General features: G+C 59.3%; 48 protein-coding genes and 2 pseudogenes (2 of these 50 running past the window's edge). 39 read left to right on the forward strand and 11 right to left on the reverse strand.

What is annotated here, in order from left to right; all coding sequences use genetic code 11:
• From IB277_RS21770 to IB277_RS21815, 10 genes are all read left to right on the forward strand, one after another.
• Positions 1 to 474, forward strand: partial view of an MFS transporter gene (locus tag IB277_RS21770; RefSeq protein ID WP_192371690.1) — the 3' end only. It extends 1,101 nt beyond the left edge of the window; the window shows 474 of its 1,575 coding nt (coding positions 1,102-1,575); its start codon lies off the left edge, out of view; the stop codon is at positions 472 to 474.
• A gap of 168 nt (positions 475 to 642) precedes the next feature.
• Positions 643 to 1,182: a cupin domain-containing protein gene (locus IB277_RS21775; protein WP_192371691.1), complete on the forward strand. Its 540-nt coding sequence runs from the start codon at positions 643 to 645 to the stop codon at positions 1,180 to 1,182.
• A 114-nt stretch (positions 1,183 to 1,296) separates the two neighbouring features.
• Complete coding sequence (locus IB277_RS21780; RefSeq protein ID WP_192371692.1) at positions 1,297 to 2,235, forward strand: alpha/beta fold hydrolase; 939 nt, start codon at positions 1,297 to 1,299, stop codon at positions 2,233 to 2,235.
• A 584-nt stretch (positions 2,236 to 2,819) separates the two neighbouring features.
• Positions 2,820 to 4,178, forward strand: coding sequence for an NAD(P)H-dependent oxidoreductase (locus IB277_RS21785; RefSeq protein ID WP_192371693.1), 1,359 nt, complete (start codon positions 2,820 to 2,822; stop codon positions 4,176 to 4,178).
• A 14-nt stretch (positions 4,179 to 4,192) separates the two neighbouring features.
• Positions 4,193 to 4,498 carry a putative quinol monooxygenase gene (locus IB277_RS21790; protein WP_192371841.1) on the forward strand — a complete coding sequence of 102 codons (306 nt, stop codon included), beginning with the start codon at positions 4,193 to 4,195 and terminating at the stop codon, positions 4,496 to 4,498.
• Between the two features lie 16 nt (positions 4,499 to 4,514).
• Positions 4,515 to 5,399 carry an NAD(P)-dependent oxidoreductase gene (locus IB277_RS21795; RefSeq protein ID WP_192371694.1) on the forward strand — a complete coding sequence of 295 codons (885 nt, stop codon included), beginning with the start codon at positions 4,515 to 4,517 and terminating at the stop codon, positions 5,397 to 5,399.
• A gap of 46 nt (positions 5,400 to 5,445) precedes the next feature.
• Entirely contained in the window at positions 5,446 to 6,441 is a 996-nt protein-coding gene (locus IB277_RS21800; RefSeq protein WP_192371695.1) for a DctP family TRAP transporter solute-binding subunit, read from the forward strand.
• 90 nt (positions 6,442 to 6,531) lie between these two features.
• Positions 6,532 to 7,071 (forward strand): TRAP transporter small permease, encoded by a 540-nt coding sequence (locus IB277_RS21805; RefSeq protein WP_371813646.1) that lies wholly within the window; start codon positions 6,532 to 6,534, stop codon positions 7,069 to 7,071.
• A 3-nt stretch (positions 7,072 to 7,074) separates the two neighbouring features.
• Entirely contained in the window at positions 7,075 to 8,355 is a 1,281-nt protein-coding gene (locus tag IB277_RS21810; protein WP_192371697.1) for a TRAP transporter large permease, read from the forward strand.
• A gap of 2 nt (positions 8,356 to 8,357) precedes the next feature.
• Positions 8,358 to 8,906 carry a gluconokinase gene (locus IB277_RS21815; protein ID WP_192371698.1) on the forward strand — a complete coding sequence of 183 codons (549 nt, stop codon included), beginning with the start codon at positions 8,358 to 8,360 and terminating at the stop codon, positions 8,904 to 8,906.
• On the opposite strand, the gene IB277_RS21820 is transcribed toward IB277_RS21815, so the two are convergent.
• The 3 genes from IB277_RS21820 to IB277_RS21830 all read right to left on the reverse strand — a co-directional run bounded on the left by IB277_RS21820 (position 8,898) and on the right by IB277_RS21830 (position 11,366).
• Complete coding sequence (locus tag IB277_RS21820; RefSeq protein ID WP_192371699.1) at positions 8,898 to 9,809, reverse strand: LysR substrate-binding domain-containing protein; 912 nt, start codon at positions 9,807 to 9,809, stop codon at positions 8,898 to 8,900. The genes IB277_RS21815 and IB277_RS21820 overlap by 9 nt on opposite strands.
• 547 nt (positions 9,810 to 10,356) lie before the next feature.
• Positions 10,357 to 10,833, reverse strand: coding sequence for a hypothetical protein (locus IB277_RS21825; RefSeq protein ID WP_192371700.1), 477 nt, complete (start codon positions 10,831 to 10,833; stop codon positions 10,357 to 10,359).
• A complete protein-coding gene (locus tag IB277_RS21830) occupies positions 10,833 to 11,366 on the reverse strand; it encodes a transposase family protein (RefSeq protein WP_371813647.1) in 534 nt (177 codons plus the stop codon). The genes IB277_RS21825 and IB277_RS21830 overlap by 1 nt, the downstream gene beginning before the upstream one ends.
• A gap of 153 nt (positions 11,367 to 11,519) precedes the next feature.
• On the opposite strand from IB277_RS21830, the gene IB277_RS21835 reads away from it, so the two are divergent.
• From IB277_RS21835 to IB277_RS38185, 5 genes and pseudogenes are all read left to right on the forward strand, one after another.
• Positions 11,520 to 12,569, forward strand: a complete 1,050-nt coding sequence (locus tag IB277_RS21835; RefSeq protein WP_192371701.1) for an extracellular solute-binding protein — start codon at positions 11,520 to 11,522, stop codon at positions 12,567 to 12,569.
• A gap of 64 nt (positions 12,570 to 12,633) precedes the next feature.
• The gene (locus IB277_RS21840) at positions 12,634 to 13,497 is read left to right on the forward strand and encodes a carbohydrate ABC transporter permease (RefSeq protein WP_192371702.1); all 864 of its coding nucleotides are present in this window, start codon (positions 12,634 to 12,636) and stop codon (positions 13,495 to 13,497) included.
• The gene (locus IB277_RS21845) at positions 13,494 to 14,321 is read left to right on the forward strand and encodes a carbohydrate ABC transporter permease (RefSeq protein ID WP_192371703.1); all 828 of its coding nucleotides are present in this window, start codon (positions 13,494 to 13,496) and stop codon (positions 14,319 to 14,321) included. The genes IB277_RS21840 and IB277_RS21845 overlap by 4 nt, the downstream gene beginning before the upstream one ends.
• Before the next feature lie 30 nt (positions 14,322 to 14,351).
• Positions 14,352 to 14,761 (forward strand): annotated as a pseudogene (locus tag IB277_RS38180) (ABC transporter ATP-binding protein); the annotation flags it as partial.
• 309 nt (positions 14,762 to 15,070) lie between these two features.
• Complete coding sequence (locus IB277_RS38185) at positions 15,071 to 15,409, forward strand: TOBE domain-containing protein (protein ID WP_246812797.1); 339 nt, start codon at positions 15,071 to 15,073, stop codon at positions 15,407 to 15,409.
• A gap of 42 nt (positions 15,410 to 15,451) precedes the next feature.
• Here IB277_RS38185 and IB277_RS21855 read toward each other — a convergent pair whose 3' ends face one another.
• The 3 genes from IB277_RS21855 to IB277_RS21865 form a co-directional block, all read right to left on the reverse strand.
• Positions 15,452 to 15,712 (reverse strand): caspase family protein, encoded by a 261-nt coding sequence (locus IB277_RS21855; RefSeq protein ID WP_246812784.1) that lies wholly within the window; start codon positions 15,710 to 15,712, stop codon positions 15,452 to 15,454.
• Between the two features lie 657 nt (positions 15,713 to 16,369).
• Positions 16,370 to 16,951 carry a DUF2306 domain-containing protein gene (locus IB277_RS21860; RefSeq protein ID WP_192371705.1) on the reverse strand — a complete coding sequence of 194 codons (582 nt, stop codon included), beginning with the start codon at positions 16,949 to 16,951 and terminating at the stop codon, positions 16,370 to 16,372.
• Between the two features lie 946 nt (positions 16,952 to 17,897).
• Positions 17,898 to 18,332: a hypothetical protein gene (locus IB277_RS21865; protein ID WP_192371706.1), complete on the reverse strand. Its 435-nt coding sequence runs from the start codon at positions 18,330 to 18,332 to the stop codon at positions 17,898 to 17,900.
• Positions 18,333 to 18,426: 94 nt separating this feature from the next.
• Here IB277_RS21865 and IB277_RS21870 point away from each other — a divergent pair, with 94 nt between their 5' ends.
• On the forward strand, positions 18,427 to 19,065 hold the full coding sequence (locus IB277_RS21870) for an intradiol ring-cleavage dioxygenase (RefSeq protein WP_371813649.1): 639 nt from the start codon (positions 18,427 to 18,429) through the stop codon (positions 19,063 to 19,065).
• A gap of 67 nt (positions 19,066 to 19,132) precedes the next feature.
• On the opposite strand, the gene IB277_RS21875 is transcribed toward IB277_RS21870, so the two are convergent.
• Positions 19,133 to 20,014: a LysR family transcriptional regulator gene (locus IB277_RS21875; protein ID WP_192371707.1), complete on the reverse strand. Its 882-nt coding sequence runs from the start codon at positions 20,012 to 20,014 to the stop codon at positions 19,133 to 19,135.
• A 178-nt stretch (positions 20,015 to 20,192) separates the two neighbouring features.
• Here IB277_RS21875 and IB277_RS21880 point away from each other — a divergent pair, with 178 nt between their 5' ends.
• The 10 genes from IB277_RS21880 to IB277_RS21925 all read left to right on the forward strand — a co-directional run bounded on the left by IB277_RS21880 (position 20,193) and on the right by IB277_RS21925 (position 32,654).
• Positions 20,193 to 21,182: a hydroxyacid dehydrogenase gene (locus tag IB277_RS21880; RefSeq protein WP_192371708.1), complete on the forward strand. Its 990-nt coding sequence runs from the start codon at positions 20,193 to 20,195 to the stop codon at positions 21,180 to 21,182.
• Positions 21,183 to 21,229: 47 nt separating this feature from the next.
• Positions 21,230 to 21,913, forward strand: a complete 684-nt coding sequence (locus IB277_RS21885; RefSeq protein ID WP_192371709.1) for an RraA family protein — start codon at positions 21,230 to 21,232, stop codon at positions 21,911 to 21,913.
• Between the two features lie 157 nt (positions 21,914 to 22,070).
• Positions 22,071 to 23,027, forward strand: coding sequence for a tripartite tricarboxylate transporter substrate binding protein (locus IB277_RS21890; RefSeq protein WP_060581552.1), 957 nt, complete (start codon positions 22,071 to 22,073; stop codon positions 23,025 to 23,027).
• Positions 23,027 to 23,491 (forward strand): tripartite tricarboxylate transporter TctB family protein, encoded by a 465-nt coding sequence (locus IB277_RS21895; protein WP_192371710.1) that lies wholly within the window; start codon positions 23,027 to 23,029, stop codon positions 23,489 to 23,491. The genes IB277_RS21890 and IB277_RS21895 overlap by 1 nt, the downstream gene beginning before the upstream one ends.
• 10 nt (positions 23,492 to 23,501) lie before the next feature.
• Positions 23,502 to 25,010, forward strand: a complete 1,509-nt coding sequence (locus IB277_RS21900) for a tripartite tricarboxylate transporter permease (protein ID WP_060581547.1) — start codon at positions 23,502 to 23,504, stop codon at positions 25,008 to 25,010.
• 130 nt (positions 25,011 to 25,140) lie between these two features.
• The gene (locus IB277_RS21905) at positions 25,141 to 26,310 is read left to right on the forward strand and encodes an alpha-hydroxy acid oxidase (RefSeq protein WP_192371711.1); all 1,170 of its coding nucleotides are present in this window, start codon (positions 25,141 to 25,143) and stop codon (positions 26,308 to 26,310) included.
• A 361-nt stretch (positions 26,311 to 26,671) separates the two neighbouring features.
• Entirely contained in the window at positions 26,672 to 28,108 is a 1,437-nt protein-coding gene (locus IB277_RS21910; protein ID WP_192371712.1) for a DUF1254 domain-containing protein, read from the forward strand.
• A 14-nt stretch (positions 28,109 to 28,122) separates the two neighbouring features.
• Entirely contained in the window at positions 28,123 to 29,646 is a 1,524-nt protein-coding gene (locus IB277_RS21915; RefSeq protein ID WP_192371713.1) for a DUF1254 domain-containing protein, read from the forward strand.
• Between the two features lie 123 nt (positions 29,647 to 29,769).
• The gene (locus tag IB277_RS21920; protein ID WP_192371714.1) at positions 29,770 to 32,175 is read left to right on the forward strand and encodes a sulfatase-like hydrolase/transferase; all 2,406 of its coding nucleotides are present in this window, start codon (positions 29,770 to 29,772) and stop codon (positions 32,173 to 32,175) included.
• A 185-nt stretch (positions 32,176 to 32,360) separates the two neighbouring features.
• The gene (locus IB277_RS21925; RefSeq protein WP_192371715.1) at positions 32,361 to 32,654 is read left to right on the forward strand and encodes a type II toxin-antitoxin system RelB/DinJ family antitoxin; all 294 of its coding nucleotides are present in this window, start codon (positions 32,361 to 32,363) and stop codon (positions 32,652 to 32,654) included.
• Between the two features lie 24 nt (positions 32,655 to 32,678).
• Here the strand turns inward: IB277_RS21925 and IB277_RS21930 are convergent, their stop codons facing one another.
• Complete coding sequence (locus IB277_RS21930; RefSeq protein ID WP_192371716.1) at positions 32,679 to 33,962, reverse strand: diguanylate cyclase; 1,284 nt, start codon at positions 33,960 to 33,962, stop codon at positions 32,679 to 32,681.
• Positions 33,963 to 34,592: 630 nt separating this feature from the next.
• Here IB277_RS21930 and IB277_RS21935 point away from each other — a divergent pair.
• Positions 34,593 to 35,093 (forward strand): DUF3016 domain-containing protein, encoded by a 501-nt coding sequence (locus tag IB277_RS21935; protein ID WP_192371717.1) that lies wholly within the window; start codon positions 34,593 to 34,595, stop codon positions 35,091 to 35,093.
• Between the two features lie 463 nt (positions 35,094 to 35,556).
• Positions 35,557 to 36,456 (forward strand): AraC family transcriptional regulator, encoded by a 900-nt coding sequence (locus IB277_RS21940; RefSeq protein ID WP_192371718.1) that lies wholly within the window; start codon positions 35,557 to 35,559, stop codon positions 36,454 to 36,456.
• 39 nt (positions 36,457 to 36,495) lie between these two features.
• Here the strand turns inward: IB277_RS21940 and IB277_RS21945 are convergent, their stop codons facing one another.
• A complete protein-coding gene (locus IB277_RS21945) occupies positions 36,496 to 38,637 on the reverse strand; it encodes a TonB-dependent siderophore receptor (protein ID WP_192371719.1) in 2,142 nt (713 codons plus the stop codon).
• 304 nt (positions 38,638 to 38,941) lie between these two features.
• Between IB277_RS21945 and IB277_RS21950 the strand changes: the two genes are divergently transcribed.
• The 7 genes from IB277_RS21950 to IB277_RS21980 all read left to right on the forward strand — a co-directional run bounded on the left by IB277_RS21950 (position 38,942) and on the right by IB277_RS21980 (position 48,541).
• Positions 38,942 to 39,937, forward strand: coding sequence for an iron-siderophore ABC transporter substrate-binding protein (locus IB277_RS21950; protein WP_192371720.1), 996 nt, complete (start codon positions 38,942 to 38,944; stop codon positions 39,935 to 39,937).
• Positions 39,934 to 40,980 (forward strand): iron ABC transporter permease, encoded by a 1,047-nt coding sequence (locus tag IB277_RS21955; protein ID WP_192371721.1) that lies wholly within the window; start codon positions 39,934 to 39,936, stop codon positions 40,978 to 40,980. The genes IB277_RS21950 and IB277_RS21955 overlap by 4 nt, the downstream gene beginning before the upstream one ends.
• Positions 40,977 to 42,017: an iron ABC transporter permease gene (locus IB277_RS21960; protein WP_192371722.1), complete on the forward strand. Its 1,041-nt coding sequence runs from the start codon at positions 40,977 to 40,979 to the stop codon at positions 42,015 to 42,017. Before IB277_RS21955 ends, IB277_RS21960 begins: the two co-directional genes overlap by 4 nt.
• Complete coding sequence (locus tag IB277_RS21965) at positions 42,014 to 42,853, forward strand: ABC transporter ATP-binding protein (RefSeq protein WP_192371723.1); 840 nt, start codon at positions 42,014 to 42,016, stop codon at positions 42,851 to 42,853. Before IB277_RS21960 ends, IB277_RS21965 begins: the two co-directional genes overlap by 4 nt.
• Positions 42,850 to 43,917, forward strand: coding sequence for a DUF2218 domain-containing protein (locus IB277_RS21970; RefSeq protein ID WP_192371724.1), 1,068 nt, complete (start codon positions 42,850 to 42,852; stop codon positions 43,915 to 43,917). The genes IB277_RS21965 and IB277_RS21970 overlap by 4 nt, the downstream gene beginning before the upstream one ends.
• A gap of 132 nt (positions 43,918 to 44,049) precedes the next feature.
• The gene (locus IB277_RS21975; RefSeq protein ID WP_192371725.1) at positions 44,050 to 44,964 is read left to right on the forward strand and encodes a hypothetical protein; all 915 of its coding nucleotides are present in this window, start codon (positions 44,050 to 44,052) and stop codon (positions 44,962 to 44,964) included.
• Positions 44,965 to 45,283: 319 nt separating this feature from the next.
• Entirely contained in the window at positions 45,284 to 48,541 is a 3,258-nt protein-coding gene (locus IB277_RS21980) for a GH36-type glycosyl hydrolase domain-containing protein (protein WP_192371726.1), read from the forward strand.
• 79 nt (positions 48,542 to 48,620) lie between these two features.
• Here IB277_RS21980 and IB277_RS21985 read toward each other — a convergent pair whose 3' ends face one another.
• Entirely contained in the window at positions 48,621 to 48,875 is a 255-nt protein-coding gene (locus IB277_RS21985) for a hypothetical protein (RefSeq protein ID WP_192371727.1), read from the reverse strand.
• A 2,744-nt stretch (positions 48,876 to 51,619) separates the two neighbouring features.
• Between IB277_RS21985 and IB277_RS21990 the strand changes: the two are divergent.
• The 4 genes and pseudogenes from IB277_RS21990 (at position 51,620) to IB277_RS22005 (ending at position 57,050) form a co-directional block, all read left to right on the forward strand.
• Positions 51,620 to 52,686 (forward strand): annotated as a pseudogene (locus IB277_RS21990) (GSU2403 family nucleotidyltransferase fold protein).
• A 777-nt stretch (positions 52,687 to 53,463) separates the two neighbouring features.
• A complete protein-coding gene (locus tag IB277_RS21995; RefSeq protein WP_060581525.1) occupies positions 53,464 to 53,952 on the forward strand; it encodes a PTS sugar transporter subunit IIA in 489 nt (162 codons plus the stop codon).
• A 339-nt stretch (positions 53,953 to 54,291) separates the two neighbouring features.
• Complete coding sequence (locus IB277_RS22000; RefSeq protein ID WP_060581524.1) at positions 54,292 to 56,070, forward strand: cation:proton antiporter; 1,779 nt, start codon at positions 54,292 to 54,294, stop codon at positions 56,068 to 56,070.
• Between the two features lie 674 nt (positions 56,071 to 56,744).
• The gene (locus tag IB277_RS22005; RefSeq protein WP_060581522.1) at positions 56,745 to 57,050 is read left to right on the forward strand and encodes a DUF1236 domain-containing protein; all 306 of its coding nucleotides are present in this window, start codon (positions 56,745 to 56,747) and stop codon (positions 57,048 to 57,050) included.
• Positions 57,051 to 57,161: 111 nt separating this feature from the next.
• On the opposite strand, the gene IB277_RS22010 is transcribed toward IB277_RS22005, so the two are convergent.
• Positions 57,162 to 57,671, reverse strand: partial view of a DUF899 domain-containing protein gene (locus tag IB277_RS22010; RefSeq protein ID WP_192371728.1) — the 3' portion only. 219 nt of this gene lie beyond the right edge of the window; only the last 510 of its 729 coding nucleotides appear in the window; its start codon lies beyond the right edge, outside the window; it ends in the stop codon at positions 57,162 to 57,164.

Genomic DNA, 57,671 nt, shown 5'->3' on the forward strand with positions numbered 1-57,671 from the left:
GATTGGAATGGCGAGAGCTTTCGGACGATGGCTGTTCTCCAGGGGGCGGGCCACATACTGACCTTTCTTCCGATCATTGTCCTGACCGTTGCCAATGGAGACCCCAAGAAGGCAATCGCCGTAGCCGCCTACATCCAGGTCATCCGGCTTCTCGGCACCCAGACGGCCCAGGCGCTGATGACGACCTATCTGCGGAAGGGCGAACAGCTCCATTCGTATCTGACAGGCCTCAATCTGGAACGAGGTTCGGAGGCTTCGGTCGCGGTAATATCGGCGCTCGCCAACACGATGGCGGGCGCAGGCTCTGCTGCCGCACAGAGCAGGGCGACGGCGGTGCTGGCGCAGCAGGTTCAGAAACAGGCCAATGTCCTCTCCTACATCGACGCATTCTGGCTGACCTTCTTCTGCGCGGTCGGGGCACTCATCATTCTTGCATTCGTAACGAAGGCACCGAAAGGGCCGCTGGCAGGATAAAGCCGACGGCCAGAGGGAGAGGGTTCTTCTCGGCTGCCGAGGTATTGCGCAAGAAGGGCATGAGCAAGCGTGTTGTTTCATTTTCGTAACGCAAAGGCCGCATTTTTCGAATCTTACGGTTTGTCAGGTCCAGCATAGATTCATGAGTGAAACAACGGGATGAAATCCATGACCGATCACTCGATAAAGACGATCCCTGCAGGTCAGCCGCTTCCAGCCGATGACCTGACCCGCAATCTCACCGTCGCTCTGCCGGACGATCAGGCGCTGGCGCACATCTCCCAGGCCGGAAACGTCTACACGATCCTTATTTCCGGGGATCAGACCGAAGGGCGCTACTGCCTGATCGACATGCTGGTTCCCGATGGTGGCGGACCGCCGGCACACCGACACGAATTCGAGGAAATGTTCACATTGCTTGAGGGCGAGCTGGAGTTCACGTTCCGTGGCCAGACGGAGACCATCCGCGCCCCTGCATCCGTGAACATCCCGGCGAACGCACCGCATCGGTTCGCCAACCGCTCTGGCAAGATGGTGCACATGCTCTGCATGTGCACGCCAGCCGGACAAGAGGAATTCTTCCTTTCGATTGCGGATCGCATCCCCGACCGCAGTTCCCCGGCGCCGAAGCCGGACGCTGCAAAGCAGGTTGAGAAGAAGAGCCTGATGACATCGCTTGCGCCGAAGTACCGGACCGAGTTCCTTTAGCAAACACGAAGGCGCACGACCGCGCCTCCCAATCGACCACAACAGCATCGGAAGCCTGGCACGACTGAAAGGTCGTGGGGTTTCGCTTGCGATAAAAACAGAAAGAGAACTGACATGACCGTAAAGACACCCATTGACGGATTTGGCTCGGTCACGGGCGTGCCGAAGCTGCCGTCGGGATTTCGTGACGTCTTCCACAGTTATCGGGTCGATGCGAACGGAATAGGATTGCATGCCGTGATCGGGGGAACGGGGCCTGCGCTCCTTCTTCTTGGCGGCTGGCCAGAGAACTGGTTCGCCTGGCGGTATCTGATGCTCCCCCTCAGCCGCGACTTCACGGTGATCGCAGCCGATCCACGTGGCGTGGGGTTGTCGGAGAAGCCGTCTGACGGGTATGATGCGGATACCCTCTCCGCAGACATGTTCGCTCTGATGGACGCCCTCGGCCACGAGAAGTTCTCGATGGTGGGCCACGATGTCGGTCTCTGGATCGGATATGTGATGGCGGCCGACCGCCCGGATCGTATCGAGCGCATCGCTCTCGGCGAGGCTATCGTTCCGGGTCTTTCGCAGTCTCCGCCGTTGCTCAGCGACGATCGCTGGGTGAGCGACTTCCTATGGCACTTCAACTTCAACCGTGCGCTGGGAGTCAACGAACGGCTGGTGGAAGGAAGAGAAGACCTCTACTTCGGATACCAATTTGACACCAAGGCGGGTTCGATCGAGAACTTCCCGGCATATGGCAAGGAATTCTATATCGAGACGATGCGTCGGGTGCCGGGGGCGCTGAAGGCGAGCTTCGACTATTACCGGGCGATTGATGAGTCGATTCCCCAATATCGCCGCCGGAAAGAGAACAAGATCACGATGCCTGTTCTCGCGTTCTCTGGCGCATTGGCCTGTGGCCCGATGGTAGAGAACGAACTGTGCACGGTGGCGACGAATGTCGAGTCGGTGATCATCCCCGAGTGCGGGCACTACCCTGCGGAAGAGCAGCCCGAAGCGCTGTTGGCTGCATTGCAGGAGTTCCTGCAATGCCCCAAGGTGACATGACCTCTCCGCTTAGGTTTTAGGTTGAACTGAAACCGGGGGCATCGCTGGGATGCCCCGGGTAAATGATAGGAACTAAGTGCCACCACTGTCGAGAAGTCGTCTCCGGCAATCGCACTCAACAGCCTTTGAATTTTTTCAATATTGCCGGTCAACCGCTGGAAATCGATGGCGACGATAAAGAGGATCACGGGCAAATCTGGTCATGCCGCGAAATCCCACATTTTGATCGATGCCGGTTAACGTTACGATGCCGTTACCGGTCTCTTTCTGTTAGTGCTGCAACGCTCCAGGAAAAATTCAAGATCGTCGTCTGACTAGGACGCGCAACGGAATGTTTAGAAAATCTAACAATTTTCTCCATTTTTCTAAATTGAGCTAATTTCTCCTTTGGCTTAGGTTTTGATCAGAGCTGCTCGGGAGGCAGCTGGGAGTGGCGGCTAAACCCGCGCTTCCCCGGAGGAAATTAGAGTGCATCCAAGCCACGGTGAACCAGCTGGGCAAGACGCCCAGCTGTGGTGAACCCTTATGCGCTGACCTTTGCGGGGCACTCCTCATATTCATTCCCTAGTCGAGGACGCAGTCTCATGAATCTCTATTCTCTTCTTTCGTTGCGTGCTGCCAATGGTAAACCCGTGCGGGTCGGGCTGATCGGCGCCGGCAAGTTTGGCTCGATGGTCCTTGCTCAGGCGCAGCGCATTGATGGTCTCCATATGGTTGCCGTTGCCGACCTCGACGTCGGCAAGGCGAAGGAATCCATGCACCGTGTCGGCTGGCCGAAGGAGCGTTATTCCGCAACAAGCAGCGGCGATGCGATCAAGAATGGCACCACCTTCGTAATCGACGACGTCAACGCATTGTTCGAATGCGACGAGATCGAATGCATCATCGAAGCGACCGGCCACCCGATCGCCGGCACGCGTCATGCGCTTGCCGCGATCGAACACAACAAGCATGTGGTCATGGTCAATGTCGAAGCCGACGTCATGGTCGGGCCAATCCTTGCGGAAAAAGCACGTGCCAAAGGCCTGATCTATTCCATGGCTTACGGCGACCAACCGGCACTCATCTGCGAACTGGTCGATTGGGCCAGAGCCACCGGCTTCGAAATCACCTCTGCTGGCAAGGGCATGAATTTCGAGCCGCGCTACCGTTATTCCACGCCGGATACGGTCTGGGGGCTATTCGGCTGGACCGAGGAACAGGTAGCTGCGGACAATCTCAATCCGAAACTCTACAACTCCTTCACCGACGGCACCAAGGCCGCGATCGAAATGGCCGCGGTTGCCAATGGTACGGGCCTTGATTGCCCGGATGACGGCCTCGCGTTCCCGCCGGCGGGTCTGCATGACCTGGCTCGGGTCTTTCGCCCGGTTGCCGATGGCGGCCGCATGGCACGCTCGGGTCTGGTCGATATCGCCGCCAGCCAGGAACCGGATGGCCGCGAAGTGTTCAACAACATTCGTTACGGCGTCTTCGTCACGTTCAAGGCGCATAACGAATATGCGCGTGCCTGCTTCAAGCAGTACGGCCTACTGACCGATCCGTCGGGCTGGTATGCCTCGATGTGGCGTCCCTTCCACATCATCGGCCTCGAAACGTCGATCAGCGTGCTGTCAGCTGTGCTTCGCAACGAGCCGACCGGATCCTCCAAGGAGTTCCGTGGCGATGCCGTCGCGACCGCAAAGAAGGACATGCAGCCCGGCGAGATGCTGGACGGCGAGGGCGGTTATGCTGTCTGGGCCAATGCCATTCCCGCAAACCGCAGCCTCGATCTGAAAGCACTGCCGATCGGCCTTGCGCACAATGTCAAACTCAAGCGCGCGATCAAGAAAGACCAGATCGTGTCCTTCGACGACGTTGAAATCGTCAAGGACCTGGACGTCGTCACACTTCGTCGCGAGATGGAAGATCGCTTCCGCCCCGCCAAGATCGCAGCGGAGTGAGTGTCGTGACAACGCTGAACAGCAAGGCCTTCGTCGTGATTGCGGAGTTTCAGGTCAAGCCCGGCAAGCTCGCTGCATTTCTGGACGCGGCACGCGACGATGCGAAACACTCGGTCGCCGATGAACCGGGTTGCCGACAGTTCGACGTCATCTGCCCGCAAGGCTCCGACGATACGGTCGTCTTCTTCGAAGTCTACGACAACCGCGCGGCGTTCGACGCCCATCTGGAAACGCCTCACCTGGGGCGTTTTCGGGAGGCTTTTCCGCCACTGATTGTGGAAGAGCGGCCGGTTCGCTTCTCCGAGCGGCAATATCCTTGATGCGGAACATACAGTCATGACCAGCAAGATCGATCGCATTACCGTCATCGGTACCGGCATCATGGGTGCGCCCATGGCTAGCCGCCTGGCTGATGCAGGCTTTCAAGTTCAGGTCTGGAACCGGACACCGGAAAAGGCCGCCGTTCTTCAGTCGAAAGATATTTCGATCGTGGAGCGGGCCGATGCCGCAGCGAAAGATGCGGATGTAACCATCTGCATGCTGAGCTCCGGTCCGGTTTGCGAAGCGGTGTTGCTTGGCGACGGCGGCGTTGTCCGGGCAATGCTGCCGGGGTCCGTGCTGGTTGTGATGAGCTCCATCCCCGTGGAAACGGCCATTGCAATTGGCGAAGCGGCAGCAGCACGAGGCGTCGCGTGTCTCGATGCGCCGGTTTCCGGAGGGGAAAAGGGGGCCAAGGAGGGCACGTTGGCGATCATGGCCGGCGGTGACCAGACGGCGGTGCACCGTCTCGATCCGGTCTTTGCCTGCCTTGGACGTGTCACGCATGTTGGCCCATCTGGCAGCGGCGCGCTGACGAAACTTGCAAACCAGCTGATCGTCGCATCGACGATCTGCGCTGTCGCCGAAGCGTTGACACTGGCCGCACGTGGCGGTGCGAACCCCTCCCGGGTCCGTGAGGCCTTGCTCGGCGGGTTCGCCGACTCGACGGTCTTCCGGCAGCACGGGCTGCGCATGGTCGAAGGCAATTTCGTACCCGGCGGCCCGGCGAAGTATCAGGTCAAAGACACATCCACGGCGCTGGCTTTTGCGCGAAGCCGTGGTTTGACACTACCGGTTGGCGAGGAGGTTGACCGGCTATTCCAAGCTATGGTCGATAATGGCGATGGCGATCTGGACCACAGCGGGATCATCCGTGAACTGCAACGCATGAATCAACAATGAGCATGCCAAACGCATGCTAGTTTGACCATCAACGGGAGGAATGACCATGAAACACTATACCCTTCGCAGTCTGATCGCCGCAGCGGCTCTGATGACCGCTTCGATCGCCCATGCGGAAACCCTGACGCTGTCCACGCCGGACGCGGACACATCGGAAATCACGCTCGCTGCAAAGAAATTTGCCGAAATCGTATCGAGCAAGACCAATGGCGAACTCACCATCAAGGTCTTCCCGAACGGCACGCTCTATGGCGGCGACCCGTCGGCAGGGGTGAAGCAGCTGGCCGGCGGCTCGCTGGATATGCTGCTCAACTCGACATCGCTCTACGCGACCTTCAATCCCAAGTTCACGGCGATCGCAATACCCTATCAGTTTCGCGATATCGAGCAGCTGCGTGCCTATCTCGACAGCGATCTCGGTCAGGAACTGCAGTCGGACCTCGGTAATATCGGCATCAAGGGCGTCGATCTCTGGTCGCGCCCGCTTCGTCAGATCACCAATTCCAAGCTCGCCATCACGTCACCCGCCGATATGAAGGGCATGAAGCTGCGCGTACCCAACAACCCGCTGTGGGTCGAATTTTTTGGGGCCATGGGTGCCGCTCCGACACCGATGGCTTTCGCGGAGGTTTATAACGCCTTGCAGTTGAAGGTCGTCGATGGCCAGGAAAATCCGATCAACGTGCCGGTCAGCGCCAAGCTCTACGAAGTCCAGAAATACGCGACGATCAGCAATCATATCGCCGATGCCTGGGTTCTGGGCATGAACCCGGCACGCTTTGATGGCTTGAGCGACTCTTTCAAGACGGCATTGAATGATGCCGCGAAGGAGACGGAAGCCTGGAAAGCCGAGAATGATGCGGCCGATATCGAAAAGTCGATCGCAACGTTGAAGGCGAATGGCATGGAGGTCAACGAGTTGACCGATGATCAGCGCAAGGCCTTCGTTGATGTCGCTGCAGGTCTCGAGGAGAAATTCTCGGCACTCGTGAAGGACCAGTCCTTCTTTGATCGCACGCGCGCCTTCGCCACCACGAACTGATGCCTCGCCGGCACTTTGCCTCAAAATTAGGTGCCGGCTTTCCATCCGTCCATGCACTCCTGTTGGAAGGGCATTCGCATGCGTAGTTCCGTGAGTTCGCTGCTCGGTACCGTGGTCAGGATCACCGCCGACGTTGCGGCGGGTGCGGCCTGTGCCGGGGTCCTGATCGTTGTTCTTCTGCAGGTAATCGGCCGGTTGACGGGGCACCCGTTGCCCTGGACCGAGGAGGCCACCCGCTTTCTTTTTATCTGGATGGTTTTTCTCGGGCTCGCGGCAGGTTTCCGAACCGTGGAAAGCGCCCGCGTCGTTGTCTTCCTCGTCATGGGCCGGCGGCTGTTCCAGCATCTCGCGGTACCGATCTATGTCGGATCATCCGTCTTCTTCTTCGGGCTGATGGGCTGGACCGGGTTCACGCTCATGCGCCAGCAGATCATGATGAACGAAACGGCTGCGACCCTGCCCATTCCCATGTGGCTGATTGGTATGGTGATGCCGGTGTCGGCAGTCATTGCGATCTTGGCGATCATCGATTCACTGCGCAGCCGTCGTGATCTGATCGCCCTTCCAGAACTCGGACTTCCGGCGGGTGAGATTGCCCATGCCGATGTGTCCATCACATCAGGACATTGATCCATGTCGGTCTTTCTTCTCGTCGCCTTTTTCGGGCTCAGCATGCTCGGTATTCCACTTGCTGTCGCCTTGGCCTTGGCCAGCGTTGCCACTTTGTGGCTGTTCACCTCGATGCCGCTCGATCTGTTGTCACAGACCATGTTCTCCTCAATGAACTCGTTTCTGCTCGTGGCTGTGCCGCTGTTCATTCTGGTCGGTACGGTGATGGAACGGGGCCGGGTCGCGGAACGCATCTTCGATTTTGCCGAAGCCATCGTCGGCTGGCTCCCGGGCGGCCTGGGCCACGTCAACGTGATCTCGTCGGTGATCTTCTCCGGCGTGTCGGGCTCCTCCGTCGCCGATATTGCCTCGGTGGGCGCCATTGAGATCAAGGCCATGGAGCGCCACGGTTTTCCAAAGGGCTATGCCGTCGGCATGACGCTCTGTACCGCGACACTGTCGTCGATCATTCCGCCGTCGATTCTCGTCGTCATTGCAGGCTCGATCGCGAATGTTTCCATCGGGACGCTGCTGGTTGCCGGCCTGGTCCCGGGATTGTTCATTGCCTTCGCCTTCATGGTCTTCAACCACTTCTATTCGGTTTATTACGGTTACAATCCTCCTTCACCATTCAACCTGCGCATGGTTGTCGTCACCGGTCTTCGTGCCATCCTGCCGATGCTGACGCCTCTGATCCTGATCATCGGCATCGCCAGCGGCCTGTTCACGCCGACCGAAGCAGCCGCGATCGCCGTCGTCTATGTCGGCATACTCGGAGTCCTAGTCTACCGAACGCTGCCTGTGAAAGAACTGCCGGAAATCCTGATCTCGACCGCTCGTATTTCCGGAACGATCCTGTTCATCGCGGCGACATCACAGATTGCCGCCTGGGTATTTACTTATGACGGCTTGCCGGAAAAGGTGGCCGAACTGCTGCAGGCGATGCATCTCGGTCCGTTGACGGGCATGCTGGTCATCTTCGTCTTCCTGCTGATCATCGGCATCTTCATGGAAGCCATTCCGGCCATGTTCATCCTCATTCCGGTGCTGATGCCGCCGGTGGAGGCGCTCGGCATCGATCCCATCCACTTTCTGATCGTCACCGTCATGACGCTGACGCTCGGGCTTGTGACGCCACCGGTTGGCGTCTGCCTGTTCGCCGCAGCGCAGGTGGCCAATATGAGGGTTGAGGATGTCATTCGTGGTTCGCTTGCACCGATGGCAGTGTTGACGCTGGCTATCTTTGCTCTTGTGCTCTTCCCCGTCCTCACCCTTGGCCCGATCCGCCTGTTGGGGATGTACTGAGCATGGGAGGACAGCCAGCCTCGTTCACCCAGAGCGGCCAATACCCCAGGTTTATCGTGGTAATGGGTGTCGCTGGGACAGGGAAATCAGAGATAGGGCGGCGCCTCGCCGGCCTTCTCGGTTGTAACTTCATCGAGGCGGATGAATTGCATTCCCGAGAAAACGTTGAGAGAATGCGCAACGGCTATCCCCTGACGGATGAACTACGGATGCCCTGGCTAAACAGCGTATGTGATAGGGCGTCAGTGATCGACGCATCACCTGTAGTCGTTGCCTGCTCCGTCCTGAAGCGCAGCTATCGGGAGTTGTTGCGACAACGGTTACCGGGCGTCCGCTTCTTGTTCTTGCATGGCTCCCCTGAATTAATCTCAGCGCGTCTGGGAGCACGGACAGGACATTTCGCCACAGGTTCATTGCTGGAGAGCCAGCTTGCCACATTGGAGGCACCCGACGGCGACGAGGAGGCAATCTGGCTCGAAATCACGCTGTCGCCAAATTTGATCGCGGAGAGGGCGGCTGTCGAGTTGCTTGGATCGGTTCACTCAACTTGACAGGGAGCCTGACGGATAGGTTTTCTGCCAGGTTTCCCTTTCCAGTCGCAGCCAGTCGAGAAATACGCGCACCTTTTTCTGGCGAAGATGATCACGTGGGCAAACGATCCACTGTGTTGTGATCCTGACGACCGGCGGCGACACCACGGGGCAGACGAGACGCCCGCTTTCAATCTCGTCTCCCATCATCAACGTGCTTTCGAGTGCGATTCCCATGCCCCGGACGGCCGCGTCAATGGCCATGTGACTTCGATCGAACAGGATACGGCGCCAACGTTCTTTTGGTGCAACTCCGGCTAACGGAAACCAGCCATTCCATTGTGCTTGCGATTTTGCGGAGTGTATCAGGCGATGATCAAGCAGGTCTTCAGGCATCATGCTGCCAGCCGGTGCGTAATCCGGAGAACAGACCGGGTAGAACTGCTCGTCTGCGACGCTCTCGACGAAAAGGCCGGGCCACCGGCCCTCCCCATGCCGAATTTCGATGTCAACGGCTTCCTGGTTGAAGTCGGTTGGTTCGTTGGTGCCGTCGAGCCGAAGCTCCAGATCAGGATGCTTGTCGAGCAGGGTACTCAGCCGCGGCAGCAGCCACTTGTTGGACAGGGTAGGGGTAGCGCGCACCGTCAATGTCGTAACTGACCTGAAACCCCGGATCGTTCCCGTGGCATCTTCGATACGTTCGATCTGATCAGCGATCATCGAGAAATATCGCTCACCGGCCTCCGTTAACACGATCCCACGGCCCGCTTTCGCCAAAAGCGTCACCCCGAGTTGGCCTTCAAGGAATTGAATCTGCTGGCTGACGGCGGATGGCGTCACCCCAAGTTCCTCCGCGGCGCGGGAAATGCTGCCTGCACGAGCAGCCGCATGAAACACCAGGATCGACTTGATGGGGAGTTGCATGCTTGTCCTGAACTCTCTTGGTCGAGCTAATCTATTGCAAGTGCTTCTTAAACGAAACTTGTCCTTTGTGCGAAGTCAGATCCGTAGCGACACCCGGCAATGCGAAAACGCATTGCTGCGATGCAAGCTCTCGACTGCAGCTCTCCACCTGTTTCATCTATAAGGTTTTTCAGTGTTACATGAGAAGGTGATGCAATGACCCACGGTTCAAACCATACACGTTGGCATGTCGGCCAGAAGCTCTGGGACGCACTTGTCTGTGCACGGACGCGTGAGGCTCAGCGTATGCTGTCGCAGGCTGGCAAGCGTATCGAGCGCTAAGAACCTCAGCAATTTATTAGATTCGACGTGGTCTTCATCTGCAGTCGGCCCAATTAACTGCAATCCAAACTGCAGACATGGCGAAAGCTGCTCGGAAAACCAGCACGCGCTGTCTTGAGATCGCTGCTTCATGCTGTGGGAGCGACTCTGAGGTCGTCCGTCAAATCCGCAATGGAAGAGCAGAAGCTGACGCCTGATGGCGCCTCCCCTCCGGCGCGAAGCTTCCCTAGAACGGGACCGGGGGCGCATGGTAAATCTGATGTAGCTGATGGAACCCGAGTGAGATCAGAGCTGGTTTCGGGTTTCGAGGCGAAGCGTGTTCCTCGCTTCGATAATGTGACATCCCCAAACCCAACCCCTTCTTCAGTCCTCGTGTTAGCTCATATTTTTGGCTCAACTCCGCCCTGTTCGCGCGATCAACGATGTGAGCGACCTCGTTGATGCGCTCGATCTTCGCGGTGTCAGCCAAATGAAGTCTGTCGAGTTCCTTCTTGAACGAACGCGGGTCTGAACACCCAAAGCGCTGTTCAAGCGCGTGCGCGGTCCGCTTAGCCTCTTCGAGTGCGTCTCTACCTTCGGGATTGCGACCGAGCTCTTCCACGAACTGCGCCTTCTGGGCCTGGGGTAGTGTCGTTTGGCGCTTGAACGTAAGAATGCGGCCGTTTCTTTCTTGGTTGGCATTTAATTTGAGGTCGTGTCCCATCAGTTGGTGTAGCTCGGCGACAATGAAGCCGCTCGCGAGCGCTCCTGCGGATTGCTGAAGGTGGTGCCCGGTTGCAAGCGGAATTTTCCCATTTGGGTGCCGATCAACCGTTCGATATGGCCGCCGAAGCGCGGTTCACCCGGCGGTCGCCAGTCGATCGCGATGCCGGTATCCTCACACCCTCTCATGAAAGCACGACTCCTGAAGTCGCTGCCGTTATCGACATGCAATGTCTCTGGAAGTCCGGCGACAGGTTCGGTGATCTCGCGCTCCCGCAACCAAGGTGATTTGTCAAAGACAGAGTGTAGTAAGCATGAGCTGGTCGAAAGCCGGGAAGGGGCTTCCATTGTGAGGTAAAACCCGGTCACCATCCGGCTGCAAACGTCCATGGCAAGAGTCAGCCAAGGCCTCCCGATTGGCAGACGCGTTTCCTCGTCGACGACAAAGATATCTGCTTTGGTGTGATCGACTTGGACGATCTGGAGTGGACGCGAGGCAGCGAGCATTCCTGGAACAGCAGTTGTTCGCTTCACGACTTCGGTTTCGCCCCGTCGTTTGGCGCGTTTCTGCAGGTCGATGTCTTCGAGACGATTTTCAATCGTCCGACGATGTGGCGACTTGAGCCCGGCCGAGACGCAGCCCGTTTGTACATCCCGAACCAGTTGAGAAATGCTGGGGCGATCCAGATGGACTCAGCGCTTTACACCCAGTGGGAGGCCGGCGTCGTCGAGCCGCTGACGCCCTATCTCGACGATCCTGCCAAGACGGACGCCGATTACAATCTCGCCGATTACCCGGAAGGCTTTCGCGCCGGTGCATCCTTCCCTGTCGGAGAACCGAACCCGCAGCTCTACGCGATCCCAATCTCGTTTGAGGCCTACACGCTCTTTTACAACAAGGATCTGGTCGAAAAGTATCTGGGCGGCAAGGTGCCCGCGACGATGGATGAGCTGATTGCCGCTGCAAACGACATCAGCGCCAAGGGCGAGGGCAAGATCTTCGGCGCATCGATGCGCGGCAAACGGTCGGCCGAGCTGGTGGATACGATGACAGGCATCGTGCTCGACGCCTGGGGCAGCGAACCGGCGAACCTTCCCTACAACATCTGGGTCGATGGCGACTGGTCGAAACCGCGATTTAATGATCCGCGTGTTGCCAAGGGGCTCTCCTACTATGCCGGTCTCCTGAAGGCCGGCCCGCCGAGCGCGCTTTCCTATGGCTGGGAGGATGCGAGCCGCTTCTTCTCGCAGGGCAACGCCGCCTTCTTCGTCGATGCCTCGGTCTTCGGCCCGGGCTTCGAGGACCCGAAGACCTCGGCGATCGCGGGCAAGGTCGGCTATGCGCCGCTACCGGCATCCACGGGAGATATCGGCTACAGCGGCCATTGGTCCTGGGGTATTTCGATCGCCAAGAACTCTCCAAAAAAGGACGCTGCCTGGCTCTTCGTGCAATGGGCGACGAACAAGAAGATGACGGCGGCGCTCGGCGTTGCGACCGGCGGTGCGCCGCGCGACACGTCCTGGGAGGATCCCGACTACGTCAAGGCGCTCGACGCCGGTTATGTCGCCGCGGTGAAGACCCAGATGAAGCACACGCGGCCCACCTCGGTCTTCCGCCAGGGCTGGAACGATGTGGTTCTCTTGGTCGTCGACGCCATTCACCAGATCTACCAGGGCACCACGCCTGAGGATGCGGTGGCGGAACTCCAGACCAGCGTCGAAGACACGCTGCAATAGCCCGTACCCTTCCGGGGTCGGCCCGTCCGGCCCCGTTTCTCCCGAAAGCAGGATCGTATCGACCATGCGTCGTGAAAAACATATCCGTTGGCTGATCGCGCCGGCTCTCGTGCTTCTGGCTGCGGGAACGCTCTATCCGGTCATCTATTCCGGCTATCTGTCGCTCCTCCAATGGAACTGGGGCTCGGAAGCAAAGTTCGTAGGACTACGCAATTTCGTGCGGATCCTGTCGGGCAGCGGCTTTCCAAAGGCGCTGTTCAATACTTTCTACTTCGCCGTCTTCGCCGTCGTGATCGAGACCTTCCTGGGCTTGGGTCTGGCGCTCGCCATCAACCGGATCCGCATTGGCGCGGGCTTGATCCGGACGCTGATGATCCTGCCACTGATGGTCTCCGGCATCGCGGTTTCGCTCATCTGGAAGGTCATGCTCGACCCGACGCTCGGGATCGTCAACTACCTGCTGTCGCTCGTAGGCATACCCGGCCCCGCCTGGCTTGGCACGGTGCCGACCGCAATGCCTGCCATCATCATGATCGACACGTGGTGGCAGACGGCCTTCACCTTCATCATTCTTTCCTCGGCATTGAAGAGCCTGCCTGCCGAACCGTTCGAGGCCGCAAGACTGGAAGGCGCAACACCCTTCCAGACCTTCCGTCACGTCACTCTGCCGATGCTGAAGCCGGTGCTGATCACCGTCATCATCTTCCGCACGATCGACACGCTGAAGGTTTTCGACATCATTTTCGGCACGACGGGCGGCGGGCCGCTCAGAGCGACCGAAAGCGTCCAGACGCTCGCCTATCAGACGGCCTTCAAATCCTACAGGTTCGGCGAGTCAGCGGCCATCGCCGTCGTCTTCTCGTTCATCATTCTGGCCCTGTGCATCATCTACCTGATGATCGACACTGACGATGGAGAAAAGGCATGAGCCGCTCCGCTTCCTCCCGCAACACGCTCTGGCCCTATGCGGTTGCGCTCGTTGCCGTGGCCATCTCGCTGTTCCCGATCTACTGGATCCTGACGATCGCGCTGAAGAACCGGGTCGACGCCTTCGCGATGCCGCCCGTCTGGCTCTTCTCCCCGGTCTGGGAGAATTTCGGAAAAGCCTGGTCCTCGACCGGTTTTTCAGGTGCGTTCTTCAACAGCCTTATCGTCTGCGCCATCGGCAATGTGCTGGCACTCGCGGCCGGCATTCCCGCCGCCTATTATCTCAACAAGAAGCGCGTGCCGGGCAGGCGCACGATCCTGATCTGGCTCCTGATCTCCTACATGTTGCCGGAGTTCCTGTTCATCGTGCCGATGTACGTGCTCTTCCAGTCGGTCGGGCTCTACGACACGGTGATCGGTCTGGCGCTGATCTACCAGGTGTTCACGCTGCCCTTCACAATCTGGCTGCTGCGCGCCTTCTTCGCGGATATTCCCGAAGCACTCCCGGAGGCCGCAAGGTTGGAGGGTGCGAGCACGTTGCGGATCGTCTGGACGATCTGTGTGCCGATTGCCGCGCCCGGTATTGCGGCGACCCTCATTCTCAACTCCATCAAGATGTGGAACGAGTTGACAATCGCATTGGCGCTGACCTTCGAGAAGGCGCAGACCGTCACGCTCGCCGTCGCAGGGTTCCGCGGCTACGCCTCCATCGACTGGGGCGCGATGTCGGCCGCCTCCATCATCATCATCCTGCCCATGGCCCTGTTCGCCATCCTGGCGCAACGACGCATCGTCCAGGGCCTCAGCCTCGGCGCGGTCAAGTAAGCCGCACCCGATCTATCAAGGAAAAAAGCAATGTCCGCCGTTTCCCTTCAGGGCATCGATATCTCCTACGGCTCCGTCGATGTCGTCCGCAATCTCGATCTTGATATCCGTTCGGGCGAATTCGTCGTCTTCGTCGGCCCCTCTGGCTGCGGCAAGTCGACGACCCTTCGCTTGATCGCTGGCCTGGAGGACGGACGCTCGGGCCAGATCTCCATCGGTGGCCGCATCGTCCGGCAAAACGCGATGTCGCCATGGTGTTCCAGAACTACGCGCTCTTCCCGCACATGTCCGTCGCAGACAACATTTCCTTCGGCATGCGGCTGCGCGGTGAGGCGAAGGAGAAGATCCAGGCAAGCGTCAAGGATGTGGCACGGATGGTCGGCCTGCAGGATCAACTGCACAAGCGTCCGGGCGCGCTGTCGGGCGGTCAGCGGCAGCGTGTCGCGCTCGCCCGCGCCATCGTGCGCAAGCCGGCCGTGTTCCTCTTCGACGAGCCGCTCTCCAATCTCGACGCCGAGTTCCGCGCTGTCATGCGCTACGAACTGAGCAAGCTTCACCGCGAACTCGGTTCGACCATGATTTATGTCACCCATGACCAGGTCGAGGCAATGACGATGGGCGACCGTATCGCTGTGCTCGCTCCCTTGAAGCAGGCTGGCCGCTCCAACCTCATGCAGTTCGGGACGCCGGAGGAGGTCTATCATCGTCCGGCCAACCTGTTCGTCGCCAAGTTCATCGGCTCGCCGCCGATGAACTTCTTCGACGGCCACGCGAACGGCGCTGAAGTCTCAATCGGTGCGCTCAGATTTCCGGGTGCGAGCCATCTTCCGGCCGACCTCACGCTCGGCATCCGCCCCGAGCACGTTGGTCTCGGCACGGGCGAGGGACCTTCCGTTACTGGCACGGTGGAGGGGGTGGAAAACTTGGGGCACGAGAAGCTCTGGTTTCTGGCAACGGAGCAGGGGCGGGTCGTCGCCCGCACATCGGGTGCCGTCAGCCACACTGTCGGTGACCGCATCAGCGTGCATTTCGCGACGGACAAGATCCATCTCTTCGATCGGGAAACGGGCGAAAGAGTCGAGGTCTAGAGGCGCGTGGGCACCTTACGACCTGAACCACCCGGGTTCGCGTCATGACCAATGAAGCGTTTGACGCCGGTGGCAGCGTTGGTGCCACCGGCTGGCCGACCGCTCGGGAGGTGTAACGTCACGTTGAAGCTGCGCGTCGACCGGGATCACGTAGTTGCCGCCGTTTGCCTGAAGCCCGTGACCGGCATAGAAAAAGAGCGCCACATCGGCGCCCTCGACTTTGCTGACGAACTCGCGGATCGACTGACGCAATCCCGTCAGGTCGAGCTCGCGGCCGGTGACCACCACGAACGCTGGCGTCATTCTGGGGATTGGTAAGCTGCGGCGCATGCTGATAGGCCGATTTTCCAATGACCAGCGCGACGCGCTTTTCGGCCCACGCGTAAGGGCTTAGGAAAATGAGCGAAAGCACAATGGCCGCACGAAGGTAGCGCATGGGAGCGAGCCCACATTACCGCCACTTTGGTGTGCGCTGCGCGTTGTTCAGGAGTTCGCGGGCTGTTGCAAACAGTCCAAACAGCCTTGTGAGGCGGCGTTCCTCCTCCACACAAAGGCGGTGCCTTTTGCAGAAATCATGGACGGACCAGACCTTCGTGGCAGCGTCGGTTTCGAGCCTTTCGGCTTCCAAGCGTTCCATACTTGCCTCCTCCCTGCGCACTCTCATTCTACTAAAGTCTAATGTAGTTGAAAATAAACTAAGGCGTAGCCCGATCCGGTTAGAACCCGTTACTGGCCTCCCACCCTGTCAACCGAGCAGGAGATCTCGTGCGCAAAGACGCCTGCTGTCTAGGACAAAGGTTGAGCAGCCGATCTGGGAAAGGGTTACTTTCCTGGCGCAATATGCATGGTGTCTTGATGTCTCGACGGCCCCGATCGAAGCGTTTCGCTCGCAACTGTGAGGCGAAAAGAGGTCGGCCGAGGTTCAGATACGTCAATTCGGTTAGCTGCACGCAACGCAGACTAAGGTGATGACGCGTCACCAGGCGGTATTTGAACTGAGAACTCTCGCGCCGGCTGAGACGTAAGTTGCCTGTCTCGTCGCCGGCGGTAGGCATCGGAGCGAAGCAGGTCCCGCCAATTCGGGCTTGTGAAAAATGCAGTCTGAATCAGCAATTCGGCAAACAGAAGGTTTGGAACAAACTGCAGCGATCGCAGGGGCTCATAGATAAGGTCGAAGTCTGCCCCAAGCCAAAGGGATAGATGCAGTTCAGCGCGGAAAGTCACATTTGTAAGGGTCAGGGCGTAATTTCGGATCATCCATTCAGCATGACGAGCATATCGCCCTTGAACAGCCCGCAGCCAGGCAAGAGCGGCCGTGACGAACCATAGGACCGACAGAACGGCAAAGCCGAAAACCGTCAAGGGCCCCTCGGTTTCGTTCAGGCTCATCTTCAGCGTTGCGATCGAGGTGACAAGCACTGTCAAGATGTACGCGCGGCCGCCCCAGCGGTGAACAGTGGGGAACCGTTGCGGGAGCCGGTCAAAGAAAAGAAGTGCCCCGCCGACAAGAAGCACCGGCGCCGTAAAAAGGTGCAAATACAACTCGAACTTTTCATTCTCGAGGTGATCAATGGCTCGATGAAATATGGTGTGGCGACGTCACCGCATTGGCCGATGCGATGGATCGTATGCAGGGTCTCCGTCCATCCGAATATGCAGTGCTCGCCGCAGCGGCCAAGCGCCGGGTCGACAGCGTTTATCCGCTTGCGCGTGTCGCTGAACTTTATGACTTGTTTTTCCGGGGAGCGCCCGCGTCCCCGGCTGCATCAGAGGGGCAGTCACGGTCTGTGTAGTTGCCCCGCCAAGCAGGTCTTGCGGGGGGGCTTCCCTGTGAGTAAGCGGCGCATAGACCCCACCTGGCTATAGCAAGCCAGCGGGCCTCTTCGTCTGCGCTCAGGGAATGAGCGTTGGGATGAATAGCTATGTCTGAACCCATGTCCGAACATAGAACGTTCGATATGATCGAAGCCGTTGCGGATCGGTTGTCTCGGCATTTCTAGTACCTCCGGCGCCTGTCGATCCAGGTGGCATACGGTCGAGCCGCGAACAAACTTGCGGTGAGCAAACCGTTCCCGGCGTCCGCCTCCGCCTGCGCTGGTCGCGTTGTCGTCTCCAGGTAAATTCGCAAGCGTTCGGATGATGTTCGCGGCGTCCAAAAGAGCAGTTTTGATCTAGTCGTCTGTATGCCCCTCGTCCGCTCCCGCCAAGGCTGGAAAGTAAATCCCTGAAACCTGTTCGGTCGAACAATCTGGAACGGTGGCTTGCTGCCGCATCTCGCTGATCGCTACCACCGCGCGGTGAAGGATCCGGCGCTTTTCCAGCGTGGTCCGGTGATCAACCTGGTTTGCGGCTCAGACGAGTTCAGAGACCAACGAGGTGGATAGCGACATGTGGTTCGCCCCATCCGGCGCACTCTTGAGCGAGTGGTTGCAGTAGCTGTAGCTGACGGTCGGGGTCTTGCCCAATGCAGCCAATGCCGCGGCCGGAGTTAATTGACGAAACGAGGGCTTATATTTGTAAGCAACATCACGACCTTGTCTTCGATCGCCTGGCATTTGTCGGCGTATTCAGCCTTCAAAGGTTCATCAGACATGGCATGCTCGCTCAACTCATTGCGAGTGACTACAGCTAGGCCGTAGGCTTCGATCAGAGTGCTTAATGCCAGAAATCGCAATTCTGAGAGCTGTTTGCGGTGTCGTGGCAGCCGTATCATGAGGCGTGCTCGGCCGATTTTCTCGAAGTCCAATGGCTGTCGCCTCTCAGATCCAGGAACCGTCATTGTCCTCCACAAAATTGCCGATAGCAACGTCAATCCAAGCACGCGGACCAACCGGCGGGGACCTTGCTGATGAGCGCGGCCAAAATCTTTCTCCGCCTTAGAGCCGATCGTGGCGAGGTGGCCGCCGCAGCGCTTGGCGGCCATATTCGTCGAGTTGAGCGGCTGAATGGGCGGATAACGGAAATTTGTCCCATGCGTGTGCCGGCCAGTGCGATGCCTGGCTGCCAGGAAGATGCTTGTGCCTCATTTCCGCCGGAAGCGCGGCTGCAAAATCAGCGACAACCTGGAGAAGCTGATGCCGTCCCGCCGCCAAATCTTGTCGTTGCTTGCCGCCGGGCCGATGCTGGCACCCATCAGCGCCTATTCGACCGCTCCGGCGCAACGCTTGCTGAGCCCTCCCTGTGCAGATGAAGACGATCTGACGCCGTCCCAGACCGAGGGGCCTTATTTCACGCCCAACAGTCCCGAGAAACAGGATTTCACCAGCGACGCTCCCGGCGGCGAAAGGATCACCCTCGCCGGCTACGTTCTGAGACAAGACTGCCGGCCGGTTACCAAGGCACTGGTCGAATTGTGGCATTGCGACGAAAACGGCAACTACGACAACGACGGCTACAAGCTGCGCGGCCATCAATTCAGCGATGCTGAAGGCCGCTGGTGGTTCAATACCGTCGTGCCGGGGCTTTATCCGGGCCGGACGCGGCATTTCCACGTCAAGGTGCAGCGGCCGGGCGCCAGAATTCTCACCACCCAGCTCTATTTCCCTAGGGAGCCGGGGAACGTAGTCGACTCAATTTTCCATGAGGCGCTGGTACTAGATGTGACCAGCGGCGGCGGCGGCGGCAAGTTCGGTAGGTTTGATTTCGTCGTGCAGTGAGACCGTTCAAATGAAGGCCTTTGCCGCGGGCCCGGCGGTCGGGCCTTGCTGCATTCCGGAGACACCATCAACGAGCGACCCCGAACTCTCCGCTGAAACTGACCAAATGTTGGTGAAGCCGGTCGATGACGGCTGCTCGAGGACTGGCCCGTCGCTCTATGAGGCCGATCTGGCGATAGATTGGCGGATCGCCAAAGGGCACGGCAACCACCTCGCCGCCGGCTTCTTTTAAGGCGCTCCAGGGCGCGATTGAAACTCCCAGCCCATTGACCACGCAGGCGACGACCGCTGTGATCGTGTCGATCTCGGCAATGACATTCGTGACGATCCCGCTTCTCGCGACTTCGGTTTCGATAATGTTGGCAAGGCGAAACCGGCTGATGAATTTCACATAGGGAAGTTCCGTAAGCATCTCTGCTGCAGGCCTGATACGCGTCCCCTTTGGAGCGATCACAAAGAGGGGTTCCTGGATGAATGGGCTCCACCGCAATGTCGATGGGACGCTGGAATACTCGGCCACCATCGCTGAATCGAGGCGTCCGGTAACGACATCGTTGAGCAACTCATCGGTGTTGGCAACGTGGAGCTTGATCTTCAAGCCGGGGAAGTCGTTCTTGAGTGCGATGATCGCCTTCGGCAAAAGAGACAGGGCGCTTGAGCGCACCGAGCCGATGGTAAACGTGCCACCGACCGATTTCCCCGAAATAGCGTCAACGATATCATCGGCAGAACGCACGAGACCTTGTGCTGCCTCTAGCATTTGAAGTCCCTGGCTGTTCAGCGTGATCGGTCGCGTCGAGCGATCGAACAGTTCTGACCGCACTTCCAATTCCAGCGCCTGGATTTGTTGGCTCACAGCAGACGGTGTGAGACCAACCGCGTCGGCCGCCTTCGCGAACGTGCCGTGTTCTGCAATCGCGATGAAGGTCTTCAGCTGACGAATGTCCAACGGGCACCTATCGAATTAAGATTTTCTGTTCATCTTTGACAGAATTATTCGCTTTTATCAAGAAATGCTTATGCTACCGTCCTGTGTAGGAGGTGCCCACGGGAGTTCGGGCACGAGGGAGGATCTGGCGAAAGCACCTTGGTGCTCTGCGTCCTCACCATTGCCAATCGAGGTACGCATGCCAAGCCAAAACATTCTCGTCACCGGCCCGGCGATCAATGAGCGGGCAGTGAAGCTCGCCGAAGAACGCGGCTACAGTCTGGTCTACGTACCGCCCTATACGAGCGAAGAAGCTCTCGTGGGCATCGTGGCGGGCGCCGATCCGGTGGGTGTCATTGTTCGCATGGGCCGCTTCGGTGCCTCGGCGATTGACGCTGCCCCCTCGCTTCGGGTGATTTCCAAGCATGGGGTAGGCGTCGACAACATTGACCTCGATGCTGCCTCTCGCCGCGAAATCCCTGTCGTTGTTGCAACCGGTGCGAACGCTCAATCTGTCGCCGAACACGCGATTGCTCTTCTCCTCACAACCGTGAAGCGCGTCTTGCCGCTCGACGCCGGGCTTCGAGCCGGAAAGTGGGAGAAACCTGGCTTTTCGGGCAAGGAGCTGTCGGGCATGACCCTTGGACTTATCGGCTTCGGCGCAATCGCACGTCATACGGCGGCACTCGCGAAAGCCTTCGGCATCCACGTCAGCGCCTATGACCCGTTCACGGATGATGCCACGTTTGAACAGGCCGGCGTCGCCCGGCTGAACACAGTCGAGGATATCCTCACTGGCTCGGATGTCGTCAGCTTGCACTGCCCGCTGACGCCCGAGACACGAAACCTCCTCGACGACAAGCGCCTGTCTCGGATGAGGCGCGGCTCCTACGTCATCAACACCGCGCGCGGCGGCCTCATCGACGAAGACGCGCTGCTGCGCGCCATAGCCAACGATCACATTGCGGGCGCGGGACTGGACACCTTCCAGACCGAGCCACCTGCACCCGACCACCCGTTCTGGCAGGAGCCGAAGGTTGTCGTAACACCCCACATCGGTGGTGTTACGAAGGAGGCGAATGTCCGCGTCGGCATCGATGCGGTCGAGGGAGTGCTCGCAATTTTGGAGGAGCGTGGTCTCGGTCGCGAGAGGATCGTGAACTTCCGGGCCTTGGCGGCCACAGCCTGACGACGGAGCCCATTCAACATTATCAATCGCACTTTTAGGAGAGTATTTTGACCATCGGATTCAGAGTTCGCAGTCGGCCCCGGGCCGTCGAGCAAGCGTGGGTCGAGAAGTTTCGGGAACTGCCGGTTGCCAATGTCAGCGATAGCATGCACCGCATGCATGCGGCTGGTGCGCAACTTCGGCCCATGCATCGGTCTGGTAAACTTGCCGGCCGCGCCATCACAGTGAAGGCACCGCCTGGTGACAACCTCATGCTGCACAAGGCAATCGACATGGCCGTCGAAGGCGATGTCATCGTCATCGATGCGGGCGGCGACGTCACGAATGCCTTAATGGGCGAGATGATGCTTGCGCATGCCCGCGGTCGTGGCGTGGCGGGTTTCGTGCTCAACGGAGCTATTCGTGACGCTGATGCGTTTCTTGAGATGAACGTTCCGTCGTTTGCCGTCGGTGTGACACATCGAGGCCCCTATAAGAACGGACCTGGTGAAATCAATTGTCCGATTGCCATTGGCGGCATGGTGGTCATGCCGGGCGATCTGGTCCTTGGCGATGCGGATGGGGTGGTCGTAATCCCGATCGATGACGTGGCTGAGGTTTACGATCGGACCGCTGCCAAGCACGCCGCCGAAAACAAGCAGATGGAAAACATCAAGGCCGGAACTCATAAGCCGACCTGGTTCAACGAGGCGCTCACGAAGGGTGGTTGCGAACTGCCGCCTGAGCCTTGATCGCGTGAGCGACTGAATTCTGCCGGCACTTCACGGAGGAGTTGAAGCTCACCGGCCAAAGCAAAGATCCTGGCTCGTCACAGCAATTCCGTGTCGGGCCGAATGAAACCCCGAAGCGCGAGGCGCTCTCGATAACAGACATCACTGGGAGGATACCATGAAGCATTTGATCCGAAACACCGCGCTGGCGACGACCCTCTTCTTGGGCGCGGGTGCTGCACATGCCGAATGGCCGACGGATCGGCCGATCGAGTTTATCGTCGCTTTCGCTCCGGGCGGGGGCACGGACGTTATGAACAGAACCCTGGCGCCATACGTCGAGAAGGAACTCGGCGCGAAAATCACGGTTCTGAACCGGCCGGGTGCTTCGGGTGAAATCGCCTACACGGCGATGACGGAAGCCCGTCCAGACGGCTATACCGCGTCCTCCCTGAACACGCCCGGCTATCTGACCATGCAGATGGACCGAAAGGTCCGTTTCGACGCCAAGAAGATTTGCCCTGTTGCTCGCATCGTTGAGGATCCGGGTTCGTTCATCGTCCAGGCCAACTCCGAGTTCAATTCGCTCAAGGACCTCGTGGCCTATGCCAAGGCCAATCCTGGCGCAGTGACCGTTGGTACCACGGGTCTTGGCACGGACGAACATCTCGCCATGCTGCAACTCGAGAAGTCGGCCGGCATCGACCTGACCGCGGTGACGTTCAACGGTGCGAACGAGGCGCGCACGGCTCTCCTTGGCGGCCATGTCATGACGATTGGCATCAACGTCGGCGAATTCGTTGGCAGCGATCATTCAGCCTTCAAGAATCTGGGCCAGTTCGCAGAAGAACGCGCTGTGATCGCCCCCGACCTGCCGACGGCAAAGGAGCAGGGCTTTGAAGTTTTGGTGAGTTCGGAGCGCGGCATTGCGATGAGCTGCGACGTACCGGAAGATATCCGGGTCAAGTTCTCCGACGCTATCCGAAAGGCGCTCGATAATCCGGAATTCCAGGCGAAAGCCAAACAACAATCGCTTGCCCTTTCCTACCTCTCCTCTGAAGACTGGGGCAAGGAATTGCCGGTTCGGGCAGAGCGGCTGGGCGCCATCTGGAAGCTCGCAAAGGAACAGCAGTAATGTCGGCGCCGCGCAAAGCTGGCGGGGCGGGCGATCGTCCGGACCTCCTGACCGCCGTGCTTTTCGTGGGTTTTGGCGCGCTCGGCCTTTGGGCCGGGCGCGACCTGACCCTTGGGACGGCGTCTGCCATGGGGCCAGGCTATCTTCCCACGCTCGTCTGTTGGCTTCTCATCATCGTTGGCGTGACAGTCGGCGGAATTGGTGCCTTACGTGATCGCCAGGAGATCGCCACACCGAAGCTTTGGCCGGTGGCCATCATTCTTTCTTCGGTCGTCGGCTTTGCCTTCATTGCTGAATTCTTCGGGTTCGTCGCAGCGGCCGTGTGGTTGCTGCTCGTCGGCAGCATTGCCGATCGTGACTCGAAACTGCGCGAAGTGATCCTGCTTACGGCAGGACTGACGGCCTTTGGCGCATTGGTCTTCATTGTCGGCTTGGGCGTTCAGATGCCCATCTGGCCATTTTGAGGAGGGAATTATGAACTTTATCGACCTCCTCATGCTGGGATTCAGCGAGGCGCTGACGCCCACAAATCTCGGCTTCTGCCTGTTGGGTGCACTGCTCGGCACCCTGATCGGCGTGCTACCCGGCATTGGTCCCACTGCCACGATCGCTGTCCTTTTGCCGATCACCTTCTATCTGCCGCCGCTCGCCGGCCTTATCATGTTGGCCGGCATCTATTACGGTGCTCAGTACGGTGGCTCGACAACGGCCATTCTGGTCAACCTGCCAGGAGAAGCCTCCTCGGTGGTGACGGCGATTGACGGTTATAAAATGGCCCAGAAGGGACGAGCGGGATCGGCGCTCGCTGTCGCGGCTCTCGGTTCCTTCTTTGCCGGTACGGTCGCGACTTTTGGCATCGCCATTGCCGGTCCGACGCTCTCCTCTTTTGCTCTGTCGTTCGGGCCGGCCGAATACGTCTCGCTCATGCTGTTCGGCCTGCTCGCGGCAACGGTGCTTGCTCGCGGACCGGTTCTGAAAGCCATTGGCATGATCCTGCTCGGCCTGCTCCTCGGGATGGTGGGCATTGATGCCAGTTCAGGCGAGGAGCGCCTGACATTCAGCGCGGTGGAGTTGTTCGACGGTATCGATTTCGTCGTCATAGCCATTGGTCTCTTTGGCTTTGCAGAGATTATCGAGAACCTCGAAAATCATGAGGCGCGCGGCGTGCTCGTGAGTAAGCTAAGCCGGCTGTGGCCAACGCGAGAGGACTTCCGCCGGGCCTGGCCTGCAGTCCTGCGCGGGACGGGCGTCGGTACATTCCTTGGTGTCCTGCCCGGCGGCGGGGCGACCCTTGCATCCTTCTGCGCCTATTCGGTGGAGAAGAAGCTCTCCAAGAACGCATCCGAGTTTGGCGAGGGCGCCGTCGAAGGCGTCGCAGGTCCGGAGGCTGCCAACAATGCCGGCGCGCAGTCCTCGTTTATCCCGTTGCTGACGCTCGGCATACCGTCCAACAACATGATGGCAATGATGCTGAGCGCCTTCATCATCCACGGCATCACGCCCGGGCCGACCGTTCTTGCGACTCAGCCGGAGATTTTCTGGGGTCTCGTTGCCAGCATGTGGATCGGCAATCTTATGCTGGTCGTGATCAACCTGCCGCTGATCGGTGTGTGGGTGAAGCTGCTGACGGTGCCCTATCGCCTGCTCTATCCGGCCATCCTGCTGTTTTGCTGCGTTGGCGTCTACAGCATCAACAACCGCATCTTCGATGTCGTCCTCGCCGCAGGGTTCGGTCTGTTGGGTTACGCGTTCCGCAAGGCGAAATGTGAAGCAGGGCCGCTGCTGCTCGGTTTCGTTCTCGGTCCGCTCCTTGAAACGAACATCCGTCGCGCGATGACCATCTCCCATGGCGATCCGAGCGTCTTCTACGAGCGCCCGATCAGTCTGGTCCTGCTCATCGCAACGGTTGGGATGCTCGTGCTGATGGTGCTGCCGTCCTTCCGTCGGACGCGCGAGGTAGCGTTTCAAGACGAAGAAGCATGACCACCGGTTGATAACGACGCTCCATGACGGCCGCACCGCGCGGCCGTTTTTTCGCGAAATGATGTAAGGCGTCATTGCCCCGGCAACCTGATCATTGGAAGCTGCGGCGAGCGACCTTGGTGGACAAACAATGGGCGATCCCCTTCAAAAGTATCTCTGCTTGAATGATTTTGAAACTTCGGCCAGGCGACGCCTTCCGCGCCCGCTGTTCGGCTACATCGCGGGTGCAAGCGAAACCAATGCGTCGCTGCGCTACAATGCAGAAGATTTCGACACGTATGCCTTTCGGCCACGTGTGCTTCGAGACGTCTCCGGGCGCAGCACGCGGACGACACTGCTTGGCGAAAGATATGACGCGCCGTTTGGGATCGCGCCTATGGGTATCAGTGCGCTGATGGCCTACCGTGGCGACGTTGTGCTGGCCGAGGCGGCCGCAAAGCGTCGAATTCCCATGATCATGAGCGGATCGTCGCTAACACGGCTCGAAGAAGTCGCTGGTGCCGCCCCGGGCTCGTGGTTCCAGGCATATCTTCCAGGAGAACCCGACCGAATTGATGCACTTGTCGACCGCGTGCAATGCGCCGGTTTTCAGACGCTGGTCCTCACGGTCGACACGGCGACCCTGGCAAATCGCGAGAACAATATACGCGCCGGCTTCTCTACGCCCCTGCGCCCGAGTCTGCGTTTGGCGTGGCAGGGCATTTCCCATCCGCGATGGACGATCGGCACCTTTCTACGCACTCTGGTGACGCAGGGCGTCCCGCATTTTGAGAACTCCTACGCAGACCGTGGAGCGCCGATCATTTCGTCGAACATCATGCGCGATTTCGGGCGGCGGGATCACCTGAATTGGGTCCACCTTGAGCGCATTCTCGCGCGTTGGCCGGGAAAACTCGTCGTCAAAGGTGTTCTGCATCCAGACGACGCTTCGCGCGTGCATGATGTCGGTGCGGATGGGTTGATCGTGTCCAATCACGGCGGGCGTCAACTCGACGGCACCATGTCGCCCATAAGCGCGCTTCCTGAGATCGTTGCGCGGATCGGCAACAAAACCACTGTCATGGTCGACGGCGGCTTCCGGCGGGGCACCGGTATAATCAAGGCACTCGCGCTCGGCGCACGCTTCGTTTTTGTCGGGCGGCCTTTCCTCTACGCAGCGGTTGTCGCCGGCGGTCCAGCTATCCGTAAAGCTATCGACATCCTAAAATCGGAAATCCATCAGGACATGGCGCTCCTCGGAGTCGTGGCGATAGATGACATCGATGGCAGTTTCGTCGTTCGCCGTGATCGCCTCGCGTGACGGCTAAGGTCGTGGACCGGGCGTCAAATCGAAAAGGCTAGCGATTTGATTTTGCTCGAGGCGAGGGATCGCAGACGTGGTGGCCGGAAACCGCCCCCATCATGAGCTTGGGTTTTTCCGCTTTGTGCGTTCAAGATCGCATGATGTATTGAGCGGCCCATGAGGGCGAGGATTGGTCGCCTTCCAGCAGATCGCACCCGCGCGGTAGCGTGGATTCCGCGCACCCTCGCCGCGCATGGCAGTGCCGCGCGACATTGAGATCCAGTTTATCCTAGCATTTTAACAGTTACGTACTTCCGAAGTTGCCCTGCCTCGTGTTCGCTCGACCGACCCTGATCGACGCAACCGAGATGAGGTTCCCATGTCCGTTCTGCGAACACTTGCTGCCTTCTCGCTTGCTGCGAGCAGTATCATCGCCACCGCACCCTTTACGGCGGCGCAATCCACGGACGAAGACGAGCTGCTCAATCTGCCGACCTCAGCGGAAAACATCGCTGCCGGCCTCGAGGCGGACGCCTACGCCAGCGGCCTGCTTGCCTATGTCTGGGGCTATCCGTTGGTGCGGATGGAGCGCGTGGCGCGCACCTACAGCGACGTCCCCGACCCGAAACCGGCCACCAGTTACCGAGCGCCGGTCAATCGGATCGGCTGGGCAACCTCGCTTGCAACGCCTGACGCCAAGGACATGCCGACGGCCAACAACGACACGCTTTACCTGAGCGCGGTCGTCGATCTCGGCAAGGAGCCTTATATCCTGCATGTGCCCGACACCGCCGATCGCTACTATGTCGTCGACGTCTTCGACATGTGGCAGAACCTGGAACATTACATCGGCCGTCGCACCACCGGTACGGAGGCCGGCGATTTTGCGCTGGTGCCTCCGGGCTGGGAAGGCGCCCTTCCGGCCGGTATCACGCGGCTGGACGTGCAGACCGACAAGGTCTGGCTTTGGGGGCGCCTGCGGGTGAGCCAGGGCGAGCCGATGGAACCGCTGATGAAGCTGCAACAGGGGTTCACTCTGCGGCCGCTCAGCCAGCGCGACAACAAGGACTTTGTTGCAGCTCCGGAAACGCTTCCGAAAATGCCGGACACAGCCGGTGATCCGCTCGGCTTTTACAAGCAGTTGGCCTTTGCGCTGAAGTCCAATGCCGTGCCACCGCAGGATGCCGCGCTGTTCGGCCAGTTCGCCCGCTTCGGGCTCACCGAGCAAGGGTTTGACGATTCCAAGCTCACGCAGCCACAGCGAGATGCCCTGATCAGGGCGCTGAAGGATGGCCCCAAGGTGGCTGTGTCGGCACTTTCGAGCGCGGGCACGGAACGCAACGGCTGGAGCTGGGTGCGCGGTCTCGATGATTTCGGATACATGTATCCGCTGCGCACCCTGGTCGCCGGTCCCTATCTCGGCGGCCAGGGCGAGAAGGAAGCGATGTATCCGCTGCGCTCGACCGACTCCAAGGGAGAGCAACTCGACGGCAGCAAGAAATACGTCATCCGCTTCGGCAAGGCACCGCCGGTCGACGCCTTCTGGTCGCTGACCGTCTATAACGCCGCCGACAAGATGCTGATCGAAAATCCGATCCAGCGCTACAAGCTCGGCGCCGACACACAAGGGCTCAAGGTCAACGCGGACGGGTCCTTCGAGGTGCCGCTGCAGGCGAGCAAGCCGGATGGCGACAATGCGGCCAACTGGCTGCCGGCGCCCGCAGGCCCGTTCTACATCATCCTGCGCCTCTACCAGCCCAAGGACGAAGTGCTCTCGGGCAACTACGACCTGCCCCAGATCGACCCGTTTCAGTGACAGGAGACGTTCCAATGCACAGCAACGACCCCGCCGGATGGCTCGTCAATCGCCGTGATGTCCTGAAGCAGGGCGTGGCCACCGTTTCGTTCGCCGCACTTGCAGCTGCGATCCCGGCGCTCGCCCTGCCGACGTCCGCGTTCGCGCAGGATGGCCAGCTTCCGCTCGGCGGCCAGCCCGACAAGGGCTCAACCCCGTCGATCAAGGACTTCGACTACCAGATCAAGTACCAGCGCGCCTTCGAGGCGGTGCTGTGGAACATGCCGGCGATCGCGATCTTTTCCTTCCGCCGCGCAGCCTTCACCGATCTCGGCATGAAGGACAACGACATCATCGCCTACTCGGCGGTGGCGACTCCGAAGCTGGAGGCGATCACCGCCAACAGCACCACACCCTACATCTCCGCCTTCACCGACCTGCAGAAGGGGCCGGTGGTGCTCGAAGTGCCCGCGGCCGGGGCGGACGGCAGCCTTTACGGGCAGGTCGTCGATGCCTGGCAGTTCACCATTGCCGATGTCGGGCCGGCCGGCGTCGACAAGGGCCAGGGCGGAAAGTTGCTGTTCACGCCGCCCGGCTACACGGAAGCGGTGCCGGAGGGCTACATACAGGTCCCATCGCCGAACTACCGCATCGCCTTCGCCTTCCGCTCGGTGCCGGCGGCCGGCAAGACGACGACGGATGCCTATGCTTACGCGAAACGGCTGCGCATGTATTACCTCAGCGAAGCCGGCAATCCGCCTGCGCAAAAATTCGTCGATCCGATCGACCAGCGCTACCCGACGCTGCCCTTCTACGACGCCCGCCACTTCGAAGACATGCACGCGATCATGAGCGTCGAGCCGGTGCGTGAGCATGACAAGGTGATGATGGGCATGCTGAAGTCGCTCGGCATCGAAAAGGGCAAGCCTTTCGCACCCGACGAGACCGCCAGGCGCGCCATGCAGCAGGCGGCGGTCGATGTCTGGTTCTACCTGCAGGACTGGTTCGACCATACGCCCGACACGATGCGCTACTGGCCGGATCGGCACTATGTCTCGCTGCTGCAGGCTGATGACAACAAGACGTTCTCGTTCATCTACGACGACTATATCGATCTCATCCCCCGCGCCGCCGAGTACTTCTGGTGTACCTACATGCCGAAGGTGCTCTCCGACACGCCGGCCACGCAGTACATGATGGCGATGGCCGACAAGGACGGAAGGCTGCTGGAAGCCGGCAAGCTCTACAGGCTCGACATTCCCGCCGAGATGCCGGTCAAGCAGTTCTGGGCGCTGACGGTCTATGACCGCGCCACCATGTCCTTCATCTACAGCGACCTCAACCGAACGACCCTGTCGTCCTACGACGTCGAGAAGATGAAGAAGAACGCCGACGGCGGCGTCAGCATCTATGTCGGGCCGAAAGCGCCTGACGGCCTCGAGGCGAACTGGATCCCGACATCAGGCAAGAGGCCGCTACCGGCGGTGCGCTTCTATGGCCCGACCGACGAATTCAACAACAGATCGTTCAAGCTGGCGGATTTCGAATTGGTGGGCTGAGCCGGAACGCTGGTTTCCAACGGGGGCGTACTGTCTAGGGCGAAGCGAAAATGGCTCCACGCACGCCTGCCGGCCGCGTGAGCCGCGGCGCATTCGGTCGCCGTTTGACCAGGAGGAAGGTGGATGCCAGCTTTCAGTAATATTCGGTCGCTCTCTTTTCGCTGTACGCGGCTTGCGCCCGTCACGCTTACTCTGGCGCTTGCCGCCGCCACGTTTCCAGCCTTTGGGCAGACCGTACCCGCCGACGGCTCGGTCCTGCCCTTTCCGCCGGAGCCGATGAAGGGCGTGGCAAAGCCGCGGCTGCAGGATTCAACCATGGAATGGCCGGCGGCACCGCAGCGTCTGCGGGCGGACGCGCCAAACATCCTCATCGTTCTCCTGGATGACGTCGGCTTCGGCGTTTCCGAGGCCTTTGGCGGCGAAGTGCGCACCCCGACGCTGTCGAAGCTCGTTGGCGAAGGCATCAGCTTCACCGGCTTCAACACCACCTCCATCTGTTCGCCTTCGCGGGCAGCACTTCTGACCGGGCGCAACCACACGCGTGTCGGCTCCGGCACGATCGCCGAACGCGCAGTTGCCTTTGACGGCTACACCGGCGTCATTCCGAAAACGGCGGCAACGGTTGCCGAAGTCTTGAAGAACTACGGTTACCACACCTCTGCCTTCGGCAAGTGGCACAACACGCCGGCGACGGAGACGACGTCGATCGGCCCGAAGGATCATTGGCCGGACGCCTATGGCTTTGAATATTTCTACGGCTTCCTCGGCGGAGAAACCTCGCAGTGGGAACCGCGGCTGACGGAGAACTATGACGCCGTCGAACCGCCGCACGACGACCCCAAATACCACCTGACCGAAGACATGGTCGACAAGGCGCTGAAGTGGCTGGACGACTACCGCGCCTTCGACCCGAACAAGCCGTTCCTGATGTATTGGGCGCCGGGCGGTGTTCACGGGCCGCATCATGTGTTTCCGGAATGGACGGCCAAGTACGAGGGCAAGTTCGACACCGGCTGGGACGCCTACCGCGAGCGCACCTACAAGCGCCAGCTGGAGATGGGCGTGATCCCCAAGGGCACCAAGCTCACCGAACGCGACCCCACGATGGCCTCCTGGGATAGCATTCCGGCTGGGCAGCGGCCGTTCCAGGAGCGGCTGATGGAGATCTTCGCCGGTTATGTCGAGCACACGGACACTGCGGTCGGCCGCCTGATCGACGGCATGGAGAGCCGCGGGCTCAGGGACAACACGCTGATCTTCTACATCTTCGGCGACAACGGCTCGAGCGCCGAGGGCCAACAGGGCTCGATCAGCGAACTGCTCGCCCAGAACAACATCGAAAACACCGTCGAGGACCAGATCGCAGCCCTCGACCGGATCGGCGGCCTCGACGCCCTTGGGTCAGGCAAGACCGACAACATGTATCATGCCGGCTGGGCCTGGGCCGGCAGCACGCCGTTCAAGGGCACGAAGCTGATGGCCGGCAATTTCGGCGGCACCCGCAACCCGATGGTCGTCTCCTGGCCCGGCCATATCAAGCACGACGGCAAGTTCCGCCAGCAGTTCCATCATGTCGTCGACATCGCCCCAACGATCTACGAGATCCTCGGCATCAAGGCGCCGAACAGCGTCAACGGCTATGATCAGCTGCCGATCGACGGCACCAGCCTCGCTTACACCTTTGGTGATGCGAACGCTGCGCCGCAGAAACACGAGCAATTCTTCGACAACAACGGTAGCCGCGGCCTGTTTCTCGATGGCTGGTTTGCCGATGTGCCCGGCCCCTTCATTCCCTGGGACACGCCGGCTTCTTCCAAGCGGCTTGCCGGTTGGGATTCAGCCAAGGACGAATGGGAACTCTACGACCTGAAGACGGACTTCTCCCAGGCGACGAACCTTGCCTCGGCAAACCCTCAGAAGCTCGAGGAGATGAAAAAGCGCTTCCTCGATCTCGCTGAAGAAAACAAGGATTTCCCGATCGGCGCCGGCAACTGGCTGCGGCTGCACCCGGAAGACCGGATCAAGTCGGCCTATGACAAATGGACCTTCAGCCAGACGACGCGCCGCATGCCCGAGTTTGCCGCCCCCGGCGTCGGGCGGGAAAGCACCCGCGTGCGCATCGAGGCCGAATTGGGTGAGAGGGCCAACGGCGTGCTCTATGCCGTCGGCGGCGCCGGCGGCGGCCTCTCCGTCTACATGGAGAACGGCGAACTCGTCTATGAATACAACATGATGATCATCGAGAACTACCGGGTCAAGACCGGCAAGATCGCGGCTGGAAAACATCAGATCGAGATATCGACCGTGATCGGCAAGCCGGCAGGGCCGGCAGAGGTGATCATCACCGTCGACGGAAAGGAAGCGGCGAAAACGACGGTCAAGCGCACGGTTCCGGTCGCCTTTACCGCGACCGAAAGCTTCGATGTCGGCGCCGATCTCGGCTCGCCGGTTTCCGAAGCCTATGCCGCCAAACGTCCCTTTACCTTCGACGGGACGATCAATGGCATAACAATCGAACTCATTGAGTGAAACACAAGCTCGATCAGTCGGTGAGTTGTAAATGCCAAACCCAATTCACGACGTCTCACAACCCGGAACTGGACTGCTTAGGTCTAGGCAGTTCTCGGCCTGTCTCGATTAGTGCTTCTGGGATCGCCTAATGTAACGTGGGGAAGCGGCTAACTCCAACGTCTCACCATTCGCGGAGATTTGTCATGGCTGCAAATGCACTGGTCCAGACGCGGATTGATGCTGACATCAAGGACCGCGCCACGGCTGTCCTGCAAAACACGGGGCTGACGGTATCGGACGCCGTTCGTATCCTTCTGACGCGAACGGCGAACGATGGCGCATTACCGCTCGAGATGGTCGGCAGCAGTGACGCCCACGATGCCTGGTTCCGCGCTTTCGAGGATACGCGACCTGATTACGAGGATGCGAATGCTGAGGCTCGCTTTCGCGAGCGCCGGGCGGCCGCTCTGCGTAAGGCCGGGGCTGGCGACCGATGAGGCCTGTCTGGGCGCAGCGAAAGCTCAGGCTGGGGCCGATTGGGGTGGCACGTGAAGGGTCACTTGGTTGCGTCCATTTTTCTTGGCCGCGTACAACGCGTCGTCCGCTTGCCGTTGCAGGGCTTCAAATGAGCCGACCTCATGGCCGTGTTTCAGGACCGCAAGTCCAATGCTGACCGTGACATAGGCGCCGACGGTCGATCTGGGATTCGGCAAGGACGCAGCCTCGACGCGCCGTCGGATTCGTTCGGCCACCGACACGCCATCCTCCTCATTGGCGTCCTGCAGGAGGACCAGGAACTCTTCGCCGCCATAACGCGCGACCTGATCGCGTTCGTCGCGCATGCTGCTCTGGATGATGCCTGCGACCTTGACCAGACATCGGTCGCCTTCCGAGTGCCCGAGGCTGTCATTGAGCTGCTTGAAGTGGTCGATATCGCACATGAGTATCGCCGCACCTTTAGTCTGCGCGACGCCGCTGCTCCACACACGATTGAGCGTTTCCACCATCCAGCGCCGATTTGCGATGCCGGTGAGGGGATCGGTTCGTGCAAGTAGCTCGAGCCGCGAATTTGCGTCCGTCAGATCGGCAAGGCGAGACCGATCGCGCAGTTCAAGCAGGAAAGTCTTGTGCGCCAGGATGCCGGCCGTCCGGCGCGCAACGACGGTCGCAATCACGCCGCTCGCGAAAAAGAGGGCGCCCGCCAGAGCATTCTCGGCGGCGATATCCGGGTTTTGCACTTGAAAGACGAGATAGAGGCCGAGCGCGTAGGCGGCGATTGCCATCGACCACTCGAGCGGAACCGGGAAAATGATGATCGCGGTCACGGCGACAAAGAGCATGATCGTCAGATGTCGTTCGTAGTATTCCCCGCCCGTGTTGACGCCGACCAGTGCGACTGAAAGCAGAATGAAGAAGACGCCAAGGTGGAGCGCTAGCGCCTCCATCTCTAGCCCGCGCGGCTTCATGAAAACGATCGCCGTGACGATGGCTGCAGGTGGCAGGATCGATGCTGGGAGAAGCATCTTCATGACGGCTTCAGACGGTAGCAAGGCCGCGTTTACAGCCAGCGTCAGGACATCGAGAACGACCACCCAGACCATCCACGCGCGAATGATCTTCGACGTTTGTGGCCACGACCGCATCCGGAAGAGGCGGGAAAGCTCCGCGTTCAGACGGATGTCGCGCGTTCGTCCGGCAAGCAGGCGGTCGACTTCGTTGACAACCGTTGGCGCCAATCGCTGAGGGCCTGTTTGTGTTGAAACACCGCTTGCGCGGGAAACGCCTGATGCTCGATGCGTATCCATGATTTGGCAATGTAGGGGCGGTCGTGTCGATGGCAAGAACGAGCTGTCGGCCTGCGCGCGACCTTGCCGATCTGGCTTAACGACCTGTGTCGATGCGACCATCGCGCATGGCGGCGTCTCAGATCGGCACACGTCCGTCGACTTGAGAGCTATCGGCCTGCATGGATTGGGCAGCTATCGCTGAGGCTCAGGAGGATAGGCGCGTTTCAATCCAATCGCCTCCGCCACAATAACGCATGTGGTTTCAGCGACCCGTTCAAGCTGCTCAATAGTCTGATTGATGTGCTCTCCCGGTAGCCGGCGGAACATCGTGAGATGCGCCCGCAGGAAGTTTCGCTCTGGTGGAAAATGTGTTCGTCTCAAGAGACGAACGGCTCCAGATCGCTTTCCCAAATTCGGGCTGGCAGTATGGGAGGGTGACGCGTCTCCAACGATGGGTTGCTGGCTGATGCTGATCACTAGTCGGTGCAGATTCTCAATCTCACGTCTTCGCAAAGGGTTTAAAGTTCGTGATCGGCGTGCCATCCCGGCGACGAAGGCTGCTTGCGTCCGACGATATCTGTTGCGCACTTTAGTGCCCTTGTGGCGACGGGTTTTCGGTCTACATTTAGATGATCGATGGAGGCTGACATGCGCTTCGCAACCCGCTTTGCCTTTGCCGTAACTGTCGCATTGCTCCTTGGCAGCACCGCGTACGCGTCCGTATCCGTCGACTTTGTGCACCCGGAGAAATTCCGGGATCCCGATTTCCGCAGCTTCAGCGAGCGCAATCGACTGATCTCCGAGTTCCGCGGCTATTTCGAGACGCTTGCGGGCCGCTACTTGAAGAAGGGGCAGGCGCTTCGGATCGACGTCCTCGATGTCAGGCTCGCCGGTCAGTACGAACCCTGGCGGCCCTATTTCGACGACGTGCGCATCCTTCGCGATTCAACCCCGCCGAGGTTCAAGCTTCGCTACAAGTTAACTGAAGGGGGACGCGTGTTGGCGCAGGGAGAAGAGGTGGTTAGTGACCTCAACTATCTCTGGACGTCGTCGGCCCGTACGGCGATGGAACGACACCCCTATGAAAAGGAAATGCTGCGCGACTGGTTCCGCAAGCGCCTCGTTAAGCTTCAGCCTGCACGACACTGACGATGGATACGGGATGGTTGCCCCGGAGCACGTGCGTTCGGATGGTGAACTTGACTTGCGCCTTGTGCCTTGAAGACTGTCTCCCCTGAGAGGTGCAAGACAAGTTTTGACCGTCTTGCGAAGGTTATCTTGACGGCCGCGGAAAGTGTGGCGAAAACGTGTCCGCGCTGCGGAACCGTTCAACTCGCGGGTCATCTGCGCGACGTCCTTGCGGCAAGGAGGTACCGCGTGAGGGGCAAGGAGTACGCAGGCGGCCATGACTATCTTGTCTGGCGCGGTGCCATTTCCGACGGGGTGGACATCCAGTTCGGACATTAGACGAGCGTAGGAAGGCCGGCTTGCCACACCCAGATAAATATGACAATTAGAGTCAACTTACGATCTGAGGTGACGGTGTCACGACCAGTGCATTACCCTGCCCGTCAAGGCATCCGACACCTGAAGAGGAAGAGCTGATCGAAAAATGGGTTTCTGGCATTCAATGTCCTGGAGAACCGAAGGCATCCGGGTCACGGCACCAGTCCAATGGCGCCAGTATGATGGGATGGTCAGCGTTCTCTGGGAGGCGGAAAGCCAGGCCGGTGCCAGCGGCTATTACCTCGCGGACGATCCGCGTATCATGTTCTTCTTCAACGACGTCTCGCCGAACGTTCGCATCTCGAATCTGGACAACGATCTGACGAGGAATTCGCGCCCCATGGCGCGCGCCGTATATGTTCCGGCCGGTATCCCCTTGTGGACCGGCAGCCGGAGGGCACACAGCTTCTCCCACCTCAACCTGCACCTCCATAAGGATCGGGTGTTGCGCTATCTGGCTCCATCGGTCGGGAGTTCTGTAGCGCAGTCGGCGTTGCGCCGCCCGGTCGAGCTTCAAAACGTGGCTGCAATCGACGCTCTGGCGAAACTGCTGGCCGACGAGATCAGGAACCCCTCCAAGCATGAAGTCTATGCCGAAAGCTTGATAGGAAGCATCGTCGCCGGGCTTCTGGATATTCCGGCCAATCGCGAGGAAAGGGCCGACGGCAGGTTGACGCAGGCGCAGATGAACCGGCTCGTCTCGCATGTCGACTCGCTTGGTGACTATCGCATGTCGGTCGCCGATATGGCTGCCGTCGTCGGTCTATCGGAAAGCTGGTTTGCAAATGTCTTCAAGCAAACAACCGGTACCACTCCATGGCAGTGGCAGCTCTCAAAGCGTATCGAGCTATCGAAGCAGCTGCTCGGTGAAAGTGATCTTCCGGTCGCCAGCATCGCCGCCCAGCTCGGCTTTTCCGATCAGGCACATCTGACGAAAGTCTTCCGCCAGATCGTTGGCGAAACGCCGGCGGCTTGGCGGCGGATGCGGCAATTCCGGCAATCGTGAGGATCCCGCCCGGCATATCGCGGGCGGGATGACCCATGTCTACCAAGTCTGGCGCAGCGTCGCGAGTATGCTGCGTCCCGGATTGTAGTACACCGCACCGGTGTCCTTGCTCGCCACGTGTTTCTCGTCGAACACATTGTTGACGTTCAGCTGGAATGTCGTGTTTTCCTGGACCTTGTAGGTGAAGGCCGCGTCGAACAAGACTGCGCTGTCCGATGACGTCGTGTTGGTGATGTTGGTGTAGTAGGCGCCCGTAAAGCGAGCCCCGAGCCCGAACATCATGTCGCCGCGCGCACCTTCGCCTTCCAGCGTGTAGGTACCCCACACCGAAGCGATGTTTTTGGGAACGCGCATCAGGCGGTTGCCGTCATTGGCGCCGCCGGGTTCTTCGATCTTGGAATCGATGTAGCTATAGGCGGCAATCACGCTGATGTTGTCTGTCACCTCCGCCTTGGCTTCGAGTTCGAAACCGCGATGTCGGACCTTGTCGACCGTTTGCGGCAGATAGGTGACCTGGTCGAAGACGGTGATGTTGCCCTTCGTCAGATCGTAGACGGATGCGGTGAACAAGGCCGGAAATGCGTCCGGGCGATACTTGATGCCAACCTCATACTGCTTTCCCGTCGTCGGATCGCTGCCCACAGCGGGCGGTGCCGCCGACTCGGCGTAGCTGATGTAGGGGGCCAGCTCCTCGGTGATCTTGTAGCTCGCACCAACCCGCGTTGTGAATTCGCTATGGTTGCCACTCCGTGTGGTTCCGGCAAGCAGGTTAGTCTCGCGGAGATCCAGCCAATCGTTGCGCAAGCCGACGCTGACCGTCAGCTTGTCGAAGAAGGTCAAGTCCTGCTGAAGATAGATGGCGTTGGTCTGCTGGTCGTTGTTGGTCTTGGCATAGGGGGACATCGCGCCAGGTCCACCCGAATAAACAGGGTTTTCCCAATCGATCGACGGTGCGGGCGTATAGAAATTGGCGCTGTCCGCGGAATACTTGTTGTAGTCGGCGCCGAATAAAGTGCGGCTCTCGACATTGTCGAAACCTGCCTCGTACATGAGGTGTGCGTCGATTACGAATTGTTCGGTCGATTTGTCGTTTCCGAAGAAATAGCGGCCGGCCACGGTCGACCCGTTCGTCGGTGTGCTGCCGATATAGGCGCTGCCGAACCCGTCGTTCAGGTTGCTGTGGCGCGCATTCGAGCTGAAACTGAGGCCATTGCCGAAATCGTGGTCGAAGAGGACACTATAGGTGTTGCGGTTCGTTTCGGTGAAATAATAGTCCGGCTCGCCGAAAAACATGTCCCTGTCGAAATCGGTACCGAGCGGATGGCCGCCGCTGCCGGGCACGCCATCCTTGTCGAGATGATCGAAGACAAATGTCAGGCTCGTGGCGTCGGTGGGGCGCCACGTCAGGCCACCCATGATGAAGTTCTCGTCATCCTGAGAATAGTCGTACTCAGCATCCGAGCGCTGGGACTTGCCGGTCAGGCGATAGGACAGTGTGTCGTCCGCGGTGAGGTTGTCACCGAAATCGAAACCCAGTTCCTTATGCGCGAACGAGCCGCCCGTGCCGTAGACCTCACCGAAACGATCGCTCTTCGGTGTCTTCGTGACATAGTTGACCGATCCGCCCGGCTCCGCTGCTCCGAAGCTCGAGGAACTCGCGCCTTTCAACACCTCGATGCGTTCGAACGCGTAGGGTTCTTCCCGAACCCCGGCAAAAGTTCTGCCGATGGCCAGGCCGTCGCGATAAGTGTACGGCGTGAAACCGCGAATGTCGAAATAGTCGAAGCGGTCGTCAGAACCATAAAAGTCAGTCACCACGCCGGCCGTGTACTGCACGACCTGCTCGACCGTGTCTGCACCGCGCTCTTCAATTTCCTTTGAGGTAATGACGGAAACCGAGGCGGGCGCGACAAGGATATCGGTCGGCATCTTGCCGACGCCGGTGGTTTCCGTGGCGACGATCGATTTCGAATCGCCATCGGTGTTCAGCACGCTGCCGCCCCTCGTTACTTCGGCGACAATCTCCTCCAGCGTCGTTGCTCCGCCTTGCGTGTCTGCCTCCTGTGCAAACGACAGGGCAGGCGCCAAGGCAAAGAGTGTCGTGCAACCAAGGAGAAGCGCGTTGCGGTAGCGGATCGGCGCCTGCTTCGGGCTGCGGCTTATCTGAATATCCATGTCCATTTTCCAATTGACGTAAACGCCGAAGCGATTGGCCTCATGAATGCCGTTGGAGGTCGCCGAGCTGCATCGCGTCTTCCCGTCCGGTGCGCATCGAAGCCGCGCCGGACGTCCCCGTCTTGAAGTCGTTGTCCCACATTGCCGCTATTAACTGGAGCGCTTTTGTCCAGTATTGTATATTTCCCCGGTTTTGTACGATCCTCCGGGAATCTCCGCGCACTTTCCGAAGATCGGCTGCTTTGACGTTGACGTCGGGTAATTAAGCTGAGACTTGGGGTCAACTTTTAATATCGGATGGAGTGGGGCGATGAAGCTAGTTCGTTTCGCCGTGTTGGCGATGATCGCCCTTTGCTGGCCCGGCAGGCACGACCTTGCGTTCGCTGCCGAGAGCGCGACTTATCCCATCACGATCAAGCACGCCTTCGGCACGACCGTCCTGGAAAAGAAGCCGGAGCGGGTCGCAACCGTTGCCTGGGCGAACCACGAAGTACCGCTGGCTCTTGGCATCGTTCCGGTCGGCATGGCGCGGGCCAACTTCGGTGACGATGACGGTGATGGCATTCTGCCATGGGTGGCCGCACGGCTGGACGAGCTCAAGGATGAAAAACCGGTGCTTTTCGATGAGGGCGATGGCATCGATTTCGAGGCGGTCGCCGCCACCCGACCGGACGTGATCTTGGCGGCCTATTCCGGTCTTAGCCAGGCGGACTATGACACCTTGAGCCAGATTGCACCTGTCATCGCTTATCCGGAGGCTCCCTGGTCAACCGACTGGCGCGAGACGATCCGGTTAAACAGCGCGGGGCTCGGCATGGCTGCTGAAGGGCAAGCGCTGATCGCCAGCATTGAAGCAGACATTGCCCAAACGCTTGGCGGTCATCCGGAACTCAAGGGCAAAACGGCGATGTTCATCACGCATCTGAGCTCCTGGGACCTCAGCACCGTCAATTTTTACACGACCAACGATACGCGCGTCCGGTTCTTCGCAGATCTCGGGCTCGCGTCGCCGAAAAGCGTGGTGCAGGCGTCGCAGCCTGGAAAGTTCTCAGGTTCGGTCAGCGCCGAAGAGATCGATGCCTTCGACGATGTCGATATTCTCGTGACCTACGGCGACGGAATGCTATTCGATGCTTTGAAAGCCAACGCGCTGATGCTGCACATGCCTGCCGTTGCACGAGATTCGATCGTCATGCTCGGCAACAACGCGGTCGGCAATGCCGCCAATCCCACGCCTCTGTCGATCAGTTGGGTCCTGAAGGACTACGTGAAGCTGCTGAGCGAGGCAGCCAAGAAGGCGAAATGAAGGCAGGGATCGTCAAGACATCGGACGGGCGTTGGTCGCCGGTTTCCCGTTCCAACTGCATGCGAAGTCTTTGGCTGGCAGCGCTTTTCGCGCTCCTCATCCTCTTGCTTGTCGCCTCTGTCACGGTCGGTACGCGCTATGTCGGGTGGGAAGATATCCTCGCGGCGCTGGCCGGAGCGCAAGACAACATCGGTCGTGCATCAGTCGCCTTGCGCATCCCTCGGACCTTGCTGGCACTGTTGGCCGGCGGTGCCCTCGGCCTAGCCGGAGCGATCATGCAAGGCGTGACCCGCAATCCGCTTGCCGACCCTGGCATCCTCGGGGTCAACATGGGCGCGTCTCTTGCTGTCGTCGTCGGCGTCGCCTGGTTCGGGATGTCGTCGCTCTATGCGTATATCTGGGTGGCGATCCTGGGTGCGGGGTGTGCCGCGATCTTCGTCTACACCATAGGTTCGCTCGGCAGGGGCGGCGCAACACCTCTCAAGATGGCGCTCGCGGGTGCAGCAACGTCAGTCGCGTTTGCGTCCTTGGTTATCGCCATCGTTTTGCCCCGTGGCGATATCGCGGGCGGTGTTCATTCCTGGCAGATTGGTGGTGTCGGTGGCGCGACTTACGATCGCATCCTTCCCGTCTTGCCGTTTCTGCTCACAGGTTTCCTGATCAGCCTGTTGTCGGCCAGAAAACTCAACTCTCTTGCGCTCGGCGACGAGCTTGCAACCGGCCTTGGTGAAAGCGTTGCAACCGCACGCGCCGTCGCCTCCATCGGCGCCATCCTTCTGTGTGGCGCCACGACCGCCGTGTGCGGGCCGATCGGCTTTCTCGGCCTGGTCGTGCCGCATGCCTGCCGCATGCTGATCGGCGTCGACCATCGATGGCTGCTGCCTTTTTCGGCGCTTGCAGGCGCGTGCCTCCTGCTTGCTGCGGATGTTGTCGGGCGCATCGTCGCGCGCCCGGCGGAGATCGACGTCGGCATCGTCACCGCGCTGATCGGTGCGCCTTTCTTCATCTGGATCGTCCGGCGCCAGCGCGTGAGGGAACTGTGACAACTTCCTCGTCCACCCCTGATGTCGTCATCGCACACCGTCGCAAGCGCGTGCGCAGGCATGCGTTCATTCTTGCCGTGTTGCTGGCCCTGGTCGTCGCGATCTTCACCGTCACCTTGTCGGTTGGGCAATCCATCACACCGCCGGGCGATGTCTTGCGGGTGTTGATGGGGGAAGCGGTTCCTGGCGTATCCTTCACGGTGGGACAACTGAGGTTGCCGCGCGCGGTGATGTCGGTTCTTGCAGGCTTGTGCTTCGGACTGGGCGGCGTTGCGTTTCAGGTCATGTTACGCAATCCGCTCGCTAGCCCGGATATCATTGGGATCAGTTCCGGGGCGGGGGCGGCTGCCGTTTTCGCCATTGTCGTCCTGTCGGTGAACGGACCGATGGTCTCGGTCATCGCCGTTGTCGCGGGCCTCGGGGTTGCTCTGCTCGTCTACGGCCTTTCCTTCAAGCACGGCGTCGCCGGGACCCGGCTGATCCTCGTCGGTATTGGCGTCTCCGCCATGCTTCAAAGTGTCATCGCCTACATTTTGCAGTCAGCACCGGCCTGGAACTTGCAGGAAGCGATGCGTTGGCTGACCGGCAGCGTCAACGGGGCTCAGCTCGGCCAGGCGCTGCCGCTCCTGCTCGCCCTCCTCTTCTTCGGCGGGCTACTGCTCGCTAGCGGTCGCGATCTTGAGACGCTGCGCCTTGGCGACGATATGGCGGCCGCCCTTGGAACGAGGGTGTCGCGGACGCGGATGCTGGTGATTGTAGCTGCGGTCGGCCTGATCGCGTCGGCGACCGCCGCGACGGGGCCCATTGCTTTCGTCGCGTTCCTGTCGGGACCGATCGCCGGCCGGATCGTACGAAACGACGGCTCGCTGCTGATACCGTCTGCGCTGACGGGCGCCGTTCTGGTGCTTATGGCCGACTATGTCGGTCAGCACCTTCTGCCGGGCCGCTACCCAGTTGGGGTCGTGACCGGAGCACTTGGAGCGCCTTACCTCCTTTACCTCATCGTTCGCATCAATCGGATCGGAGGGTCATTATGACCGATCATCTGCTCGTCGCCAGCGGATTGACGGCCGGCTACGACAACACCGAAATCCTGCGCGGGCTCGACCTCACCATTCCCCCGGGTAAGATCACGGTGATCGTTGGCGCCAATGCCTGTGGCAAGTCCACATTTCTTCGCACGCTCTCGCGATTGATCGCGCCCAGCGAAGGCCAGGTTCTGCTTGACGGCAAGTCCATCCACCGGACGCCGTCGCGCGAGCTCGCCCGCACGCTGGGACTTCTGCCGCAATCGCCGATCGCCCCGGAGGGTATCACCGTGGCCGACCTCGTCAGCAGGGGACGGCATCCGCATCAAAGCCTGTTTTCTCGATGGACGCGACGGGACGACGAGGCGGTCGACAGCGCACTTGCGGTAACAAAGACAGTTGATCTTGCCGAACGGCCGATCGACGAGCTCTCAGGCGGCCAGAGGCAGCGCGTCTGGATTGCGATGGCCCTCGCACAGCAGACCGACATCCTGCTGCTCGATGAACCGACGACCTTTCTCGACATCAACCATCAGATCGAAGTGCTCGATCTGCTGACCGATCTCAACGGTACGCGTGGCACGACGGTCGTCATGGTGCTGCACGATCTCAACCTTGCTGCCCGCTATGCCGACCATCTCGTGGCGATCGCTGGTGGGCGTGTGCACGTTTCGGGCACGCCGGAAGAGGTGCTTACCGAAGAGACCGTACGGCAGGTTTTCGGGCTCGAAAGCCTCGTCATCAGTGACCCGACTTCAGGGCGGCCGATCATGCTACCGATCGGGCGACACCGGATGGCCGCCATCGGCGGCATGGGTGATGCATCACAAAAGGAGAGCGCATGAACGGGGCTAATTTCAAGCTGTCCGGTATAGCCGTCCCCGTCAGTCCGGCCGATATGCTCGAGGAGATCTGTGAGCATTTTGTCGAGCATGCCGAGGTCGAACGGAAAGGCGACCTTGCGGTATTGCGAAGCAAGCTCGGCGTCGCCCGCATCAGGATTGAAAACGCACAGCTGCAGATCGAGCTCGACTGCCCGACGCGCGAAACGCTGCACATGAGCCGCACGATCCTGGCGGAACATCTTTTCTATTTTGCCGAAGACCAGCCGTTCGAATTGACATGGTCGGAGCCAACTTCTCTGTCGGCGCTTCCGAACCTCCACGAGGTAACCGTCGTTTCCGCACACGATGTCACGCCGCATATGCGTCGCGTGATTTTTTCCTGCACCAATGTGACGCCTTTCGTGCATGGCGACATGCACGTCCGCCTGTTGGTGCCGCCGAAGGGCAAACCGCCGGTCTGGCCCGGCTTCCGGGAAGACGGCCGTATCGCTTGGCCGGAGGGTGAGAACGCGCTGCTTGTCCGGGTCTATACCATCCGCGCCGTCGATTGCGATCGGGGCGAGTTGTGGATCGATTTCCTGCAACACCCAGCTCCCGGCGTATCGACACCAGGTGCGGATTTTGCCCGCGACGCACGACCTGGTGATGTCGCCGCCCTGCTTGGCCCGGGCGCTGGCGGACTGCCGGAAGCGCGGTCCATTTTGCTGATCGGGGACGAGAGCGCGCTGCCAGCTATAGCGAGGATTGCGGCGGAGGCTCCTGCTGGAACCAACTTGCGTGCCATCATCGAGGTTGAGGACAAGGCGGAAGAGCAGCCGCTTCAAACCGATGGCGTGCTCAATGTGCAATGGTTGCACCGGGCGAGCTACCCGAACGGCGCCGCCGATGTTCTCGTGTCCGAGGCGAAAGCAGCAATTGAGGGGGCCAACGACGAGACGTTTGTCTGGGTTGCCTGCGAAAAGATGGATGTACGAACGATCAAGACATTTCTCAAAGCGCGGAAACATGATCGCAGGATGATGTATGTTGCCTGGTACTGGGAACGCGATGTGGACAACGCATGACGTACTGATGGGACCGCTGTCCTTTCTGCGGGCGAAGGATCTCCGGCGCGACTGGTAACGGAACCATCCCACTATGCGTCATCTGAAGCTAGAGAACAGACACGCAAGGTCGTTTCGAAGGAGCTATCGGCCGTGATCAAGCTTGAGAAGGTGCGCGATCTCGACATCGATGTGGGCTCGGCTTCCCGTTCCTTGCACCTAAGTGCTGCAAGCGGGCTGCAATGCCTGGGTACGGCGCTCTATGTGATCGCGGACGACGAACTTCACCTTGGAGTGTTTCCGGTTGCTGGCTCAGGTCGAGGTCGCTTGATCCGTCTGTTTGACGGCGAACTGCCCGAGACGAAGGGCAACCGCAAGAAACACAAGCCTGATTTGGAAGCGCTGACCGTTCTCCCGCCTTTCTGCGAGTTTTCGTATGGGGCGCTCTTTGCGATCGGTTCTGGATCGCGGCCCAATCGTAAAAAAGGCGTTCTGCTCGGTCTCGATGCGCAGGGCGCCATCTCCACACCTCCCAAAAACGTTGATCTCTCATTCATTCTCGATCCGCTCGCGGGGGAATTTGGCGAGCTCAACATCGAAGGTGCAGTGGTTGTCGGTGAAGAACTTCGCTTGCTTCAGCGCGGCAACAAGCGCCGCAATGACAATGCCATCGCTCGCTACCCGCTGCATGCGGTGCTCAACGCGCTTTCGAACGATCAAATTGATCCGGTGGGGCCCTCAGCGGTCGATCGCTTCGATCTGGGCGCCATCCAGGGAACGCCCTTCGGTTTTACGGATGCGGCAGCCTTGCCCAATGGAGACATGGTCTTCAGTGCCGTGGCCGAGAATACGGAGAACGCCTATCTTGACGGTCCGTGTCTTGGTGCGGGCATTGGAATTGTCGACGAGCGAGGCATCCTTGTTGTCTTTGATCTACTCGAATACCCGCACAAGATAGAGGGCATACTTGCGATCGAGGGCGACAGGGTTGTGGAACTTCTTCTTGTGACGGATGCCGACAACCCCGATATCCCTGCGGGCCTGTTTTCAACACAGATCGCCCGGTAGTTGGCTAACGCTCTCGCCATCACGAAGCCGTGCCCTCATTTGTTTGCCGCCTCGATTGGTCGGCGACCGAAAAAGCGCTAAGTTTCCACTCCGTTCATCATCGAATTCGGGCGGGAGATCGGCATCTCTGGCATCCGTTTGTAGTCCAACTTGCCGCAGAACGGTGAGCATGCGATCATGCGCACTCATCATCAAGTTGAAGCGTAGCACGTCGGCTTTAACACCTATGCGCAACACTCCCTAGACAGGCCCATGGGCCGTTGTGCAGTCTCTTTTATGATCGCGTTCGAAATCCACCAAAAAGAGGAGGTTGCTAATCATGCCCTCTGAAACGCACCGCATGTTCGAGATCCCTCGTCGTGACGGGCTTGGTCTTGCGAGTGTGTCCAACGGAACTGGCCTTTCCATCTCGCTCCTGCCGAACGGCACGCTGTTTGCGATCGAATACAGCGATGATATGGGCGCGATCATGATCAATCAGGTCCTGGGATCTCCGGTCTACGGCGGAATTAGTAGGCTCTATCTCAGGTTCGGTGGCTCGCAAGCCGGTGTTTTCGAAATTGTCGGGCCGCGCGCAAAGGTTTCGTTCAGCCAGGGCAAAAGCGCCTTTTTCTGGAAGGGGCAATCGGGGGATATTCGACACACAGTTTGCCTTTATCTGCACCCGACTGACACGACATGGTTCTGGCAGGTGACACTGGAGAATCTCACTCAGCATCCCGTGGGATCGGACCTGATCCTCGTGCAGGATGTCGGTATCGGAGATCCAGGCTTCCTGATGGGAAGCGAAGCCTATGCCTCTCACTATATCGACCATACGATCGCGTTTCACCCTGCGTTCGGGCCGGTGGTGATGAACCGCCAAAACCTTAAGCAACCAGGCGGGCGCAATCCATGGCTAGCCCAGGGGTGTGTCACGGGAGCCGCAGCTTACGCGACAGATGCGGTGCAACTGGCATTTCCGAGACGGAGTTGCCAAAGCGCACTGGTTCCGGGCTTTGGGGAAAGTCTCCCCGCATTCCGTCAACAGCATGAATTGGCATGTCCGACTATCCAATCCACACCATTTTCCGTTGGTCCGTTAGGGATACAAACGACAACGTTTTTCGGTCTGTTCGTGCCGGATCACCCGGAGCCGTCGAGGGACGAGGACCTATCAAGGCTCGGCGGGATCCATCAAACTATGGCCGGTCCTGCGCCGGATGGGACGTCCGCTGCGGCCGTCTCGCGCAGCCTGCTTCAGGACGCAACCGAAGCGACCGCTTTGGTGCTCGACGATGTGGCAGTCGCCGCGCTCTATCCGGTGCGGCAGCTGGAGGAGCGCGCCGATGGCCAGCTTCTCTCCTTCTTCGTGCCGGACGGCTTGCACAACCGTCATATTGTGCTGCAAAACAAGGAACGTCTGTCTGTCAGGCGCCATGGCGCGATCGTGCGCAGCGGCCAGAATATGCTGCCGGACGACAACACTCTGGCTTCAACGTGCTGGATGCAAGGTGTCTTTGCCGCCCAGCTGACGATCGGAAATACCTCCTTTCACAAACTGTTTTCTGTATCACGGGACCCCTACAACTTCACAGTTGCAAGTGGTCTGCGTATCCTTGTCGAGGACGGTGCCGGCTGGCAGCTTCTGGCTATTCCGTCGGTTTTTGAGATGGGATTGAGTGACTGCCGGTGGATCTACAGCCTTTCAGATCGCACGGTCACTATCACGGCAGCCGCCTCCGGAACGGAACCGGCGATGCAGTGGGAAATAATAAGCGACGGTGCTCCCTGCCGTTTTCTCGTCTATGGACACCTCACGCTAGGTGAACGCGAGTATGATAACAGAGGGTGCGTCGATCTCAACTTCGCGCGCAGGCGTATAACATTCCGTCCGGATGCCACGGGACCTTGGGGAAAGGCATATCCGGCTGCCGCCTATCATCTGGTCACGTCAACGCCTGATCTCATCGAGGCAATCGGGGGGGACGAACTTCTCTATACCGACCACGTCGCGCGAGGTGGGCCATTTATCGTCATCAAGGTCTCTGAGACATATAGATTCCGCTTTGCCGTGACTGGATCGATGGCTGACCCTGGCCAGGGCGACGAACTCGCTGAACGCTATGAGGCCGGTGTCGATTTGGTGGACATGCTTTCCCCCGCCACGGTGTTCTGGGACCAAGTGACCCGCGGCCTGGTGATACACGGAGAGGCTCCCGACCTTGTCGCCCACGCCACGTTCCTTCCCTGGCTCGCTCATGATGCCATCGTTCATACGAGCGTTCCGCACGGGCTCGAGCAATTTACGGGTGCCGCCTGGGGCACGCGCGATGTCTGTCAGGGGCCGGTGGAACTTCTTCTTGCATTTGAACACGACGACGAGGTTCGAGAGATCCTGAGGATCCTATTTGGCGAGCAGTTTCGGGACCGGGGTGACTGGCCACAGTGGTTTATGCTCGAGCCGTATTCGCTCATCCGAGCCGGGGAAAGCCACGGCGACATCGTCGTGTGGCCCTTGAAAGCGCTTTGCGATTACATCGAGGCGACGGGTGACATTGCCGTTCTAGACCTTGCAGTTCCGTGGAGGGTCGACGAAACCTTTTTGCAAACCGACGAAACCGTGACGATATCCAATCATGTAAGAAAGCTCCTGGAAACGGTACAAGAACGTTTCATCCCCGGCACAAGCCTGATCCGCTACGGCGAAGGGGACTGGAACGATTCCCTGCAGCCCGCTGATCCGAATCTTCGCGACTGGATGGTGAGCAGCTGGACCGTCGCACTTCTGTACGAGCAGCTTATGCGGTACAGCGTCGTTCTTGAGCGAACCGGACGCGCAGAGGAATCCGTCGAATTACGGGCATCCGCCGCTGCCATGCGCCGGGATTTCAACGATCTGCTGATCCGCGATAACGTCGTAGCCGGTTACGGCATCTTCGAGCCCGGTGGAGAAGTCGAGTTACTGCTCCATCCATCTGATAGGCGTACAGGTCTCAAATACTCATTGATCTCGATGACACAGTCGATCCTTGGCGGCCTGTTTACGCACGATCAGAGCGAACGGCATCTGGCAGTGATTGAGGAGAGCCTTCTGTTTCCCGACGGTGCCCGGCTTATGGAAAAGCCCGTGCGCTATTCAGGGGGCCCAGAGAGGCTGTTTCGCCGCGCTGAATCATCTGCATTCTTCGGCCGCGAGATCGGTCTGATGTATACGCATGCCCATCTTCGCTATTGCGAGGCGCTCGCGTTGCATGGCGATGCCGAGGGCCTGTGGAACGGGCTTGCACTCGCCAACCCGATATCGCTTGCCGACCGCCTGCCACAGGCAGCGCTGCGCCAGCGAAACACTTACTTCAGTAGCAGTGATCCCGGTTTTAACGACAGATACGAAGCTGCTTCCAACTGGGGCGGCCTTCGGTCCGGTCGCATTTCCGTTGAAGGAGGATGGCGAATCTATTCAAGCGGCGCAGGCATTTTCACGAAGATTCTGGTTGAGAAGGGCCTTGGCTTCAAGCGAGAGTTTGGCCAGCGTGTCCGCAAGCCGTTGCTGCCGAAGGGAACGGCACCTCTTGCGAGCTTCGTCCCCATTAGATGACCCTGGCGACGACGTACAGAGCTGGTATCCGACGGGAATCGGCGCCCATCCGAGTACAGTCTGTGCATTTTGCGTCGGACTACCAGCTCTCCTCATGCAACCGGTCGAGCACGGCGACGACCTCAGCCTGCAAATCCAGACAGAGCTGCTGAAAATCATGGATTCGCTCCTCCCGTTGGGGCGCCTCTTGCTGAAGAACATCGAGTGTCTTTGCCGCCAACGCATACTTTTCGAAGAGGTCGTACAATCCATGATCTTTGACCGATCGCAATCGTTCGCGATGACGGGGCAGCGCCATTGCCAAGCGCGCGCGTCCAAGATGCACCAAACCCATATCGCCTCCAGGTTACTCGTTTGCGGGTCTACGAACACCCGATACTTCAACCCGCTCAGGATGAGTCGTGGAGAACTCCGATTGTCGCGCATGCCGCTTTGTGAACCAGAGAGCGCACTCCAGGAGGCAAGCCTCGTCGGTGTGGCCGAAACGGAACTCGTCGATCAGGAATCTTGCCAATTGATTGCCTCGATCAGAAAGTTTGGGAATTCCTGCTAAAAAGCAGGTCCGTTCAAATATTCGATGCAGCATTTCTACGTCTTTAGGGCCGAGAGTGCAGTCCAGATCATCCGAATGAAAATGCATTGGGACCTCCCGTGAAGGGCGGCACCAGCGTTCGCGGTAGGCGAGTGCTTGCACGCAAAGATGGGCCGCAAACATCACTTTGGACCAGAAAACGCCCGTAGGGCTTGCCTGGTTCCACCGGGGAAATACCCATTTCGAGCTACTCGGGCACTGATGAAGGGGGTCTGCAGCGGGGTCGGGGAAGGGCGGTCGAGGAGATAAACGGCACACGAAATTATGGCGCCAGGGCGAGGGCGACCAACCAACTGCCAAGGCGATTAAAGCCAGACGCGTGCCTGCCTAAACCGTTCCCGCCCGGTACTGTCCCAATCGTAGGTCAGTTGAACGGGCGAAACTTAATCACATCGGCGGAGCATGCACTTCCATTGGGTGAATTGTGGTCCCGCGCTCCATCTGTAGCCTTGGAAGCGTGCGCTCCGCCAGTCCAGACGACCCTGGCGGCGTGCACCAGCTTGCTTGGCCTCTGCCGATCCCGGCAGAGGCTTTTTTCTACCCGTTGCTTCGGCACGATGTCTGCCGGACGGGCCTGGCGAAACTAGTGCCGGGTCTCGAAGAGATCGAGTAGGCAGCGCTCTCTGGCTTGGCGGAGCTGAGGGCGATATCTTAGCAGCGCCATCCCAAGACGGGCTCGCCCCAAGTGCATCAGTCTCATGGCTGCTTCCCTGTTTCGGCGAAAACTACTCAGACGGTGCCCCAGGTGCCGGAAGGACGATGGCGAGGGATTGTTGAGGTTCCGTCGAGATCGCGCTGCCCACGAAGAGGTACCCGCCGATGACGAGCATCGCCAAGAGCATCACTCCGATAGGAAACGCTGTAGAGAATTTTCGCGGTGGCTCGCCGTAGCGGTATTGCTCGTGCATAGTCCATTCCTCCGGTCTGCAACGACACCAGAGCGACCGAAGGGACGGACAGTCTCCCTGGTGTCTTTCTCGGCCTACGCTAAGTAGTTGGCCATAGGCTGAGGCCAAAAATAGCGTATCACGGCCAGTCCTCCACGGGACTAGGACCTTTGCCCCGGGGTCATGGGACTGAAGTCCCATGGTGGAACCTTTGGCGCTTTCCTACTTTCCAATGTGCTGCTTCGATCCGCCGCTGGGTGATCGAAAGCGCCTCTGGGCCCCACCTACATTCAACTCCGCAAATGGGGCCCCTAGAGCGCGGCTTGGCACCGGACCAATCACTGCAGCGTCAGTTTTTTACCTCACGGCCTCAGAGATGGGGCTGTCTTTTTGCCAATTGCTGACGCACGCACAAATCGACCAAAAAAAGCCCTGTCCGTCGGTAGATCCAATAGGCGGGTTGCAAGCGGCTTCACTCCACGGCGCGGGTCCTGCTCAACGCAGGGCCGCAAAATTCGGCGCCTTTGTCCGCCCACCGCCCGGTATATTGTGGATCTCGGGTCCTCCGTTGGTATCGGATGGAAGGCTATGACGAGATCCGCTGTGCCCGAACAGCGCAAAAGTGGTCACTAGATTTCGCGATACGGGAAAAATGAAGGCCCCGTCGTGGGAATGGCCGCGAACGTGACTAGGGATTACAAAAGAAATGGCCCCGTCGGGCACAACGAGGCCAGAGGCACTTATCGAGAGAGGACTTCACTCCCGCAGGACGGTGAAGGTGTCACCCTGATGGGCTCAGGGCCTCACGAAGCCAGAAACGTTGAGACTTCGTATCGGTTCCATAATACACTGAAAAATGACATTGCGGCGCGCTGGCTCGAGGAAGTCAGTTCGGGCACCTCGTGGGCCAAAGCCATCACAGGTTCGGGCACGACCCCAGTCGATCAATTCTGTTGATCCGGAGGAGGCGATTGTAACAAGGCGCATGTGTCATTCGAAAAGAAATGGCCCCGTCGGGGGACGAGGCCAGGAGCTACATCGGACTTCACTCCGGGGATTGGTGAAGCCGGCCATGTGATCCCAAGGGGACATTTGAGATCAGGACAAGCAAGGAAACGCACCTGGGCTGAAATAGTTCCTGTCGGCAGGAGCGAACGCAAAAAGAATGGCCCCGAAAGACGACGACGGGGCCAAGTGAGCGTGTATCTGGCAGGCTCCACACGCCTTCGTGTCGGAGCCCGGTCGATCATCCGGCGTCGTGGATCATCGGCAAATCCAAAAACGGCTACCGATGAGGAAAGTTCCCTAAGCGTCCGATCTAAGCCGCACGGGGTCGGTGTGCTTCTCCAGCCACATGGCACTCTCGAACAATGCAGCCTCGTCGCGTATCCCGCTGCGAAACTGATCCGCAATGTGACGCGCTAATCGTTCGGAGCGCTTTCCGTAGCGGGGAAAGCTGCACCAAATACGCATCCGACCTTCGCTGTACTAAATACGCAAATTTAGTACAGCTGCGCTTTTTATCTCCCTTTACGAAGCGAGCGCTGTACTAAAAAATCCGACTTAGTACAGCGAGGCAACATGTAGCAGATCGATCTCATGTATCGCACAATGACCGCCGAACTTGGTCAACGACTGCTCGATGCTTCCTTTTCGGCCGACTTCCCGGTGGAAGGCCGCTTCGTCGGGGTCAACAATAAGGGCCGGAAATACTGGTATTTCGACCAGCCGCCGGAAGGGGACGGGTATCGCCAACAGCGCCGATATGTCGGACCGGCCGACAATCCTGAGATCAACAGACGGGTCGAGGACTTCAAGGCGATCAAAGACGATACGAAAGCTCGCCGCAAATTCGTCTCGACGCTCGTTCGTGAGGCTGGTTTGCCGGAACCGGATCGCTTTACGGGCGATGTCGTCGAGCTCTCGCCAATGCTGGAATATTCCGCTTGCGGGCCCGCCTCGTCGGATCGGTCGCCTTCTCGATTTATGCGGGACATCTTGGCGTCCGTCTGCCTGCTGTGTCATTCCAGACGGGAGATGCCGACTTCGCCCAGGACTATGCGATCTCGGCCGAAGTAGGGGACAGCTTTCCACCTATTCTCGAAATTCTGAAGGGCCTCGATCCGACATTCCGGCCGGTCATGCATCGCTCGGGGTCACCGCGTGTGACCGGCTTCATCAATCGCACCGGCTACAAGGTCGAGTTCTTGACCGAAAATAGGGGATCAGATGACCACATGGATAAACCGGCCGACATGCCCGCCCTTGGTGGAGTCTCGGCCGAGCCGCTGAGATTCCTGGACTTTCTGATCTATGAGCCCATCAGAGCCGTCATGCTGCACAAGTCAGGCATCAGCGTGATCGTACCAGCTCCGGAGCGCTACGCGATCCACAAGCTGATCGTGGCCAGCCGCCACATTGTTGACACGCTTGGTTCCGCGAAACGAGACAAGGACTTGAGGCAGGCCGTTCTCCTGTTCGAAGCACTCGATATCGCCAATCGGCTCAACGAGCTGTCGGACGCACTGGGCGAGGCATGGGACAGGGGAGAGGCCTGGCGCTCCGCGATCAAGAACGGGTTCGGCTACATGAGCCGCGCTGATCGGACGAAGACGGAAGCGTTGTTCAAAGAACTCGTCGTCGATCCATTCAAGGAAGACAGATAGGGCGGCTATTTCACTAGCTCACTTCTGACACGTACTCGCGTTCTAGCCGGGCGAGGTTTCGGCCTAAATCGTCTCCACTACAATCCGCTCCAATCAGGTTTCCGAACTCCGCCAGGAGCGGATAGCCGGTCGGGCAGGTTTTCTCGCTGCCAGAATCTACATGGCGGCTAAAAAGATGATGATGCCGGCGACGAACAAGCTAAGGCCGCCCCAATTTCTGATTGGCCCGAGAAACCGAAGCCCCTGGCGCCTTTGGGCTCCAATGTCGGTCTTGAGCGGGCGGATCGGTGAAAGTCACTGAGAGGACGGGTCCGCAGAGCCTTCCAGGTGAGCGACAGCACCCCAAGGACGACACAAGCAGCAGCAACAAGAACGAGCATGGACATTGTAGTCTCCTAGCGCGCTTAGCGATGGTAAGTCGCGCGTTATCGTCGACCGCAAGCGCAAGAGTGGCCGACCACGCGCCTCCGCCATGCTCAATCCGGCAACATTAAAGAAGTTCCGCGGATGCGCGCCTCCTCGAAAGCACCTGGTTCTACGCCGTTCGCCGACTCAAAGGGGTAACATATTCAACGTCCCCTTCTGCTGCGCCAGGCAGGGGATCGTCGCATTCGAACGACTCTGTCTTGATGACGTTTGTCTTCGTTCCGAACGATCATCGCACGTTTGCTGCGACGTTACTTGAAATCAGAGGCGCACGGCACCAGTTCAATTTTAGGCCATAGGGAGTGAAACCAGCGCAGTCTTTGCCGGCCAGAGAGAAGCGGGGAGGAGAAGATGAATGATGAAAAATTTGGCTTTGAAGATGATCTGTTGCTCGGCGTGCCGGCAGGGGACGGGCGGGCGGTTCTGCAGACCATTTCGTTCCACCTAGCGCTGCGCACTCGCATTTCAGCCGGTATCATTCTAGAGGGTTTGCTCGACCGGGAGGCTCTTGGTTCGACGGGTTTCGGGGATAGCTTTGCCTTACCGCACGCGTTTATTCCCGGTTTGGTAAATCCGGCTAAAGTGCTTGTCACCCTGCGAGAACCGATCGAGTTCAACGCACCCGACGACGAGCCAGTCGATATCTTTCTCGCGGTGATATGGCCTCACGGGCAGCATGAAGGTTTCTTGCAGTACCTCTCCAAGCTTTGTCGCGTCTTTCGCTCAAAAAAACTGTTAGCAATCCTGCGAGGGGTACGATCTGAAACGGAGGCCTTAATTGTGCTTTCGGCAGCCGGTTGCAAAACAGCTCCAAGTCCACAAAGCTCCCTCACAGCCTGATATGGACCGCTCCTGCGGTAGGTGGATGCCCAAAATCGCGAATTGGCTCGTTGCTTCTTGCCGAGCCTTGGCTGGCTTGGCGTGCGAAACAAGCTTGTTCTCCCGTTTCCACCGTCGCTAGCCGCCTAGGCGTTGGCCTTCGGTGCGGTTGGGAGGCAAACGTACGTGCTAACGTCACGTAACCCGTTCGTTTGGGCACGAAACTGTCGCAGCGCCATCCTCTGATACCACACTCGGGACATTCCTCTGAAAATGAGAGTAGGATCCTTCAGTGGAGGAAAGAGATGCCAGTCGGCTTGTACGAGCCCATCGCTCTGAGCCAAGGGGTGTGAGCTATCGATGACGCCAGGACTAGAAAACTACAAAGAGCTTCTGCTTTTTCTGACGACGGCCGGCGTCATTGTACCACTGTTTGGGCGATTGAAACTGAGTCCGGTTTTCGGTTTTCTCGCAGCCGGCATCCTGCTTGGTCCCTTCGGTCTGGGAGCACTCGTAGGGGATTGGCCGTGGCTCTCTGCAATCTCTATCACTGACGCCGGACAGATCGCACATCTTGCGGAGTTCGGCGTGGCGTTCCTGCTTTTTATGATCGCGCTCGAGCTGTCGTGGAGCCGTCTTCTGCTCATGCGCAAACTCGTCTTCGGATTGGGCGGCTTGCAGATTCTCACCTCGACAGCCGTCCTCGCGGCGATTGCGGGCTTACTGGGCCAGACACCGGCGTCAGCGGTGGTGCTGGGCAGTGCGCTCGCCATGTCGTCGACGGCGATCATTATACCGTCGCTTGTTGAGCGCAGACTGCTGAACACGACGGTTGGACGGGCCAGTTTCGCCGTACTGCTCTTCCAGGATCTCGCGGTAGCGCCTCTTCTGTTCATGGTGACGATTTTGGGCACACGTGGGGGGACGGGGCTCGGCGCTGGCCTGTTGTATGCTCTGGCGCCAGCCGTCGCAGCGCTTTTCGCGATGGCCGGCCTGGGTCGCCTCATTCTGCGACCTTTGTTCAAGCTGGTCGCAACGACAAAGAGCAATGAATTGTTCGTCGCTGCATGCCTGTTGGTCGTAATCGGCTCTGGTCTAATCACAGCCCTCAGTGGTCAGTCGATGGCGCTCGGCGCCTTCGTTGCTGGTCTCTTGCTCGCTGAAACCGAGTATCGTCGACAGGTCGAGGTTACCATCCAACCGTTCCAGGGGCTTTTGCTTGGGCTTTTCTTCGTCTCCGTGGGAGCTCGCCTGGATCTATCCGAGATTATTGCCAACCCGGTCGTTACCCTTGGCGTCGCTGTCGGCCTTTTTGCCACAAAAGCTCTCACCCTCTTTCCCATCGCGCGCCTATCAGGACTAACGACCCGCAATGCCGGCGAGGTCGCGCTTGTATTGGGACCTGGCGGCGAGTTCGCATTGATCCTTATCGGTGCTGCTGTGGCAGGCAATGTGGTTCCTGGTGCCGTTGCCGCGACTGCCACAGTAGCGGCAACCTTAACGATGATCGGCGTTCCCTTGCTGGTGCGCCTGCTGGACCGCAACCGGGCACCTACCGGTGCGTCCGATCCTTCGTTTGCGGGGTTAACGCCTGAGCCTCACGACGGCTTAGAGCGTGTGATCGTGGTTGGATACGGACGTGTCGGGCAACTGGTCGCCGAGATGCTCACGCGACACGGATTGAGGTTCCTGGCGGTCGACGCCGATCCAGTGCTTGTCGGTAAGGAGCGAGGGCGCGGCACTACGATCTATTATGGCGATGCCACCCGAACCGAGTTGCTTCGACGCTGCGGAATCCAGAGCGCACGCGCGCTTGTTGTGACCTTGGATAATGCCGAGGCTGTGGCGTCTATCGTCTCCTCTGCGAGATCCGAGCGGGCTGATCTCACGATTGTCGCGCGCGCACGCGATGCGGTGCACGCGACTGAGTTATACGAGCTCAAAGTGACGGATGCGGTTCCAGAAACCATCGAAGCCAGCCTTCAGTTGTCGCAGGCGGTTCTCGTTGGCATCGGCATTCCGATGGGGCCAGTGATAGCGTCCATTCATGAACGGCGGGATGAGTTTCGCAGGATGCTACAGCCAGAGGACAGTTCTGGCAGGGAACGGCATGCGATCCGGCCACCAAAATCGACGTGAGACAAAATCACTCCGGAACACGAGCGAACCGTTCGGAGGCATGCCGCAGCGCCTTCAGTTGACGCCTTCACTAGTCCCTAGGATGTGAAGCCCATAAATGCCCGTGGCCTCGTCATCCCCGACGGGGCCATTCCTTTTTGTGATCTCACCGCTTTTCGAAAACGGCCTACGGGCTTGTGCGCAGCCTGCGGAAAAACGGTTTGCAGGCTACCGAGACGAAACGTAGGGCGCCTCAAAGGAAGGAAAGCAGCATGGGACAGATGCGGTTAGGTCGAGCAGGTTGGCCATGGCGCTGCCGCGCCACCGAATCCAACTTCGAGAAACCAGAGACCAGCAGCTGTTTGATCTGTCTGAGGTCTATGCTCTGGCTTCCTCGCACTTGCAAAACCTCTTTCCGTGAGGTGCCCCGCCGGGAAGGGCTGATAGCTGAGCATCATCAGATCTGTCTCGATCTGCAGGCGAAGGTCGTCGCCCTGCTCAATTTGCTCAATGAGCGTCTGTCTTCGTTCTACCGGTCGAACCGAGCAGTTCTCAGACTATGGTCTGCCCCTCGCCAGACTAAGGTCGAACTTCCCGCGACTGAAGTCTGACAACCGGAACGGTAACGCCCCAGCAGCGTTTGGACGGGGTCCCCACATTTTTAGAGCAGGGTACACAACTGATTGGAGAAAAACATGAAAAATCTTGTTCGTTCCGCTGTCGCGGGTCTTTTCCTCGTCAGCACTTCCGGCTTTGCATTCGCTCAGACGGTCATCGTTACCCCAGAGCAGGAAGTAGTGGTTCGCGAATACGTGAAGAAGAAGCCGATCGCTTCCATCAACCTTCCGGGCGTGGAACTCAATGTGGGCACCGCAATCCCCGAGAAGGTGGAACTGCACACCATTGATGCGCCGGATATTACGTACCGGTATGTCGTCGTGGATAACCGTACGGTGCTGGTAGATCCAGGTACCCGCAAGATCGTCCGAGTCATCGACTGAATTTCATCGCGTCCCTTCCTTTCGGGGAAGGGACGCGCGTGGGGTGTCGCACATTTACCTAACCGTCGCCGAGCCCTCGTCATTCACACTCTTCTTTGGCGACTAAAGCCATCAGGGTTTGCTTGCCAGGTAGTGATCGTGAAGCCGCCACCATTTGTACGGATCTCCCTGCGGCCGGCCGATTGGTACGTCCTGCCAGGTTTCCTGTCGGCCAAGTGGCGTGAGGTCCAGGAACGTAAAGATCGGACCGATCGCTTCCACGCCGCGGCCGTTCATGAAGTAGCTGCGATAGGCGCGATCTCCATCTCGGACAAAGACGTTGATGCCGAACATTTCTTTGACATCGAAATCCCGAGAGAATCGATCGTCCGGCAACGTCACCCAAGGCGTCGACCAACCCATCCGCGTCTTATAGGCGGCGATCTTCTCCTGAGGCGCGGCTGATGCGAAAACAAGGGAGGTGTCGCGCGCGGCCAAGTGCTCGGGATGAGTGACGCTGTCTGCAAACATGGAGCAGCCCGAGCACGCGCCGTCCGGCCAATTCTCTACGTCGGGAGCATAGAAAAAGCGGTAGATGATAAGTTGGCGCCTGCCCGCGAAAAGGCCGAGCAGGTTCGTTTC

The sequence above is a fragment of the Ensifer sp. ENS07 genome (genome assembly GCF_014852185.1).
Taxonomy (GTDB): domain Bacteria; phylum Pseudomonadota; class Alphaproteobacteria; order Rhizobiales; family Rhizobiaceae; genus Ensifer; species Ensifer adhaerens.

Excerpts from the sequence above, each read along its gene's own strand:
- IB277_RS21775 (WP_192371691.1), top strand. The coding sequence starts at position 643 with ATGACCGATCACTCGATAAAGACGATCCCTGCAGGTCAGCCGCTTCCA.
- IB277_RS21780 (WP_192371692.1), top strand. The coding sequence starts at position 1,297 with ATGACCGTAAAGACACCCATTGACGGATTTGGCTCGGTCACGGGCGTG.
- IB277_RS21785 (WP_192371693.1), top strand. The coding sequence starts at position 2,820 with ATGAATCTCTATTCTCTTCTTTCGTTGCGTGCTGCCAATGGTAAACCC.
- IB277_RS21795 (WP_192371694.1), top strand. The coding sequence starts at position 4,515 with ATGACCAGCAAGATCGATCGCATTACCGTCATCGGTACCGGCATCATG.
- IB277_RS21800 (WP_192371695.1), top strand. The coding sequence starts at position 5,446 with ATGAAACACTATACCCTTCGCAGTCTGATCGCCGCAGCGGCTCTGATG.
- IB277_RS21810 (WP_192371697.1), top strand. The coding sequence starts at position 7,075 with ATGTCGGTCTTTCTTCTCGTCGCCTTTTTCGGGCTCAGCATGCTCGGT.
- IB277_RS21815 (WP_192371698.1), top strand. The coding sequence starts at position 8,358 with ATGGGAGGACAGCCAGCCTCGTTCACCCAGAGCGGCCAATACCCCAGG.
- IB277_RS21820 (WP_192371699.1), bottom strand. The coding sequence starts at position 9,809 with ATGCAACTCCCCATCAAGTCGATCCTGGTGTTTCATGCGGCTGCTCGT.
- IB277_RS21825 (WP_192371700.1), bottom strand. The coding sequence starts at position 10,833 with ATGGGACACGACCTCAAATTAAATGCCAACCAAGAAAGAAACGGCCGC.
- IB277_RS21835 (WP_192371701.1), top strand. The coding sequence starts at position 11,520 with ATGGACTCAGCGCTTTACACCCAGTGGGAGGCCGGCGTCGTCGAGCCG.
- IB277_RS21840 (WP_192371702.1), top strand. The coding sequence starts at position 12,634 with ATGCGTCGTGAAAAACATATCCGTTGGCTGATCGCGCCGGCTCTCGTG.
- IB277_RS21845 (WP_192371703.1), top strand. The coding sequence starts at position 13,494 with ATGAGCCGCTCCGCTTCCTCCCGCAACACGCTCTGGCCCTATGCGGTT.
- IB277_RS38185 (WP_246812797.1), top strand. The coding sequence starts at position 15,071 with ATGAACTTCTTCGACGGCCACGCGAACGGCGCTGAAGTCTCAATCGGT.
- IB277_RS21855 (WP_246812784.1), bottom strand. The coding sequence starts at position 15,712 with ATGACGCCAGCGTTCGTGGTGGTCACCGGCCGCGAGCTCGACCTGACG.
- IB277_RS21865 (WP_192371706.1), bottom strand. The coding sequence starts at position 18,332 with ATGGCCGCCAAGCGCTGCGGCGGCCACCTCGCCACGATCGGCTCTAAG.
- IB277_RS21880 (WP_192371708.1), top strand. The coding sequence starts at position 20,193 with ATGCCAAGCCAAAACATTCTCGTCACCGGCCCGGCGATCAATGAGCGG.
- IB277_RS21890 (WP_060581552.1), top strand. The coding sequence starts at position 22,071 with ATGAAGCATTTGATCCGAAACACCGCGCTGGCGACGACCCTCTTCTTG.
- IB277_RS21895 (WP_192371710.1), top strand. The coding sequence starts at position 23,027 with ATGTCGGCGCCGCGCAAAGCTGGCGGGGCGGGCGATCGTCCGGACCTC.
- IB277_RS21900 (WP_060581547.1), top strand. The coding sequence starts at position 23,502 with ATGAACTTTATCGACCTCCTCATGCTGGGATTCAGCGAGGCGCTGACG.
- IB277_RS21905 (WP_192371711.1), top strand. The coding sequence starts at position 25,141 with ATGGGCGATCCCCTTCAAAAGTATCTCTGCTTGAATGATTTTGAAACT.
- IB277_RS21910 (WP_192371712.1), top strand. The coding sequence starts at position 26,672 with ATGTCCGTTCTGCGAACACTTGCTGCCTTCTCGCTTGCTGCGAGCAGT.
- IB277_RS21915 (WP_192371713.1), top strand. The coding sequence starts at position 28,123 with ATGCACAGCAACGACCCCGCCGGATGGCTCGTCAATCGCCGTGATGTC.
- IB277_RS21920 (WP_192371714.1), top strand. The coding sequence starts at position 29,770 with ATGCCAGCTTTCAGTAATATTCGGTCGCTCTCTTTTCGCTGTACGCGG.
- IB277_RS21925 (WP_192371715.1), top strand. The coding sequence starts at position 32,361 with ATGGCTGCAAATGCACTGGTCCAGACGCGGATTGATGCTGACATCAAG.
- IB277_RS21930 (WP_192371716.1), bottom strand. The coding sequence starts at position 33,962 with ATGGATACGCATCGAGCATCAGGCGTTTCCCGCGCAAGCGGTGTTTCA.
- IB277_RS21935 (WP_192371717.1), top strand. The coding sequence starts at position 34,593 with ATGCGCTTCGCAACCCGCTTTGCCTTTGCCGTAACTGTCGCATTGCTC.
- IB277_RS21940 (WP_192371718.1), top strand. The coding sequence starts at position 35,557 with ATGGGTTTCTGGCATTCAATGTCCTGGAGAACCGAAGGCATCCGGGTC.
- IB277_RS21945 (WP_192371719.1), bottom strand. The coding sequence starts at position 38,637 with ATGGACATGGATATTCAGATAAGCCGCAGCCCGAAGCAGGCGCCGATC.
- IB277_RS21950 (WP_192371720.1), top strand. The coding sequence starts at position 38,942 with ATGAAGCTAGTTCGTTTCGCCGTGTTGGCGATGATCGCCCTTTGCTGG.
- IB277_RS21955 (WP_192371721.1), top strand. The coding sequence starts at position 39,934 with ATGAAGGCAGGGATCGTCAAGACATCGGACGGGCGTTGGTCGCCGGTT.
- IB277_RS21965 (WP_192371723.1), top strand. The coding sequence starts at position 42,014 with ATGACCGATCATCTGCTCGTCGCCAGCGGATTGACGGCCGGCTACGAC.
- IB277_RS21970 (WP_192371724.1), top strand. The coding sequence starts at position 42,850 with ATGAACGGGGCTAATTTCAAGCTGTCCGGTATAGCCGTCCCCGTCAGT.
- IB277_RS21980 (WP_192371726.1), top strand. The coding sequence starts at position 45,284 with ATGCCCTCTGAAACGCACCGCATGTTCGAGATCCCTCGTCGTGACGGG.
- IB277_RS21985 (WP_192371727.1), bottom strand. The coding sequence starts at position 48,875 with ATGGGTTTGGTGCATCTTGGACGCGCGCGCTTGGCAATGGCGCTGCCC.
- IB277_RS21995 (WP_060581525.1), top strand. The coding sequence starts at position 53,464 with ATGAATGATGAAAAATTTGGCTTTGAAGATGATCTGTTGCTCGGCGTG.
- IB277_RS22000 (WP_060581524.1), top strand. The coding sequence starts at position 54,292 with ATGACGCCAGGACTAGAAAACTACAAAGAGCTTCTGCTTTTTCTGACG.
- IB277_RS22005 (WP_060581522.1), top strand. The coding sequence starts at position 56,745 with ATGAAAAATCTTGTTCGTTCCGCTGTCGCGGGTCTTTTCCTCGTCAGC.